Here is a 55686-nt window from a genome sequence, read left to right on the forward strand (position 1 = left end):
CGGGTCCGGCGGAAGACGTCCTGCGCCTGGTGCGGGATCTCGTACTCCAGCGGGGCGAGCCGCCGGAAGTAGGCACGGGGGTCGGGCTCGTTGTAGATGTCGTCGAACCGGCTCTTGCCCGGTGTGTTGGCACTGGTCTGACCTCGGGTCATCGTGGGTACCTCCGCGTGCCGGGGACAGGTCTATGCCTGTCAAGATCTAGCGGAGCGGGGTGGGGACCGGTAGGGCGCGGGTGCGGATCCGGCCACGGGGGGATCCGTGCCGGGGTCCCGGAGGGACCTGCCGCCCGCGGTGAACGCTCCGCCGGCTGATGTCGTAATACACGACAGGCTGCCGTGTCTACCAAGGAGTCTGCCGCGGATGACTGCTCTTCGCATTGCCGCCGCCGCTGCCGCCGCCGTCGCACTGACGGTCGCGGGCACCGCGCACGCCCACGGCGCGCCGACCGACCCCGTCAGCCGGGTCGTCGCCTGCGGCCCCGATGGGGTGCAGCGCGAGTCCGCGGTCTGCCGGGCCGCCGTCGCCGCGAACGGGGGAGTGGCGTTCGACGAGTGGGACAACGTGCGGGTGGCCGATGTCCGGGGCAGAGACCGGGAGTTCATCCCGGACGGAGAGCTGTGCAGCGCGGGCCTCGATGCGTACAAGGGTCTGGACCTCGCCCGCGAAGACTGGCCGGCGACGACCCTGACGGCCGGTGCCCGGTTCACACTCACCTACCTGTCGACCATCCCGCACGAGGGAACGTTCCAGCTGTATCTCACGAAGGCGGGCTACGATCCGACCGTGCCGCTGAAGTGGGACGACCTGGCCCCGGAACCCGTCGGCGCGGCCACCGACCCCCGCCTTGTGGACGGTGCGTACCGGATCCCCGGGCGGCTCCCGGCGGGACTCACGGGCAGCCATGTGCTCTATACGGTCTGGCGCAACTCGAGCACCGCGGACACCTACTACTCCTGCTCCGACCTGGTGCTGACGGGCGAGACGGCCCAGCCGCAGCTGGGAGGCGAGCCCCCCGAGCGGCAGGCCGCGGCATCCGCGGAGCGCGACGCGGACAAGCAGGCAATCTTCCTCGGCGGGGTGGCCGCACTGCTCGGGCTGCTCGCCGTGGCCGCATCCGCGCTGGTCCGGCGCCGCGGTCACCGATAGTAGCCCCGCCTGCGGCCTGCGCGACCGCCTTCCGCGGGCCCGTGGCCGGCAGCGGGTGCGCCTGGCGAGGAGGCGGGCACCGGCCGGGAATGCCGCCGGGGCCGGCGGGGTTACATCACCAGGCGCTGATGTGAATGCTGCATTCACCCCCACCACCAGGTGGGCCCGTGAGGCGCCGGGAGGAACACATGGCCCGCAGTAATAGCCGTCCGGTCATCACCTTGCGGTCGTCCGCCGGGACCGGCCAGACGTATGTGACGCGCAAGAGCCGCCTCAACAACCCCGACCGGCTGCTGCTGCGCAAGTTCGACCGCGTCCTCGGTGAGCACGTCCTGTTCCGCGAGGAACGCTGACCCGCCGACGGACACCGGCCGCCCCCGCAAATCGAGGAAGGAATCCCGCATGAAGCCTCGTATCCACCCCGTCTCCCGTCCGGTCGTCTTCCGTGACCGTGCGGCTGACGTCGCCTTCCTGACCCACTCGACAGCGGACTCCGCGCAGCGTGTGGAGTGGGAGGACGGCAACACCTACCCGGTGATCGACGTGGAGATCTCCTCGGCGAGCCACCCCTTCTACACCGGCACTTCCCGGGTGCTGGACACGGCCGGCCGTGTGGAGCGCTTCGAGCGCCGCTACGGCACCGCCGCGTCGGCCCGGAACTGACCCGGTCCACCGGCAAGGCGCGGCCGCCCAGCACGGGCGGCCGCGCCGTCGTGTTCCTGCCCCGATGCGGCCTGTCACGGTCCGTGGGAGGCCGGGCGGCCTGATTGGCTACCCCTCGACAGCTGCACCCACGACGTCGAGAGGCGATTCGAGTGACCTCATCCACCGCAGCCACGGCACAGAGCGACCGGGCGGACCGTCCCACGGTGGCGGTGCTCGGCACCGGCATCATGGGCGCCGGGATGGCACGCAACCTGCTCCGCAGCGGCCTGCCGGTCCGCGCGTGGAACCGTACGCGGGCGAAAGCGGAAGCACTCGTGGCCGACGGAGCGTACTGTGCCGAATCGCCGGCCGACGCCGTCACCGGCGCGGACGTGGTGCTGACCATGCTCACCGACGGACCGCGGGTGCTCGCGGCCATGCGGGAGGCGAGCGGGGGTCTCTCCCCTGGAACGGTGTGGGCGCAGTCGGCCACCGTGGGGGACGCCGCCACCGCCGAGCTGGCCGACTTCGCGCGACAGTTCGGCCTCACCTTTGTCGACGCACCTGTTCTCGGCTCGAAGGAGGCCGCGGAAGCAGGGCAGTTGCTGGTCCTGGCCGCGGGTCAGGACAGCGCCCGCGGAATTCTCGCGCCGGTCTTCGACGCCGTTGGCCGGCGCACCACGTGGGTCGGCGACGACGGCTCCAGTGGGGCCGCCAGCAGGCTCAAGCTCGTCCTGAACAGCTGGGTCGGCGCGCTGACACATGCCACGGGTGAGGCGATCGCCCTTGCGCGGGGCCTCGGCGTCGATCCGCGGGCCCTCCTCGACGGCGTGTCCGGCGGACCGCTGGACAACGGGTACTTGCGGGCCAAGTCCGCGGTAATCCTCAGTGGCGACTACACGCCGAGCTTTTCGGTCGCCAACGCGCTCAAGGACGCGCGGCTGATCGTCGAAGCGGGGGAGCGGGCGGGCGTACGCCTGGATGTCGCGCGGGCGGGAGTGGCGCGCTTCGAGCGGCTGGAGCGCCGGGGACAGGGCGATCGCGACATGGCGGCCACCTATTTGGCGTCCTTCGACGAAGGCCAAGAGCCTTCCCCGGGCGCCCTGGACGGCCGGCGCTAGGCCCGTGAAAGACGCAGCGTCAGGATCTGGAACGGGCGCAGCGTCAGCGCCACCCCGCCGTCCGCGACGGTGACCGGTTCGTCCGGCAGCGGACGCTCCAGCAGATCCGTGACCTGCGCCCCGGCCAGCGGGAAGCCCGTTCGCAAGGTCGCCTTGGCCCGGCCACCGACGCATTCGTAGAGCCGTACGACCACATCGCCCGAGCGGTCGTCCGCGAGCTTCACCGCCTCGACCGTTACAGCGGGGTTGTCGCTGCTCACCACCGGCTCGATGCTCCCGGCCGCCTGTGCCACCCGCAGCGGCAGGTTGAGCGCGTACCCCTCCGCGATCGCGTCCTGGACCGTCGCGCCCGGCAGCAGCGCGTAGGTGAAGCGATGGGTGCCCTGGTCGGCCTGGGGGTCCGGGACGCGGGGTGCGCGCACCAGGCTGAGGCGGACCGTGGTGGTCGTGCCGCCGTCGTCCCGCGTGGTGCGGGTGACATCGTGTCCGTACGTCGAATCGTTGATGACGGCGACTCCGTAGCCGGGCTCCGCGACATGTACCCACCGGTGGCCGTACACCTCGAAACGGGCCGCTTCCCAGCTGGTGTTGGTGTGGGTGGGCCGGTGGACATGGCCGAACTGGATCTCCGCCGTGGCCCTGTCGGCCCGGACGTCGATCGGGAAGGCCGCCTTGAGGATCTTCTCGGCCTCGTGCCACTCGATCTCGGTCGCTACGTCCACACGTCGGCTGCCCGCCCGGACCGTGACGGTCTGCACGATGCGCGAGCCCTTGCCGAAGGCGCGCTCGACCCGCACCGCGCCGACCAGCGGTCCGCTCCCGACGACCGTGACCGACTCGGTGTCGAGCAGATCGGTGAAGCGGTTCCTGTAGTGCTTGTCGATGTCCCAGGCATCCCAGTGGTTGGGCAGGTCGCCGTGCAGCCGCAGATGGTTTCCGGGGGCGGCGAGGACCTCACGGTCGGCGACCAGATCCCGCACGGACGCCAGCGTGCCGTCGTCCGCGACGGTGACGCGGACAAGGCCGTTGTCGAGCGTACGGCCGGTCACGGACACCGGCCGTGGGGCTTCACCGGCGCCGACGGGGGCGCTGCCGCTCGCCGGAACCTCTGTGTGGACGGGGGCACCGTCCGGGCCGGTGATCACCTCGGCGCGAGCACGCGGGCTCGTGTTGAAGACGTACGGGCTCCCGGACCCCAGGGCGGACAGGGCATCGCCGGTCAGCGCCTCCAGCTCCCGCGCCACCCGCGCGTACTCCGCCTCCGCCTCGCGGTGCACCCAGGCGATCGACGAGCCGGGCAGGATGTCGTGGAACTGGTGCAGCAGGACCGTCTTCCACAGCCGGTCGAGCTTCTCGTACGGGTAGTCGTAGCCCGGCGCGTGCAGCGCGGCCGCGGTCGCCCACAACTCGGCCTCGCGCAGCCCGTGTTCACTGCGGCGGTTGCCCTGCTTGGTGCGGGCCTGCGAGGTGTAGGTGGCGCGGTGCAGCTCCAGATAGAGCTCGCCGGACCATACGGGCGCGTCCGGGTACTCCGCTCGCGCCGCCTCGAAGAACGCGTCCGGGTGCTCGACCTTGACCTTCGCCGAGCCTTCGAGGTCGGCGAGACGCCGCGCGCGCTCCATCATTTCGCGGGTGGGGCCGCCACCGCCGTCGCCGTGCCCGAACGGCGCCAGCGAGCGGGTACCGCGGCCCTTGTCCTGGTAGTTGCGCACGGCGTGCGCCATTTGCCTGCCGGAGAACTCGACGTTGTAGGTGTCCACCGGCGGGAAGTGCGTGAAGATCCGCGAGCCGTCGATGCCCTCCCACCAGAACGTGTGGTGGGGCAGCTTGTTGGTCTGGTTCCAGGACAGCTTCTGGGTGAGGAACCACTCGTTGCCGGCCAGCTTCGCCAGCTGCGGATAGGCCGCGTTGTAGCCGAAGGAGTCCGGCAGCCAGACGCCCTTGGTCTCGACGCCGAAGTGCTCCATGAAGAAGCGCTTGCCGTGGACGAACTGGCGGGCAATGGCCTCGCCGCCGGGCAGATTGCCGTCGGACTCCACCCACATGCCGCCGACCGGCGCCCACTGGCCGTCCGCGACGGCCTTCTTGATGCGCTCCCACACCCGCGGGTAGTTGTCGCGGACCCACTCGTACTGCTGGGCCTGCGAGCAGGCGAAGACGAACTCCTCGTACTCCTCGGCCAGTGCGGTGACATTGGAGAAGGTGCGGGACGTCTTGCGCTTGGTCTCGCGGATCGGCCACAGCCAGGCGCTGTCGATGTGCGCATGACCGACGGCCGACATGGTGTGGGCGCTGGCGTGCGCGGGCTGCCGCAGCACCGGCCGCAGCAGCTCTCGTACGTCCGCCGCCGTGCCGGAGATGTCGTCCAGGTCCAGCGCGTCCAGCGCGCGGTCGAGCGCGTGCATGATCTCGTGCCTGCGCGGCTCGTGCTCGCCGAGCTCCAGCATCAGCTCGCGCAGCACCTGCACATCGAGCGAGAGGTGCCAGACGTCCTCGTCGAGTACGGCGAGGTCGGCGCGGGCGAAGGTGTAGAGAGGCTCGCGGCCGGCGGTGGCCTTGTCGCCGAGCGGGGTCGGGCGGAAGCCGCCTGCCAGGATATCGGGGTTGGACGCGGCCTCGAGGAGGTAGTCGATCCGCTCGCCGCCCGCCGCGGGGTTGGCGATCGGCACGTACTGGTTCTGCGGGTTGACCGCCTTGAGTGGGCTGCCGTCCAGGGTGTGGACGAGGGCCTCGGCCTGGTTGCCCGGCCAGGGGCCGGTGAAGCCGAGGTCGAAGACGGCCTCGACGCGACGGCCAACCCAATGGGCGGGGACTTCGCCGCGGACCCTGAACCAGGTCGTGCCCCAGGGCGGGCCCCACGGCGTGCCCATCGCGAACGGCTCGTACGTCTGCGACGCGGCCTCGGCGAAGGGCACCGGCTCGTCCGGGGCCTGCCATGCCGTGACGTCGAAGGGGAGCGAGGCGGCGTGGACGGCGGGCTGGATGCGCTGCTGGAGGACGCGCTCGACGCGATCCTCGATGCGACGGCGTTCATCATGCATGTGCGGCTCCTACCTCAGGTACGCGAGCGCGGGGTGGACGCTGGTGTAGCCGTCGACGAGACGGCGGGCGACGGTCACGGAATCGACGAGGGGATGCAGGGCGAAGGCCTTCACAGCGGTCGCACGCGAGCCGCTGTCGGCCGCCGCCAGGACCTCGCGCTCGACGGCCTTGACGGCGCAGACCAGTCCGGCGGCGTGCGGCGGCAGCGGGGAGACGGAGACCGGGTGCGCGCCGTTCGCGTCGACGAAGCAGGGCACTTCGACGACCGCCTCCTCGTCCAGCACGGAAAGCGTCATGCGGTTACGGACGTTGAGGATGAGCGTCGTGCGCCGGTTGTGCGCGATGGCCCGCATCAGGGCAAGGGCGACCTGCTCGTAGCCGCCGGACTCCAGGTCGCGGGCATCGCGCTCGCCGGCCCCCGCGGCCTCGCGGTTGTGCGCCATGTAGGTCGCCTCCCGCTCGGCGCGGGTACGGTCCCAGGTCGCCAGGGCCGGGGCGTCGGGCCGCTCCATCTCCGCGTAGAACCGGGCCTGTTGCTCATGGAGGAAGGCCCCGCGGGTCTGCTTCGCCTCCTGGTAGGCGCGTACCGCCTCGCGGTTGAAGTAGTAGTAGTGCAGATATTCGTTGGGGATCGCGCCGAGGGAGCGCAGCCAGTCGGGGCCGAAGAGCTTGCCCTCCTCGAAGGAGCCGAGCAGCTCGGGGTCGGCGAGCAGCCGGGGCAGTTCGTCGCGGCCCTCGACGCGCAGGCCGCGCAGCCAGCCGAGGTGGTTGAGGCCCGCGTAGTCGATCCACGCGGTGTCGGGGTCCGCGCCCAGCGCGCGGGCGACCCGGCGGCCGAGGCCCACCGGAGAGTCGCAGATGCCGATGACGCGGTCGCCGAGGTGCCGGGCCATGGCCTCGGTGACCAGACCGGCCGGGTTGGTGAAGTTGATGACCCAGGCGTCGGGGGCAAGCCGGGCGACCCGGCGCGCGATGTCGACGGCGACCGGGACGGTGCGCAGTCCGTACGCGATGCCGCCCGCGCCGACCGTCTCCTGACCCAGCACGCCCTCGGCAAGCGCGATCCGTTCGTCGGCCGCGCGACCTTCGAGGCCGCCGACGCGGATCGCGGAGAATACGAAGTCGGCGCCGCGCAGGGCCTCGTCGAGGTCGGTGGTGACGGTGACCCGCGGGGCGTCCGGCACGCCTTTCGCCTGATCGGCGAGGACGCGCGCGATCGCGGCCAGCCGGCCGGCGTCCAGGTCGTGCAGGGTTACCTGGGTGATACGGCCCTCGGCGTGATCGCCGAGCAGAGCGCCGTACACCAGCGGCAGCCTGAAGCCCCCGCCGCCGAGGATCGTGAGCCTCATACCTCAACCACCTTCACTCCTGCCTCGTCGAACGCCACGCGGGTCGCCGGGTGCGCGGGTGCGTTGGTCACGACTGTGTCGAGGGCCGCCGGGCCGCACACCTTGGCCATGCCTGTGCCGGGGAACTTGCCCGCGTCGGCGAGGAGTACCACCGAGTCCGCGGCGGCGATCATCGCCCGCTTGACCGGGACCTCGATCACCGTGGTGTCCATGACCTGGCCGTCGGGACGGATGCCGCTCGTGCCCAGGAACAGCCAGTCCGCGTGCAGCTGGCGGAGGTTGTCCTCGGTGAGGAAGCCGATCAGGGAGCGGTACTCCCGCCGGACCATCCCGCCGAGCAGTATCAGCTCGATCCCGGTGTCGTCCGCCAGCTCCTCGTAGACCACCAGATTGCTGGTGATCACGGTCAGTCTGCGACCGTGCAGCTGCCGGGCCAGGCGGTAGGCGGTGGTGCCGATGTCGAGGAGGACGGACTGCCCCTCCTCGATCATGGCCGCGGCCCGCACCGCTATCGCGTCCTTCTCCGGGACCCTGATCTCGGCCACCTCGGCGAACGGCTGATCGCCCTCCTCGACCGCGGCTCCCCCGTGGACGCGCGTGAGCAGGCCCTCCTCCTCCAGCTTGACCAGGTCGCGCCGGACGGTCGCGGGGCTCACGCCGAGCTGGTCGGACAGGTCGGTTACTGCTGCGGGGCCGCCTGATCGCAGGGCTCGCAGGATGAGTTGATGTCGCCGCTCAGCCAGCACACCGGAAACGCTACTCGTCAGTCTCAAGCATTTCTATGCGTCTTTTTGCTCGACTCTTGCCAATGCTGCGCGCCGGGCGCGCGATCCCGTGACGCGCTCGTGCCGCGGGTCTGTCCGTACAGCACCACACCGTGGCAGGCGCAGCTCAAGGCGTGCACGGCACGACTGGGGCATGGTGATGACCGGCGCGCTCCTCGCACTGATACCGCTGGCGGCCGTCTTCGCGATCGGCGCCCGTCAGGTGATCGCCGACCTGGCCGAGGGAGCCATCCGCCGATGCTGTCCGTACGTCCCTTGGGAACGCCCGAGATCCCGTCCTGGCGGCGCCTGCCGATGCGCGCCGTGGACCGCTGTCCCGGAAGTCTCTATGGCCGGGGCCGTCCCGGGCTCAGTGACAGCCGGTGCGCCAGACCCTGGTAGTCGATGACGAGGCCGTCCCCGTCGAACTCCACATCCCTGCGGTAGTCGCCCGAAGTGAACCGGATACGCGCACCCGTCTCGGTGTGTGCGAGGTGGGTGTAGGTCTGCTGTGACGCGTGCACGGTCAGATCCGGCACCGAGACCCAGGCCATCAGGAACGTCCGCTCGCCCGGCCCCAGTTGGAGGGCGTGTCGCAGCACCGGCATGGTGTTGGTGAGGGGGCACAGCCCGAGGTCGCAGTCGAGCGCGCCGTCGACCTCGGGCAGCGGCTCCCCGTTCGCGGTCCACCTGCCGTGCCCGTCGTGCAGCAGAGCCAGTTCGCGCGAACCCGTGGCGGTCGCGGCGCGCACATGCAGCTCGCGGGTGACGAAGTCCTCGCCGGTGTCGAGGTCGTACGAGATCCAGTGCACCTCCGGCCGGGTTCCGACCGCGCGTCCGCGGGCCTTCAGGGTCGTGCCACGGATCTCGATCCAGGAGGTCTCGTACCCCAGGCTCTCCGTGACTTCCCAGGTGACGACGTGAGAGGTGACCATGCCTCACCCTAACGAGCCGGAGTGCTCACCGGCTGGGAGCCTCGCGCAGCGGATGGTCGTGGACCAGTGCCGGATGGGGGTTGTCCGACGCGCCCGACCTGGCCGTCGACGCGCTTCTGCAAGGTGCTCATCGCCGCCCCGGATTCCGGCAAGCCGCTCGGCGTGGTGTGCCAAGGGTGGTCGTGGAGCGCAACCTTGTCATCGGCCAGAACCCCGCTTCGTCCGCCCCGGTCGCCGCCGAGATCCTCAAGGTCCTGGGCTGAGGCGCTGACGCGGGCCGACAGACGACGGCTCGCCGATCTTTGGCTCAAACCATTGCGTACGCACAGTAGGACTTGCGTTCGAGGGTGGCCCGCATGGTGGGATGAGCCGATGCGACCCCCCACACGCATATCAGCGCATTCAAGAAATCCGTACGAAGAACTCGCTCAACTGGCAGACCCGGAGCCCGATTACGCCAATTACGTCCCACGGGACCCGCTGGAGCTCGGACTCACCTCGGACCTCGACGACGAGGACGACTGGTCACCGCCCAACCACCGCGGCAAGAGCCGTTTGGCGGCTCTGCCCGCGGTGGTGAAGGTGACCGTCGCGGCGCTCCTGTGCACCGTCTGCCTGCTGCTCGCCGACCGGCTCGCGGAGGCATACGCGCAGAGCAAGGCGGCGGACAAGCTCCAGCAGTCGCTCGGACTCGCCACCAGGCCGGACGTGGACATCCACGGCTTCCCCTTCCTCACCCAGCTCCTCGACGAGCGGATCGACCAGGTCGACGTCACCGTGCCGGACGTCTCCGCCGACCGCGTCTCGCTCGCCGAAGTACGGGCCACCGCCAAGGACGTACGCATCGTCGGCGATGCCCCGACCTCGATCAAGGGCGCCGTCATCGGCAGCCTCGACGGCGAGGTGCTGCTCTCCTTCGACGATCTGAGCCGCGAACTGGGCGCCTCACAGCTCCGGTTCACCGGCAGCGGCGCCGACGGTGTCCGCGTGAACGGCCAACTCACCATCGCCGGACAGGATCTGCACGTACGGGCCCAGGCGCACATCCGGCGCGACAACAGCCGGGCCCTGACCACCACACTCGACGGCATGCAGCTCGACATACCCGGTGTCGCCACCTACCGGCCGGGCAAGGATCCCGACCATTCGGGACTGCGGCTGCACCGCGAGGCGGCCGAGCGGATCAGCCGCGAAGCAGCCCGCGCGAAGGCACTGCTGACAGTGCCCGCCATCGTGGACCGGCTCGGAGTGCCCAAGGAGCAGGTGCGCCGGGCACTGCGGAGTGAGGAGGAACTCCACCGGCTCACCGGAGCGCCGAAGTTCGCCGAGCGGCTGATGAAGGTCAACCTCGTCGACGTGGTGATCGCGCATCCGCAGCTGCTGGAGCGAGCGGGCATAGACCCCGCACTGGTCAAGGGCCTGCTCGCGGTCAGGCCGCCGGAGCTCTCGGAGCGGCTCTCCCTCTCCTTCGAGCTGCCCGACTCGCTCAGTGAGCTGCGGCTGCGGGACATCACCGTGGAGCGCGACGGCATCAAGGCTCGCGTGGTCGGATCCGGCCTGCGCGTCGGGGACGCCGCCCGACCGGGGAAGTGAGCAGGACCGGGGAAGTGAGCAGGACCGGAGGCCGAGGGCCCCGCCCCGCAGGGGCGGGGGTGTTCCCCGCGAGGGGCAGCGCCTAGGCTGGACCGTGCAGTTGGTTCGCCCTGCCCGCCAGGCAGGCGCGTCGCAAGAGGGAATCCGGTGGGAATCCGGAACTGCCCCGCAGCGGTAAGTGGGAACGACCGCCGTCATACGCACTGGATCCGGCATCGGATCCGGGAAGCGACGGCCAGTAGGTGCTCTCGTACGACACGTACGAGCAAAGCGTGCCCGCAAGTCCGAAGACCTGCCACTGCCCGTGCGCGACCGACGTGCGCGGAGATCTCGGTGACCTCGTGGGCGGGTCGGCGGTACGGGCAGCACAGGCACAGGAGTGCCGGTGGCTGCTTCAGTTGCCGTTCCTTCGCGTTCCACGATCCGCTCCGGGGTCGCTCGACGAGTACTCGCGAAGGAGAGTTCCGTGACCAGCACAACCTCAGCCGCCGGAGCCAGGGCCACTGTCTACGGCTATCCGCGTCAGGGCCCGGATCGGGAACTGAAGAAGGCCGTCGAGGGCTACTGGAAGGGCAGCGTCGGAGCCGAAGCCCTCCGGGACACAGCCGCCCAACTGCGGCGCGCCAACTGGCAGCAGCTCGCCGACACCGGCATCCATGAAGTGCCCACCGGAGACTTCTCGTACTACGACCATGTCCTGGACACCAGCGTCATGGTCGGCGCCATTCCCCCGCGCCACCGTGGGGCCGTCGAGGCCGACACGCTCGAAGGCTACTTCGCCATGGCCCGCGGGACCCAGGACGCCGCGCCCCTGGAAATGACCAAGTGGTTCGACACCAACTACCACTATCTCGTCCCCGAACTCGGCCCCGACACCGCCTTCACCGCCGACTCCGCCAAGCAGGTCACCGAGCTGAAGGAGGCCCTTGCCCTCGGGCACACCGCCCGTCCGGTGCTCGTCGGGCCGGTCACCTATCTGCTGCTCGCCAAGCCCGCGCCGGCCGTCCTCGGCGACTTCGAACCGCTCACCCTCCTGGACCGGCTGCTCGGGGTGTACGCCGAGGTGCTCGCCGATCTGCGGGCCGCGGGCGCGCAGTGGGTGCAACTCGACGAACCGGCCCTGGTCCAGGACCAGCCGCGGGCCGTGCTGAACGCCGCGGCCCGCGCCTACCGGGAGCTTGGCAGTCTGACGGACCGGCCCCAACTCCTCGTCGCCTCCTACTTCGACCGGATGGGCGACGCCCTGCCGGTGCTGGCCAAAGCGCCGATCGACGGACTCGCCCTCGACTTCACCGGGCGTGCCGCCGCCAACCTCGGCGACCTCGCCGCCGTCGGCGGCCTGCCCGGCAAGAGGCTCGTGGCCGGAGTCGTCGACGGCCGCAACGTATGGATCAACGACCTCGGGAAGTCGACTGCCACACTCGCCACCCTGCTGGGGTTCGCCGACCGGGTGGATGTGGCGGCGTCCTGCTCCCTGCTGCATGTGCCCCTCGACGCGGCCGCGGAACGGGACGTGGACACGCAGGTCGCGCGCTGGCTGGCTTTTGCCCGCCAGAAGACGGCCGAGGTGGTCACCCTGGCCCGCGGACTGACGGAAGGCGCAGGCAGCATCGCCGCCCAACTCGCCGCCAACCGGGCCGACCTGCAGTCCCGCGCCACCTCCGCGCTCACCCACGACCCGGCCGTACGGGCCCGCTGCGCGGCAGTCACCGAGGCCGATGCCCAGCGCAGTCTTCCGTACACAGAGCGCGCAGCCGCTCAGCGCTCGCGCCTCGGCCTGCCCCTGCTTCCCACGACCACGATCGGCTCGTTCCCGCAGACCACCGAGTTGCGCACCGCGCGGGCCGACCTGAGGTCCGGGCGCATCGACACCGAGGGATACGAGAAGCGGATCGAGGCCGAGATCCGCGAGGTCATCTCCTTCCAGGAGAAGACCGGCATCGACGTCCTCGTACACGGCGAGCCCGAACGCAACGACATGGTCCAGTACTTCGCCGAGCAGCTCATCGGCTACCTCGCCACCCGGCACGGCTGGGTCCAGTCGTACGGCACCCGCTATGTCCGGCCGCCGATCCTGGCCGGCGACATCTCCCGGCCCGACCCGATGACCGTCCGCTGGACCCGGTACGCCCAGTCGCTGACCGGTCGCCCCGTCAAGGGCATGCTCACCGGGCCCGTCACCATGCTCGCCTGGTCCTTCGTCCGCGACGACCAGCCGCTCGCCGACACCGCACGGCAGGTCGCCCTCGCCCTGCGCGATGAGGTGAACGACCTGGAGGCCGCGGGCTCCTCGGTCATCCAGGTCGACGAACCGGCGCTGCGGGAGACGCTGCCGCTGCGGAAAGCCGGCCACGAGGCGTATCTGGCGTGGGCAACACAGGCGTTCCGGCTCACCACCGGCGGTGTCCGTCCCGACACCCAGATCCATACGCACATGTGCTACGCGGAGTTCGGCGACATCCTGCAGGCCATCGACGACCTCGATGCGGATGTCATCAGCCTGGAGGCCGCCCGCTCCCATATGCAGGTCGCCGACGAACTCGCCACCGCCGGATATCCGCGCGAGGTGGGACCCGGTGTATACGACATCCACTCGCCGCGAGTGCCCAGCACCGAGGAGGCAACCATGCTGTTGCGCAAGGGACTTGACGCGATTCCCGCCGAGCGGCTGTGGGTCAACCCCGACTGCGGTCTGAAGACCCGCGGCTGGCCCGAGGTGCGTACGTCACTGGAGCATCTGGTGGCCGCGGCCCGTGAGGTCAGGGCCGGGCTGCCCGGCGAGTAACTGCGGGCAAGCCCCAGACGCCCGTACGGCCTTCGGCCGTGTCCTCAATCGCCGGACGGGCTGAATTTCAGCCCCTCCGGCGTCAGAGGAGTGGGGGTCCCCCCACGCCCGCCAGGGCGTTGGGGGTGGGGGCACCTCCCATGCCCGAAGGGCTATGGGGGAGGGTCCGGGGCGGAGCCCCCGGTTGCGGGATTCGCGCCCGCCCCGGACCCGCTACCGCCGCTGGAACGCGTCCAGGATCCGTTCGGCGGCGAGCGTCGCCGTCAACTCCCCGTCTCGCACCTGCTGTTCGAGACCGGGCGCCAGTGCCCGTACCTCGGGATGGCCGCGCAGCCGGTCCCGCAACTCGTCGTGGACCATCGCCCACGTCCAGTCGATCTGCTGGTCACGGCGCTTGGCGGCGAGCCGGCCCGTCGAGTCGAGGAGCGCGCGGTGCTGTTCGAGCCGCTCCCAGAGGGTGTCGAGGCCGGTCCCCTCACGGGCACTGCAGGACAGCACCGGGGGCGTCCACGCCGCGTCGGCGGGGTGCATCAGCCGCAGCGCACCGGCCAGTTCACGGGCCGCCGAGCGGGCGTCGCGCTCGTGCGGGCCGTCCGCCTTGTTGACCGAGATGACGTCGGCCAGCTCCAGCACCCCCTTCTTGATGCCCTGGAGCTGGTCGCCGGTGCGGGCGAGGGTGAGCAGCAGGAAGGAGTCCACCATGCCCGCCACGGTGGTCTCCGACTGGCCGACGCCGACCGTCTCCACGAGCACCACGTCGTAGCCGGCGGCCTCCATCACGATGATGGTCTCGCGGGTCGCCTTGGCCACTCCGCCGAGCGTGCCCGAGGTGGGGGACGGCCGCACGAACGCCGCGGGGTCCACCGCGAGCCGCTCCATCCGGGTCTTGTCACCGAGGATGGAGCCGCCCGTACGGGTGGAGGACGGATCGACGGCGAGGACCGCGACCCGGTGGCCGAGGCCGGTGAGCATGGTGCCGAGAGCGTCGATGAAGGTGGACTTGCCGACGCCTGGGACACCACTGATACCCACCCGCCGCGCCCTACCGGAGTACGGCAGCAGCTCGGTCAGCAGCCGCTGGGCCAGCACCCGGTGATCGGCGCGGGTGGACTCGACGAGCGTGATGGCGCGAGCGATGTACGCCCGCGACCCCTCACGCACGCCCTTGACATAGCTGTCGATGTCGAGCGTGGGACGCATCCGGGGCACGGTCCTACAACTCGTGGCCGAGCGAGGCGCCCAGCGTCTTCACCAGATCCCGCGCGGCATCCGGGATCACCGTGCCGGGCGGGAAGACCGCGGCGGCTCCGGCCTCGTGCAGCGTCTGGACGTCCTGGGGCGGAATCACCCCGCCCACCACGATCATGATGTCTTCCCGTCCCTCGGCGGCCAGTTGCTCCCTGAGCGCCGGTACGAGAGTGAGATGCCCGGCGGCCAGCGAGGAGACGCCGACGATATGGACGTCCGCCTCGACCGCCTGGCGGGCCACCTCTTCCGGCGTCTGGAACAGCGGGCCGACGTCCACGTCGAAGCCCAGGTCGGCGAAGGCCGTGGCGATCACCTTCTGGCCGCGGTCATGGCCGTCCTGGCCCATCTTGGCGACCAGGATGCGCGGGCGGCGGCCCTCGGCCTCCTCGAACTCCTCGACCAAGGTGCGGGTCTGCTCCACCGCGGGTGACGTCCCTGCCTCGCTCCTGTACACACCGGAGATCGTACGGATCTGCCCCGAGTGCCGCCCGTACACCTTCTCCAGGGCGTCGGAGATCTCACCGACGGTCGCCATCGCACGAGCCGCGTCGACGGCGAGTGACAGCAGATTGCCCTCGAGACCAGGGCCGGGGCCCGACTCGGCTGCCGCGGTGAGCGCGCGCAGAGCGTCCTGGCAGGCGTTCTCGTCGCGCTCGGCCCGCAGCCGCCGCAGCTTCTCGACCTGCTGGGTGCGCACGGACGAGTTGTCGACCTTGAGCACATCGATCTGCTCGTCGGTCTCGACGCGGTACTTGTTCACGCCGATGACGGGCTGGCGCCCCGAGTCGATACGCGCCTGGGTGCGGGCGGCGGCCTCCTCGATGCGCAGCTTGGGGATGCCGGCGTCGATGGCCTTCGCCATGCCGCCCGCGGCCTCGACCTCCTCGATGTGCTGCCAGGCGCGCCGGGCGAGGTCGTGGGTGAGCTTCTCGACGTAGGCACTGCCGCCCCAGGGGTCGATGACCCGGCAGGTCCCCGACTCCTGCTGGAGCAGCAGCTGGGTGTTGCGGGCGATGCGCGCCGAGAAGTCGGTCGGCAGGGCCAGCGCCTCGTCCAGGGCGTTGGTGTGCAGCGACTGGGTGTGCCCCTGGGTGGCGGCCATCGCTTCCACACAGGTGCGGGTGACGTTGTTGAACACGTCCTGCGCCGTCAGCGACCAGCCCGAGGTCTGGCAATGGGTGCGCAGCGAGAGCGACTTGGGGTTCTGCGGATCGAACTTCTTCACCAGCTTCGCCCACAGCAGGCGCGCGGCGCGCAGCTTGGCGATCTCCATGAAGAAGTTCATGCCGATCGCCCAGAAGAACGACAGCCGCGGCGCGAAGGCGTCCACGTCCATTCCCGCGCCGATGCCCGCCCGCAGATACTCCATTCCGTCGGCGAGCGTGTACGCCAGTTCCAGATCGGCCGTCGCTCCGGCCTCCTGGATGTGATAGCCGGAGATGGAGATGGAGTTGTAGCGGGGCATCTTCTGCGAGGTGTAGGAGAAGATGTCCGAGATGATCCGCATCGAGGGCCGGGGCGGATAGATATAGGTGTTGCGGACCATGAACTCCTTGAGGATGTCGTTCTGGATGGTCCCGGCCAGCTTCTCGGGCGGTACGCCCTGCTCCTCGGCGGCCACGATGTACAGCGCCAGCACCGGCAGCACGGCGCCGTTCATCGTCATCGACACACTCATCTTGTCCAGCGGAATGCCGTCGAAGAGCTGCCGCATGTCGTAGATCGAGTCGATGGCCACACCGGCCATGCCGACATCGCCCGTCACCCGCGGATGGTCACTGTCGTAGCCGCGGTGGGTCGGCAGATCGAAGGCGACCGACAGACCCTTCTGCCCGGCGGCCAGGTTGCGCCGGTAGAAGGCGTTGGACTCCTCGGCCGTGGAGAACCCGGCGTACTGCCGGATCGTCCAGGGCTGGTTGACGTACATCGTCGGGTACGGGCCGCGCAGATACGGCGCGATGCCCGGATACGTGCCGAGGAAGTCGAGGCCCGTCAGATCCTGCCCGGTGTACAGCGGCTTGACGGGAATGCCCTCGGGCGTGTCCCACACCAGATCGCCGTCGTCCTTGCCGGTGCTCTCTTTGACGGCCGTACGCCACTGGTCCTCGAAGACCCCCGACGCGTTGCCGGGCCCGAGCTCGATTCCTGAGAAGTCCGGGATCCGCATCACGCCACTCCGATCCGGTCGAGGGCGGAGGTGAGGGCGGCGACCGCGTCGCCGCCCGCGACGACGAACTCGTCGACTCCGGCCCGTACATACGTCTCACGCTGCTCGCCGGGACGACCCGCGAGGAACACCCGCAGTGCGCCGGCCGCCTTGAGCGCCTCGGCCACCGGCGCGGCCTGCTCGGCGTAGAGGGCGTCGCTGGAGCAGACGCACGCCACGCTCGCGCCACTGGCGGTGAATGCCCCGGCGACCGAGGCCGCGTCGACGGTGACAGGGTTGTGGACCGCCTCGATGCCGCCCGCCTGGAAGAGGTTGGCGGCGAAGGAGACGCGTGCGGTGTGCGCGGCCGCCGGGCCGAGCGCCGCGAGAAAGACGCGCGGCCGGGCGCCCGTCGTGACCAGATGCGCGTCCGAGCGGGCCCGCAGAACCTCAAAGGCCTCGTCGCGGCGCACCGTCGGCAGCCCGCCACCGGGCGCGGCGGGCGCGGGGTCGCGCTCGACGGGAGCCTGGGCGAGCAGCGGGAACTCGCTGACCCCGGTGATCGGTTCGCGACGCTTGGCCAGGTTTTTCCTGCGGCTGTCCCAGGTGGCGCCGAGCCGCTCGGAGATCAGACCGCCGCGCAGGGCGGCCTGCTGGCCCCCGGCGCGCTCGATCTCCTGGAACCAGGCCCAGGCCGCGTGCGCCAGCTCGTCGGTGAGCTGCTCCACGTACCAGGAGCCGCCCGCCGGGTCGATGACCCGGCCCACGTGTGACTCCTCGAGCAGGATCGTCGAGGTGTTGCGGGCGATGCGGCGGGCGAAGCCGTCCGGCAGGCCGAGGGCGTGGTCGAAGGGCAGCACGGTCACGGCGTCGGCACCGCCGACGCCCGCGGCGAGCGAGGCGACCGTGGTGCGCAGCATGTTCACCCACGGGTCGCGCCGCGTCATCATCACCGCGGAGGTCACCGCGTGCTGGCGCTGTGCTCCGGCGGCGGGATCCGCACCGCAGGCCTCGGCGACGCGGGCCCACACTCGTCGGGCGGCGCGCAGTTTCGCGATCGTCAGGAACTGGTCGGCGGTGGCCGCGTACCGGAACTCCAGTTGGCCGCACGCCTCTTCGATGCTCAGCCCGCCTTCGCCGAGTGCCCGCAGATAGGCGACCCCGGTAGCCAGCGAGCAGCCCACCTCCTGGGCCGCCGACCCGCCGGCCTCGTGGTACGGCAGCGCGTCCACGGTCAGTGCCCGCAGCCCCGGCCACTCGCGTGCGCACAGCGCCGCCGTCGCGACCGCGTCGCAGGAGTCGAGGGCCTTGCCGGTCCGGGCCTCGTAGCCCAGCGGATCGGCGCCGAGGTTTCCGCGTGCCGACTCCCGGGGCACGCCCTTGTCCTCATAGAGCCGCAGCAACTCCCGGGCGGCGGCGTCGAATTCGGCCCCGGCGTCGATAGCGACGGGCGCGAGGTCGAGGTATACGCCCTCCAGTGCCCGGGCGAGCCCGGAGACGGGAACCCCGGCCGCGCCGACAGACAGCCAGAGCGAGGTGACCCCGTTCTCCAGGTCCGCGAGCACGGCTTCGTTCGTACGCGCCGGATCCTGCCGGTCGTGGCGCTGGCGTACGTCCCAGCCGGAGACAGCGCCGCCTTCGGGCCTGCCGCCCCTGGTGAAGGGCGCGAAGCCCGGATACCCGGCGCTGTCGGCGCCGTTGCGTGCGGCGTCCGCGGTGTAGAGAGGACGGGTGGTGAGCCCGTCCTCGAGGGACGTGGACAGCAGATCGTCGGCCGCCGTGTCCGGGGCGTCCTTGCCTGCCTTGCGCAGCACGCCGGCCACCAGCCGCTGCCACTGTTCGTGGGTCGCATCCGGGAATTCGGCGGCCAGGGAAAACCCGTCATCGGGGAGGACCGTCATGCTCAGATGCTAGGTCAAGCCCACAAAGGTGCAGCAGAGGAAATGGCTGTGACCTTGCACTCTTCGGGCGGCTCTTGATCCTTACGGTGTGATGGCCTATTCGGTGCGACCGGTTCCCCACCGCGCGGGAGCGGCGGCGCGGCGGGCCGGGAACGCGCGGCGTCGTGCCGCCCCGACGATGGCCCAAGCCGGGCCGATCAGCGGGAGCGCGGTCCGGGGCAGGGCGCCCGCGCCGGTGCCTTCGAGGACGATTTGGCCGGTCAGGGATCCGGTGGCGATGCCGATGCAGACGGTGGCCTGCAGAGAGGTGGCCAGGTGTGACCGGCCGGGTGCAGCGGTGCGGGGGCGGGCCGTACCGTGGGATGGTCAGTCCTGGGTCAGGGGGCTCTCCGTACGGAAGGCGGAACCTGCGATGGCCGGTGAGATCTCCTTCTTCGAACTGGGCGTGGGCGACTTCGAAGCGGCCCGCACCTTCTACGGCGGCCTGTTCGGCTGGACCTTCGAGCCGGGCCCGACCGAGGGCGGCGGCTATGCGATCCAGGCGCCGAACGTCCCCGGCGGAGTGCACGGCGGCGACCCGGGCGCGAGCCCGTACCTCTTCTTCAAGGTCGACGAGATGCCGGCCGCGCTCGACCGGGTCCGTGAACTCGGCGGCACAGTCGACGACTTCGACATGGGCGACGACGAGGAGACGGTGGCCCGCTTCGGCCGCTTCAAGCTCTGTCACGACGACCAGGGCTCGCCCTTCGGCCTGCACGAGCCTCCGAAGCGCGGCTGACTCCGCTCCGGTCCGGCCGGCGACGGGCGGTCCGGCGGCAGCATCTCTGTGTGCTGATCGGCGGGGTGCTGTCGAGGATGGGCCACTCGGGTGAAGGCGTCGTGGGGAGCCCTCACGCCCCTGGGACGCGGCCGCCGAAGAAGACCTGCGTCTCGGTGATCCTGCCGTCCCTGACGGTGCTCAGTTCGACGTTGCGATAGCGCTCGCCGTTCTTCAGTTCGTACTCGTACGCGATGAGGACGCCGTCGCCCGAGGCAGGGACGGCCTCGATGATCTGCTGGGACCGGAGGCGGTCCGCCGTGGGGAAGCAGCGCTCGAAGAACGCCGCCCGGTCGATGTGGTCGTCCTGAGGACTGGTGAAGACGAAGTCCTCGGCGATCAACCGGTCGGCGGTCTCGCGGTCCTGCGCCATGCAACTCTCCAGGCAGGCGCGGACGACATCGACGTTCGCCATGGCTGTTTCCTTCCGGCCCGGGGGCAGGACCCATTCCGTTCACGGATCCGTAGGCCCTCCTGGGATATAGCTTGACCGACCCTCATCTCCCTGTCTTTGGATGACGCCATGTGCTGGAGTGCGACTGCCGACCTCGTGGCGGGCACGAGCATCTCCGCGATCGGCGTGGCATGCGTCGCCCAGGCGCACCGGGCCCGCGATCTGCCGCTCGCCTCGCTACCGCTGCTCCTCGGTGCCCACCAGATCATCGAGTCCCTCGTGTGGCGGTCGGGCGGCGGGCCGGGTCCGGCCACCGTGGCGTGGGCCGTGATCGCCCTGCCCCTGCTGCCGGTATGGGTGGCGTTCGGCGTCCTGCTCGCGGCGCCGCCGCGTGTCCGGCGCCGACTGGTCGTTCCGGCCGCCGCCGGGCTCGCCACCGCCGCCGTCCTTGCGTACTGCCTCGCCACCCGGACCGTGACGGCAGACATCCGCGGTCACACCCTTGGCTATGTCATGGATCTGCCGCGCTCCCCGCTGATCATCGCGGGCTATCTACTGGCCACCGTGGGCGCCCTGCTGCTCGCCGGCGATCCGGTGCTGCGGCTGCTCGGAGTCCTCGCCGGGGCGGGGGCGGTGGTCTGCGCGGTGCTGTGGCGGCTGGAGTTCGTCTCCACCTGGTGCGCGCTGGCCGCTGTGGCGTCGGTCGTCATACTCGGCTGGGTACGACAGCGGCCCGAGGACAGCGCCGGGCTCGTCGGGCGGCCCGCCTGAGGAGCCCCATCGCCACCGTCTGACCACGACGAGGCGTGCGGCCTTGGGGGCAGGCAGCTGGCGCAAGCGTCGCGAACTGCTCCCGCGGAGGCCGCCGGTCGCCGATTGCGTGCCGTGAACACTTCTTTGCCCGGCCCTCATCCCTCGATGTTCCCGGCCGGTTTGACAACTGCCGAACGGGTACCCGAAGCCGAACACAATCCGCGTACCGGACCGAGGAGGCATTCCCATGGAACCCGGCGGCAGTGCCGGCGTGCGCCTGGTGGTGGAGGACAAAACCAAGAAGGGCGGGATACGCACGTATATCCCGGCCCGTGAGCAACGGGGCGGCGGCGAAGGGCACGACGCCCCGGTACTGGAGTGCAATGTCGTCCGTGGCGAGGACTGAGCCCATGGCCCAGAGGACTGAGCCGATGGCCCCGGCCCCTACGGACCGAATTGAGCCCAACTCCGGCCGCGAGCCGATGGAATGGCTGCAGGAAGCCGCTTGCAGGGACGAGGACCCGGACCTGTTCTTCCCTGTCAGCACCACCGGTTCGGGAGCCGATCAGATCGACCGGGCCAAGCAGGTGTGCCGCCGCTGTCCGGTCGCCGACCAGTGCCTGGACCTGGCGCTGAGCACTGGGCAGCGAACCGGCGTGTGGGGCGGCACGGAGCCGTCGGAACGCCGCTTCCTGCGCCGTCGGCGGTCCCGGGCGAATGTCACCTGAAGTGCCCGATTGCGAACATTGGGTGACGGGCGCAATGTGGATGAGGCAGTCAAACCTCCACGAGGAAGGGACACCGTCATGAGTAAGAGCAAGGCCAAGGCCAAGCAGATGAAGGGCAAGCTCAAGGAGACCACGGGCAACGCCATGGACGACAAGCGCATGCAGGCCGAAGGCCGCGGCGAGCAGATGATGGGCAAGGCCCAGGAGACCGCGGAGAAGACCGGCGAGCGGATCCGGAAGTCCGGACGGTAGTCCGGCAGGCCACAAGAACCGCGCACGGGCCCCGTTCCTGTGCCGCCGTGCCGACAGTGTTGTCCGTACGGCTGCCAGGGCGAGGCCCGTGGGCCGCTCCGGAGCCGGCAACCGGCGCCGGTTCAACGGCCGCGGCGCGCCATGCCGCATCGCTCGTCGGTCGGCGCCGTGATGGACCGGGACTGCACCTGCTCGTAGATCATCGTCGACTGAACGTCCGCGACCGCGCGGCGTTCGGTGAGCGGTCGCGGACGAAGTCGTACAGCCCGTTGACGTCCGGGATCGCGACATGGACGAGGAAGTCGTACGGTCCCGACGTGACGAACAGGTCGATCCGCTCCGGGAGTTGGGCCGCCCACTCGCGGAAGCCCTCGATGAATCGAACGCCTCGCCGGCACGAACAGCGAGGACCTGACGTACCACGCGGTGAGCCTCGTCGGCCCGCGCAATCAAATGAGCGAGCTCGTCGGCAAGCTCTCCCTGCTGCGCCGAGTCGCCTCGCCTCGTTCGCCTCAGTCCGTCACGCGCAGCACGAGCTTGCCGCGGGTGCGGCCCTCTTCGCCGCGGCGGTGTGCCTCGCCGGCGTCCGCGAGCGGCAGCACGTCCTCGACCTCGACCTGCAACGCGCCCTTGTCGATCAGCGAGGCGATCCGGGCGAGCCCCGCGCCGTCCGGCTCCACCAGGTAGGCCTTCGCCCGCAGCCCGCGCGCGCGGGCCGCGTCCAGCAGTTCGGGGGAGACTCCCGAAGGCACGGCGATGATCGTGCCGCCGGGGCGCAGGGTCTTCAGTGAGCGGGTGCTCGTCGCGTCGTGTCCGTCGCCGACCAGATCGAGGACGACGTCGACATCGCGCACCACGTCCTCGAAGCGGACCGCGGTGTAGTCGACCACTTCATCGGCGCCGAGCGAGCGCAGCCAGTCGTGCTTGGCTGCCCGCGCGGTGCCGATGACGTGCGCGCCGAGGTGCTTGGCGATCTGCACGGCGAAGTGCCCCACGCCGCCCGCCGCGGCGTGGATCAGCACCCGCTGTCCGGCCCCGACATGCGCGGCGTCGACGAGCGACTGCCAGGCGGTGAGCGCGGCAAGCGGCACCGCGGCGGCCCGGTCGTGATCGAGGGCGGCGGGCTTGCGGGCGAACTGCCGCGAGGGCGCGGTCACATACTCCGCGTACGCACCGGCCTGACGCGGGAACCACGGCATGCCGAACACCTCGTCGCCGACCTCGAGCGTGTGGACGCCGAAGCCGGCCTCCTCCACGACGCCGGACACGTCCCAGCCCAGGATGAACGGCGGCTCTCCCAGAGCGCCGGCCATGCCACCGCCCTCACGGGTCTTCCAGTCCACCGGGTTCACGCCGGCGGAACGCACCCGCACCAGTACCTCGGTGGGCAAGGGCTCGGGCCGCGGCACCTGGGCGAGGTGCAGCACTTCGGGGCCGCCAAAGGTGTCCTGGCTGATCGCGCGCATGGTCGGACGGCTGCTCATGTCGGGTCTCCTGCGGTGAATGCCGGGGTGCGGACGCACTGCCCGGCCGGTTGATCATCGACACCCGAGAAGCTACCTGTGGGGTAGTGGTAACCCGCAAGGGCCACTACTATCCAAAGGAAAGTATTGAGCTCGCAGCCGCGTAGGAGGCACCCTTCATGTCCGTTGCCTGTACGACGGGCCAGCACGCCGACCACGATGTGTTCGCGGCGCAGTGCCCATGCCGCGACGTACTCGACGTGCTGGCGAGTAAGTGGTCGGCGCTCGCCATCGGCGCTCTGGAGGAAGGTCCGCAGCGCTTCGGCGCGCTGCAGCGGCGGCTCAAGGGGGTGAGCCCCAAGGTGCTGACCAATACGCTGCGCCGGCTGGAGGCCCATGGCTTCGTCGACCGCACGGTTTACCCGGCCGTACCGCTGCATGTCGAGTACGAACTGACGAAGTTGGGGAGCGGTGTTGCGGAGCCGCTGGGTCAGCTGCGTGCCTGGGTGGAGGACAATCTCGACGGCATACGGTCCACCGGGGTGGAAGAACCCGCCAGCGGCTGAGGGTACGCAGGCGGATACGGGCGGGGCGCTCAGCCCGCTGCCGGCCGGACCCTGAGCCGGGCGATCGTGACTTCCAGCACCGCTCCAGGTGGGTGAGCCGACGGTCGACAGCATGATTGAGACGCCACCCTGAATGCCGGCGAGCAGTGCCGCCGCGGTCTCGTCGGCGTCCAGGCATGGGGAGATCTCCTCCAGCTGCTGCATCGACCGGATTCCGGCGGTGATGTGTTCCTGCCATTCCGGCAGCCGTCGCCCGCGAGATCATCCGGAAGGAGCCGGCCCGTCCGGCGTGAACCGCTCGCACTCCAGCGACGCCAGATCGACGGAGTCGGCCATCGCCTGCATGCCCTTGTGGTTGGGGTGCAGATGGTCACCGCCGTCGAAGGTCGGCAGCATCCGTTCGGTGTCGTAGGGACTCCTCAGCACCCGGTCGAAGTCGGCCACCCCGTCGAACTCGCCGCTTGTCCGGATGAAAGCGTTCACCTCGGGGCGGACGGCTTCTCCGGCCGGGTCCCACTCCCCCCAGCCCTTGAACGGCAGGACCGTGGCGCCGACGACGCACTTCCCCGCCGCATGCGCCCGGGCCGCGATCTCGCGGTAACCGGCGATCAGGCCGGCCGCCGTCACGCCGTCATGGGCCTTGATGTCGTTGAAGCCTTCGAAGAGGACGACGGTCCGCACTCCGGGCTGGGAGAGCACGTCTCGTTGCAGGTCACCGCGGCCGATGAAAGCCCGGTGCGGCGGGCGAGTTCGAGCCTGGTGACCGGGCCCTGGGACAGGAGCGTGGTGAACACCGAAGAGGCAGCCGGGGTGGCCACCGGGAACGTCTCAACGCGGTACGTCGACGGCATGGCGGGAAACGTAGGGGAGTTAATTTCCTGCGTCGATAAAAGAAACCGAACCCCTGACAAGTTTCACGGCCGCTGCCTGTCCGCAGTCATTGGGCCGGGCATCCTCAACACCCGCCCCGGCGGCCCCAGGTCGGGTAAATTCCCTCTGTGCACGGGCAGTTGATCTCAGTGACCTGCAGGGGACCAGGAGACGGGGGAGCGCCGTGGGCGGGAGACTGTACGGCCAGGAGGTGCTGCACGACGGCTTTGTGCCCCGGCTGGTCGGCCTGCATCAGAGCGACGGCTACCAGGTCCCGTTCGCGTATCCGAGGGGCGCGCCCCTCGTCCATCTCGTCGGCGGGTGCGGCAGCGGCAAGACCGCGCTGCTGAACGCGGTGCAGGATGCGTACAGCGAACGCGTCCCGCTGGCGCGGGTGGACCTCGCAGCGCCCGGATTCGGCGAGCCGGGCGTCGCCGAACTCAGCGGCGACGAGGTGCCGAACGCCTCGCACATCACGCATCTGCTGTATCTCCTCGCATACAAACTCGGCCTGGGCGTAGGGCATTTCGGCAAACCCATGGCCTTTCCGAGGCTTTCCCTCGGCCTGCTGGTGGTGACCGCCTGGCGGCCACTGAACAGCGACGAAGCTGATGTGCGACCCGCCGACCTGAGGCGCGCCGAAACTGATCTGCGGGACTTCATCGTCGCCGAGGACCCGGATCTGAAGCGCCGCCGCGAGAGCCTCGGCCAGTGGTTCGACGTCGTCTCCCAGAACCTGCCGCAGGTGCTGGAGGCCGTACCGGGCCTCGCGGGCATCGCCGGCATCGTCCTGGACACCGCCCGCATCCAGCTCCTCAAGGGCGAGCCGGACCGCGGCGCGCTGGCCTGGTGGGGCGGTCGGCTGCCCCCCTCCCAGGGATACCAAGGGGACTCGCTGCAGCGGCTGTTCCAGTTCGTACGAGGCTTCCGGCGGCTCGACGACCGGCGGCGCACCGCCGAGGAACATCTCGTCGCGGCCCTCCTCGACGACATCGACGGCAACTACGGCCGGCTGAGGCGGCTCAACAGGAAGCCACGGCCGCTGATGCTCCTCGACAACGCGCACACCGATGTCGGCCAGACCTTCGCCGGGCTGCTCGAATCCGGCTGTGCCCCGACCACGAAAGACGCCACCCGCCCCGTCGTGATCGCCACCTGGCTCGGCAAGGGCGAGCAGTACCCGCAGCTGAGGGAGGTCGCCGGGGGCGCCACACCCGCGAGCCGCCCGCTCGTGCTCGGTATCCCCGCCATCGAGCACGGACACATCGGCGAGATGCTCGGCGCAGTCGACTACCCCGAGCATCTGCCCCGGCTCGTCGCCCGCTACAGCGGAGGCCGCCCGGCCAGCGCCCGTACCCTCGCCGACGCCGCGATACGCCGCGTCCAGGAGACCGGCGCCACAGTCACCCGGGAGCTACTGGACGCGGCAGCCCCCGACCTCCTCGCCAAACTGCTGCCGCAGCCCGCGATGCGCGACCGCCTCGTGCTGCTGTCCGCCGCGGTCGACGAGGAAACCCGGCGCGGCCTGTGGACCTTCGCCCACCCCGAGGACCACTCCGAAGACCTCGTCGCCGCCCGCGTCCGCGAGGCCGACGACTACCGCACCCGCGCCTGCCTGGACGGCGACCGGGCCCTCGACCTGCTCCTGCGCCACCGCCTGGCGGCCACCACATCGCACGACAGATGGCGGGACACCCACCTGCGCCTGCGCTCACTGTGCGACCCGAGCGGCACCACGTATCTCCATCACACCCTCGCCCTCGGGCGGGTGGACGAAGTCGTGTGCGGGCTCCACCACCGATTCACCGCCACACCCGCACCGCAGTGGCTGGCCGCGCTCAACCACATCTGCTCCGCACCTCATCCGCGCGAGGACTACCGGCCGCCGGACGCCACCGGTCCGTTCTCTTGCACGGCCTGCGGCAGCGAAGGACCGGGACCGCACCACGACGCGGTGAACAGCCTGGTCCCCATCCTGTGGCGGTTGTCCGACCCGCTCACTCTCGCACCGCGCGAGGACGATCTGACCAGCGTGCGCATCGCGCTGGAGACGCTTTACGGCAACAAGACCGCCCACGCCGCCTACCGCGCTGCCTCCGCCGCGTGGCCCGCCCGCCTCAGGGCCGGCGTCCAGGCTCCCGACCTCCCGATCTCGGAAGGGTCCCCGTCATGACGTCCTTCATCAGGAGACTGCCCGGCGGCCCGCTCACCAAGGCGGCCGTCCTCTTCGTCGCCCTGGTGGTGCTAGTCGCCGCCGCGTGGACCGGTTACGCAACTTTCGGCCCAGACCCCTCCTGCGGGAAGGGCGTCGAGCGGCGCGGACCGGACGGCGAGCAGGAGTGCACCGGGGTGACCGACGGCAGCTACGCGTTCGCCCCGAACCTCAAAGAGGTCAGCGCCCGGATCAAGGCCGAGAACGATCAGGTCAAGGGCGAGTACGTATCCATCGCCGTCATGCTCCCGATGGCGCCCACCCAGGCCTTCGAGCAGCACAAGACGCTGCACGAGGTACAGGGCGCCTACCTCGCGCAGTACCGGGCCAACCACGAGTCCAACAGCAAGAAGCCGGCGATCCGGCTGCTACTCGCCAATCCCGGCCGCAACCACGCCCATTGGCGTCCCGTCGCCGAACAGCTCGGCTCCCTCTCCGGGAGCGGAAGCACGAATCTGCGTGCGGTGATCGGATTCGACGTCAGCACCACCAGCACCCAACAGGCCATCGCCTATCTGACGAACGAGCGGCACATCCCCGTCGTCGGCGGCCCCATCACCGCCGACGACTCCGGCAACAGCAAACAGAACCCCGACGCCTACCCGGGCCTCGCCCGCGTCGTGCCCACCACCAGCGACCAGGCCGCCGCGCTGTCCTACTTCAACAAGGACATCAAGCCCGAGAACACCCTGGTCGTCGAGGACATTCGCACCGGCGACAACTATGTCGACGCCCTCAAGCGCGCCTTCGCCGACCGGACCAAGGGCTCACCGCGCGCCCCCGAGCAGTACCGCGCGCCCGACGAATTCCATGACGAAGGCACCACGGCCAACGCCTTCGACCAGATGGTCGACACCATCTGCACCTCCTCCGCCAAGGTCATCTACTTCGCGGGACGGCCCGTGCAACTGCGGCAGTTCATCAACGAGCTCGGCAACCGCGGCTGCACCGAGAAGAAGTACACGGTCATTACCGGATCAGGAGCCTCCACCCTCTCCTCCGACAAGAGGCTCGACTGGGGCGCCTTCGGCAAGGGCGTGACCCTGCAGTACGCGGCCGTCGCCCACCCCAACGCCTGGAAGAACGCCAAGCCGAGCGCCACGGGCGGCTCCGCGGCGGCCTTTCGTACGCTCGAAATGCTCTCCGCCGACCCGGAGGTCGGCGACATCGGCCAGGTGGAGCTGACCGACTCGCGCACCATCACCTTCTACGACGCCGGCCTCACCGCGATCACCGCCATCCGGATGCGCGACGACGGCGACCCCGTCATCCCTCCGCTCGGCCGCATCAGCGACTCCTGGCTGCGGCTGCACGGCATGGGCAAGGTGGAGGGCGCGAGCGGCTGGATCTGCCTGGACAACTACGGAAACCCCTACAACAAAGCCGTCTCGGTCGTGGAACTGGCCCCGGACATCCCCGGACGCATCCGCTTCGTCGGCCTCGCCTGGCCGACCGGCAGGCCGACCCCGAAGGACTGCACGGCGCCACGCAGCGAGTGAATTCCCCGACCAACCGGGACTTCTAGGCCCCGCCCCGGTGGGCCTCGTAAGCGACCCCGGCGACGATCAGGTCCTCCCAGGCCATGCCGACGCTCTTGAACAGCCGGGGCCGCGAGACGTCCGCCTCGACCGTGCCGCGGGCGAGCTCAGCGAGACTCACCAGGGACTCGGGATCCAGCGCGCCCGACTGGACCGCGAGGATGATGTCACCGGCCTCGCGCAGCGCCGCCGCGCGCGCCTCGACCACCACCGTCGAGCGGCGCACCGTCTCGTCGTCGACCTCGCGCGCCTGCGGCTCGTGGGAGCCGACGGCCACGACCGTCGCATGCGCGGGCAGCGCCGATCCGTCGAAGAGGGGAGTACGGGCCGTGGTGCAGCAGGCCACCAGATCGGCCTGCGCCACCGCCTCGGCCGTGCCCGCCTCGACCACCGGCGCAGAACCCTGCCCCGAATCCCCGTACGGCTGAAGGAAGGTCGCGAGACGGTCGAGATCGCGGCCGACGACCGTGATGTGCCGCAGGGGGCGAACGGCGCGCAGCGCCTCGATATGGCTGTGTGCCTGAGGGCCGGTGCCGAAGACGACCAGGCGCTCGGCCGCCGGCACGGCGAGCAGGTCGGCCGCTGCCGCCGAGAGAGCGGCGGTACGGATGGCGGTCAGCGCGACACCGTCCAGCACGGCCAGCGTGCTCAGCGTCTGGGCGTCCAGCAGCAAGTAGGTGCCCTGAATGCGGGGGAGTCCGAGTTCAGGGTTGCCCGGCGCCACGGTGGCGATCTTGACGCCCGCGTAGCGGCGGGAGTGCGAGGGCATCAGCAGCAGCTGTCCACGGTCGACCGGCACCGCATGGCGGGCCGGGTCGGCCTCCGGGTCGAGTCCCTCGTACAGCGCGTCCTGGAGCGCGGCGATCGCGGCAGCCATGGGGAGGGCCGCGCGTACCTCGTCGGCTCCAATGACCGCCGGCGCACCCTTGCTCATCTGCCCTCCAGTGCCCTGTGAGTGAAAACGCTACAGGGCAGACTCCGGCCGGGCGGCCCCTCATCGATGGACACGGCCGCCCGGCCGGCGACAGGGTGAGTACGTCAGACGTTGGGCACCCGGAGTCTGTCCCAGCTCGACTTTCCCGGAATGCCGTCGGCGTCGCTGCCCGTGAAGCCCAGCTTGCGCTGCCATGCGGCGTACGACTTGCGGTCGGATTCCGACCAGTCGGGGCTCGGCCCCACTTCGTACCGGCCGCAGCCCTCCGCCACCAGCCGCTTGCCCATCGCCGTGATGACCGGGCTGTGTCGGCCCGGCGCGAAGAACGCGGCGCCGGGGAACGGCTCGTACCTCGCGGGGGGCTTGGGCGCGGGCGGCTTGGGCGGCCCGTCCGGGCTGTCGCCGAGCCGCGCCTTGATCCGGGCGCGCATCGAGTCCATCGTGAACCCGCGCGGGTCGACCTTCCCCGGCTGCCACTCCTTGTGGCCGATCACCGAGCGATACGACCAGCCGTGCGCCCGGCAGATGGCGGCGGAGGCCTGCTCGATCGCCTCCAGTTGAGCCGCCGGCCACGGGTCAGTGCCATTGCCGAGGTTGACGCACTCGAAGCCGTAGAAATACCGGTTGCCGTCGGTGTTGGCCTCGTTGTCGGCGGGCAGCGCCGTTTCGTTGATCACCGCGCGCAGCACGTCGTCGTCGCCGAGTCCGGCGTGGTTTGCCCGGCCGTTGCCGACCATGTGCACCGTGCCGTCCTTGGCGATCACGCCGTGACACAGCGGTCCGGGCAGGCTGGAGTGGCCGTTGTAGCAGAGGTCCACGGAGTTCTGGGTGCCCGAGGTCACGGTGTGATGGATCATCACCCCGTGCATGGGCCCCCAGGGGCCCTTGTGATTGCGGTTGTGCGTGCGCCAGCTCCGGTGCTCCACAACCTGAAGTCCTTCGTCACGCAGGACCTTGAGCAGTGTGGAGGCGGACAGAGGCGTTGCCATCGTGGTGCTCCTTCCGAGGTGTTACGTCAGTTCTCGGGCTGTCCCTCGTCGTCCTGCCCCGCCGGCCGAGAGCCGGAACCGTCCGGCGCCGCGCTCTCGGCGGCCGCGGCCTGCGCCTCGAAGGTGGCTTCCGCCTCCAGCGCCTCGGCGTCGGCGGCCGGGATGGCGGTCGCCAGCGGCCCGAACGCCAGCCGCAGATCCGCCACCGAGCCCTCGCCCAGCACCCAGGCCAGCGGCGCGTAGTGGACCTGATTCCCGGCCGGGGCCTGGAGCAGCGGACGGCGCGCGGGGTCTGTCGGCCACTCGACGTTACCGGTCGCCGTACGCGCCACAACTGTCCAGAAGTCGCCAGGACGGTAGGTCCTGCCGGGCTCGAAGTACACGAACACGCCGTCCTCCAGCGGCAGCCAGCCTCCCTCCTCGATGCGCAGCGCGCCGTCCCGCAGCTTCGCTGCGCCCTTCTTCGTACGGCTCGAGCCGCTCCTGGATTCCGACCGGTGGTCCCAGCGCCGCAGGAACGGGTGCAGCTCGGGACGCCGCCCGACCGAGGGATCCGGCTCGCCCGACAGCCGCACCCGGCGGCCGGGCAGATCGACCTCCTCGACCCGCAGCAGCGGCAGCGGCTCGCTGCGGCTGATGTAGGCGGTGTCCACGAACTCGACCCGGTCACCGACATTCAGATCGAGTTTGTCATCGCTGCCCAGGGAAGCCAACTCCACCCAGGTACCGTCGAGTTCGTCGACGGGGAAGGTCACCGAGCCGTTCTCCCGCGACCACTTGAAGGTCGCGTCCTTGGCCGCGCCGCCCTCGTGGATCTCCACCCGGTACATCTGGTTCTCCTGGCCCCGGTAGCGGGCGTCCGGCTTCACCAGGCACGGGTCCTCGTCCGCGTGGTCGGGGCGCTCGCTGCGCGCCGCCATCCGGGCGCTCGGCGCCTGCGCCGCCGTCCACTTCGCGAACGCGGCGCGGACCTGGTCCTTCGTCGCTCCGTCCTCGAGCTCCAACTGCGAGCCGGGCAGCGGCAGCACCTGCCAGACGACCTTCAGCCTGGCCGCCGTGTCGGGCATCGCCGAACCCAGCGCCACCTCGCGCAGCACCGGGTCCTCGGCCGCGGTGACCAGGCGCTCCCACACCTTCACATAGGCCAGATACGGGAATTGGGACGGCAGCCGGTCGCCCGGGCGCTCCGGGTCCCGGTGGCCGTCCGGCTGGTCCCAGTACGTCCAGGTGGCCGGCGGCCGTGCGTCCCCGGGCGCGTCCTTGTCGTCCTCCTCGGCGCTGTGCCCGTCGTCGACGACGGGGACGCCGGGCTGCGGGCGCGTCGTGTCCAGCAGGATGCCGTCCACGTAGTAGCGGCCGGCGCCGATGGACAGATCGTCGAGTTCCCGGCTGCCGCCCAGGAAGCGCAGTTCGAAGCCGGTCGCGCCGTGCGGCCCGCCGTGCGGCCCGATCAGATCGGCGGCGGTGGTACGGGCCCGCATCAGCTGGATCGCGGTCTGCTCATTGGCGTCGGCGTCGAGCTGGACACGGCCCTGCTGTGCGATCACCGCCGAGTAGTGCCGGTCCGGCCGGAAGGTGATACGGGAGATGTCAGCGTGCATGGGAAGGGGTCCCCCTCGGAGGTTCGGCAGTCGGTGAGAAGTCGTGTCGGGTGACGGGGATCAGGTGACGGCGATGATCCCGGCGTCGGTACCGGCCGGGGTGTACTCGGCGAGCCGGGCCCGCAGGCTGTCCTCGCGCTGCGGCTGGTAGAGGTCGTGGAAGGCGCCCATCTCGGCGCCGTCCTCGGCGCCGCGTGCGATCTCGTCCGCGCAGCCCGCGGCCAGTTGCCCGTACCCGGGCGTGCCGTACCGCTCGCCGGCGAACAGCGGCCGGACCAGTTGCGCGTTCTCCTTGCCCACCAGGTCCGGCTGGCAGCGGTGGCGGCGCGGAGTGCGCGAGCCGGCGGGCACGTACGAGAACCGCACACAGCCGATGCCCCGGCGGGCCACGTGCAGCCGCCCGGTGAAGATGCTGTTCTCGGCGATCTCCACCGCGTGGGTGTGGACCTCGCCGATGACGGTGGTGCGGTGCGCGTGCAGCACGGCGTGGGCGTGGCGGCAGTCCGGGGCGGACAGCGCCGGCCGGTCGTGGCCGGTGGCGTCCAGGATGCTGTCCCGGATGTGGATGGGCTGCGGATCGTGGTTGACCTCGTCGCCGATCACCTCGATGGTGCCGAGGATGCTGCGGTCGATGGACACGCATGCCGTGGTCCGGTCCAGTACCAGGCTCGGCTCCTCGGGGGAGTGCGGATCGCAGTCGGGCTCCAGCGACCAGCCCGGCACGAGGGTGCAGTGCCGCAGCACGACCGCGCCCACCGGCCCGGTCACATTGAGCCCGCGACCGCTGATCAGCAGACCGTCGAGCACGATCCGCGGGGCATCGCCCGCACAGTCCTCCTGGGCACGGATGTTGAGCGCGTCGGGCCGGTTGCTGTACCAGTCGAGCAGCCGGATCACCGGCCGGACGCCCTCGGCCGCGCGTAGCTCCAGGCGGTCGCCGGGGTCCAGATCGAAGTCCAGCTGCTCCTGGTAGGCGCCACTGTGCGTGATCTCGATGATGCCGCCGGGGCCGCAGTGCCCCGACCGCCGCTCACCCCGCCAGTTGTTGTACGCGTCCATGATCCGCTGGTACGTCTGGCCGGGGCCGACCCGGTAGACCGCCGAGGCCGTCGGCGTCTCCCGTTCGCGGGGGTACTCGCCGCCGCCCGTGTCGTCCGAGAACGCGTAGTGGTAGGTGACCCACACGCCCTGCCGCGGCGCGGAGCGCGACCCGAAGGCGATCCGGCCGAGCGCCGGGTCAACGGCCACCTGCCCGCGCTTGGGGCGGTAGCGCCAGTCCGTCAGATCAGCCACCACGATGTCGGACAGCGGCACAGGCTCGTCCTGACCGTCGCGCCAGATCGTGAAGCTCTTGCCCGGCCCGTAGTAGTCCGCGAGCCGGTCGGCGAGCTGCCTGCGCCTGATGTACGCGGGCACATTGTCGATGGTGGCGACATGTGTGGCGGACGGCTCCGGCACCGGCTTGGTCACCAGGGCCGTGTCATTGCCCAGAATCGAGAAGGTGTAGAGGTTACGGGCCCGGTCGACGCAGTACGCGGGTGCCTCGGTCACGTGGTACGGCTTCAGCCGCCAGACGAACAGCCCGACGCCCGCCGGGGAGTAGCCGCCCTGCGTGCGCGCCGAGCCCGCCCGCCGCACATTGACCGACTGCGCGACCGTGCCGAACGGCCCGCCCGCCAGATCCAGCGCCGCCCCTTCCCGTACATCCACGAGCCGGCCCCGGTCCCGCCGGCGCACGTCGACTGCCTCGGTGCCCGATCCGTACAGCTTCACCGGCTGCTGGTGGGAGACGAGCCGGGAGAACTCCACGGCCCGCGAAGGCCATCCGGCGACGTCCTCGGCCAACTCCTCGAGCAGGGCGAGGGATCCCTTGCGCCGTCGGCTGGCGACCGTGGCGGCCACATCGCGGCGCGGTGCCAGGGCCTCGGCGAGGCGGCTGCGCGAATCGTCCCCGTCCGCGCCCTCAAGGCCCCTGGCCTGCACCCGTTCGTAGCCCGGCAGCGGGGTGTAGCCGACCAGATCGCCGAGATACGGCAGCACCCACGGTGCCGCGGTCTCCACGAACCAGTCCTCGTAGTTCTGCTCGACGCCGTCCCGCACCCGGTCGACCTGCTCGGCGATGACCGCGAGCAGGGCGCGCAGGGGCTCTCCTCCTGCCTTCGGCGAGAGGTGTCCTGAGCCCTCCGCGTCCCGCAGGCGGTGCCACTGCGGGAGCAGTTCCGCGAGACCGTCCGGTTCCCTCGTCATGTGGTGACCTCCGTCAGAATCAGCGTGTCCGCTACATGCGGGGAGAGCAGGGCGAGCTGTGCGGGCCGGATGCCGCGGAAGACGAACACCGCCCGGCCCTTCTCGAGCCGCCGGGTATCGGTGATGTCCGGGTTCAGCCGCAGCAGTTCGGCCAGCGGGATGCCGTACCGGGCGGCGATGTGGGTGAGCGTCTCACCGCCCTCGGTGGTGACGCGGTGCACGTCCTCGTCGTACTCCGCGAGCCTGGCCCCGACAGCGGTACGGGGCTCGGCGAGCTGTTCCCCGAGGCGCGTCAGCTCGTCGGGCGTGACGGAAGCAGGCACTCCGGTGAAGACATCCACGTCCATGTAGTCGACACCGGGCACCTTGTGGGCGGTCGCCAGCACCTGAGACAGCCGAACCGGACGGCCCAACTCGCGCTGCCCGCTGCCGAATTCACGCAGCAGCGCCTGCCGCAGCCGGGGCTCCACCACGGTCCAGGTGTGGTCGCGGGCGACCTTCACCTTCGCCGCGAGCAGCAGCATCACCAGCTCGCGCACGTCGACTCGGACCGGCAGCCGCGAGTCGCCGTACTCGGCAAGCGAGGAGCGCAGCGCGCGCAGCACGTCGGAGTCCTCCGCGATCGCGATGTCGTCCACCCCGGCGACCGTCACATGCAGCACCCGCCGCCGGCCGTCGAAGATCTCGCGCGCCGCCGCCCGGCCGATGCCGGCCCGCGAGCGGGCGAAGTCCTCGTAGTCCGTGACGGACACGAGCCGGTCGAGCGCGGAGACCGCGAGCGGGATCGTGCGCCGGGTGAGACCCGGACCGTCGGCGTCCGCGCCGCCGCTCGCGGGCTGCGGGTTGGTGACGGCGGTGACTCCCAGCGGCCGGGTGATCGCCTGAGTGATGCGGTCGGCCCGGACGTTGGCGGCCTTGCCGGTGCCGAAGCGGTACCGGGCCCGGACGTTCTCCTGCCCGGTGGGCAGCCTCGCGCCGTGCACCCCGTCGCCGAAGGTGACGGTCGTACGTCCGTCCCCGGCCGTCCCGGACACATAGACCCGCTCGCGCGGCCCACGCCCGGCCAGACTGTCCACCTCGTGCCACAGCAGCCCCTCGACGCGCACCTCCAGCGTGGGCGTCGCGCCCAGGGGATTGTCGGCGGGCAGCCAGGTCAGCGGCGACTGCCAGAGCGTGAACGTCTGGTTGGTCCGGTCGGCGTCACCGCTGCCGATCGGTTCGTCGCGGCTCTCGCCGTGAGTCGCCGGGACCACATTGCCCTGGACGCGGACCGTGTCACGGCGGTAGCGGTAGGCCAGATCCGTCGTGAGCGTCAGCTTCGTATGGACATGGTCACCCGGCAGCCGCGGGTCGAGCTCCTGCTCCACCGCGGCGATCACGGCCAGTTCGGTGCCGCGCACGCCGGCCGTGTTCGGGATGTCGGTGCGCTCGCCCGACACCACCAGATGACGACCCGGCCGCAACCCGTCGTACAGCTCGGCCAGTTCGAGCTCATTGCCGTGCACGTCCTCGCCGAGCGGTTCGTCGGCCAGTCGCAGCGCCTCGCCGCCCGCATGCACGGTGGCGTCCCGGATCGTGGAGAGCAGCACGTCGTGCTCGTCCAGCCAGGGCTCGGCGAGGGTGAGCTCGGTGCCGCGGCCCGTGATCCCGTAGTTGGTGTACGCGGCGGTGCGCACGGCGGTGACACGGGTGGTCACGAATGCGAGCTTCTTGTCGCCGGGAATCCCGTCGGGTCCCTCGGCGCCCTTGCGGGGACGCTCGATCGCGACCCAGCTGCCGACGGCGATGCCGTCCTGTACGGAATCCAGCGGCAGGACATGGCGGTTGGCCTGCTCCGGCACGGTGGTGATGCCGACCTCGACGTTCGCCGGCTCGCTGCCGACCGTGTACCGCACGGTCACCTCGAACCCGCCGTGTGTGACCTGCTTGTGCTCGCCGGGAGAGAGCAGCCAGTTGAGAGGCTCGCCGTTGTGCACGGCCACATGCACCCGGCCGTCCTCGGCGGGCCGGGACACGAAAATGGTGCGCTCGGGCAGCCCGGACGTGAACTGTGCGGTGACACCGGGCTCCTGAGAGTCTGCGGGACGCCTGGTCAGCCAGCTCAGATCGTGGTCCTGACCGACCCTGGTCTGCAGCAGGACCCGTCCGGGCCCCAGGCCGAAGCTCGTCTCGGCCGGCAGGTTCTCCGAGCGCTGAACCGAGTTTCCTGTCTCGATGTGCTGGAACTCGGCGCGTACCGGAACGCGGCCCGCCGTGTCGTACACGACCCGCATCGTCGTCAGCGCGGATCCGGACAGCGGCCAGTCGGTCTGCCGTACGACCCGCCCGCGGTCGTCCTGTACGGGCTTGAGCGGCGCCGTCGCCCCGAACGGAGCGGCGGTCACCCGCATCGCCTGCAGCTCGCGCAGCAGCGCGGGCACGACGGGGGCGGCCTGCCGCCACGCCGCGTACATCCCGTCCGCGACCCGCGGATCGAGCGCGGACAGCAGCTGCGCGCCCAGATCGGAGCCCGCCGCGAAGTACCGGCCCGGATCGTGCGACAGCGTGCGCGCGCCCGACGGGGGCCGCACAACGCGGGTGCGCAGCGCGGGAAGTACGGCGCCGAGCGCCCGCATGGCAGGCGAGACGGAGTCGGCCGCGGGGCGCGGAGGTTCGGGGCGCGAGGGCTCCAGCTCGGCCGCGCGCTCCATCAGCTCCCCAATCACGGCCTCCAACTGCTCGAACCAGGCGGTGACTTCCTCGTACGGGGCGGCGATCGCCTGCGCCTCGGCGAGCCGATCGTGCGGCTCGCCGAGCCGCCCGGCGAACTGCGCGGGTGTCTTGATCCCGTCCAGATCGGCGCGCAGCGGCGCAAGCACCTGCGTGTCGAAGGCCTCGATGATCCGGCTGACAGGACGCGGATTGGGGTTGTCGGGGGTGGGCTCGCCCTCCTCCACCTCCCGCTCGTCCTCGGTGATCCACTCGCGCAGCTCCGCCACCAGCTCGGTCAGCGACGGCGGCGCGGACTGCGGCAGCCCGATCGCGATCACATCGTCGTCCCGGTCGATCCGGACGCGCGCCACCGGCAGCAGCAGCCGCTGTCCGGCTGCGTCCTTGCCGGCGTTCTTGCCGGCGTTCTTGTCCGCGCCGAAGACGAAGAGCAGTTTGTCCCCGGTCTGCAGGGACGTACCGGTCCCGGAGACGAAGATCTCGGACTGCTTGCGCAGATCCTCCGGGGTGAGCAGGGCCGGCCGTCGGCGGCGGACCGCCAGTTGGTTCCAGGCCCAGCGGGCGACGAGGTCCTCGCTGGTCTCGAAGGCCTGCGACTCCTCGTCGGAGGTGGTGGGCACGCTGTTGCTCCGCGCGCCGCGCGGGATCAGCACCGGCACGTCCTCGGCCCGCGGATCCCGGTCCAGGGTGTAGGCGAGATGGGTGTCGGCGGCGATTCCGGGCCGCGGCCGGTGCCCCACAAGGCGCCCGAGCAGGGCCAGCGAGCGATGCTCGTCGGCGGTGCGCAGATAGCCCTCGTCGGCGATGCGCTCGGAGTGGAAGGTGAGCAGGTCGCCGACGACCGCCCAGGAGTCGAGCAGCCCGATCGCCGGATCGTCCGGGGTGCGGACGGTCAGCCCGCGCAGCGCCGGATAGGCGGGGGACGCGAGCCGGTCGAGCATGGCCGCCAGGAACGAGCCGTACTCTCCCACCCGGTAGTCCAGGGCGGTGCGCCCCGGCGGGTTGTACAGGGCTTCGGGCGCGTGGCGTTCGTCGTGTCCACCGCAGCCGCAACCACAGGAGCCGCTCATCGGGCACCTCCGCCGAGCTCGATCGACAGCCGGCCGAACTCCGGCCGGTCGGGGTCGTTGTCGCAACGCGCGATCTCCAGCGGGCCGAGCCGCAGCACGCCTGCCTCCAGTGCCGTGTCATCGAGTGGATCTTCATGGAACAGCCGGCGCAGCCGGGTCACCGTTACGCTCTCCACGCCCTGGACGGCCGCGGCCACGGCCACCAGGCGGCTGAGCCGCACCGGTTCGCCGAAGCTCAGCGCGTCGGGGTGGAAGAAGCCGATCCGTCCGCCGGACAGCCGACGGCTGCCCAGCAGCCGGTAGAGCTCGGCGAGGATCTGGCCGTGCTGATGGCCGGGCGCGGCACACACCGTGAGCGCGATGTCCAGCGGCACCGACCTGGCCGGTCCGACCACCAGGTCGTGGCCGATCCGGCGGTAGCTCTCCAGCGCGTACGACACCGAGTCGAGCAGCTCCGGGGAGGCATCCCCCGTGCCCTGCGCGTCGACGGCGACATGCGCTTCCTGCACACTGCCGGTCCAGCGGATCTCGGCCGCCGCCCGCTGCACGCCCGGCAGTTTCGACGCCAGCGCCGCGTAGTCGTCGGCGGTGACGGCCCGCAGCCGGGTGCGCTTGAGGTCGAGTGGCGCCAACTGCCGTACCTGCTCGATCGGTTCGGGCTCGGTGCCGCCGACGGCGGGCAGCGGATTGCGCACGCCCGCCACCGGCGTCGGGTCCCCGGCGTCCGAAGCCTGCGGATCACGGCACAGGACGAGGTGGTTGATGGCCTCCGCGCCCACATTGCCGGCCGTGCCCCCGCCGAGCCGGTAGTGCAGCTCGAGCCGGGCGCCCGGCCGCGGACGGGCACCGTGCCGCCCGTCCCCGAACCGCAGCGCGATCCGGCCGTCGTCCTCCAGCTCGCCGACGAAATGCCGCTCGCGCGGACCGGAGTCGAGCAGATCCCGCTTCGGAGTCCACAGCTCGTCGCCGTCAGCGATCGTCACCGCGGGCAGGGCTGCCCGCGGATCCTGTACGAGCGCCGCGGCAGGCCCCCGCAGCGCCGGCTCGTCCGGGTCGAGCCCGGCCGCGTACTGAGGACCCCAGGTGTGCGTGATCTCCCACGCGACACCGTCATCGAGCACCGAGCCCGCCCGCGCCCGGGCGCTCAGCACCTCGATCCGGCGCAGCTTCGCGGCCATCAGCCGCTCGCTGCGGTGCAGCAACTCCCGCAGCGCGCGCACCGGATGGCGGCGCAGCTCAAGCCGTTCCAGCACCCGCAGCCCGAACAGAACGGTCAGCTCGGCGATCTCCTCCTCGGTGAGCCCGTCGCAGTCGCGGGCGCTGCGCCACAGCTCCACGAGCCGCTGCCGGACCCGGCCCGGAATCGCCGCAAGCCGCACGGCCTGCCCGGCCGACACATGGCGCGGCTCGGGGAACGGCACGGACTGGACGACCGGGGAGCGCTGCAGCAGCGGCCGCAGGCGCGGCCGGATGCCCGGGTAGACGACCTGCGCCAGCAGCGTCTCGAGCGCCTCGGCCTGGGCGTACGCGGTGCCCGGCACGACCTTCTCGCGTCGTCGGCCCGCGAGTTCCAGACCGAGACCGGCGCGCCCGGTCGCGTCCTCGCCGACGACGGTGAACAGCTCCCGTATCTGATCGGCACTCAGCACCTGCCCACAACGGGTCTGTTCCAGGCGGGAGTTGATCAGACCCGCAGCTGCGTTCCCTTCATCGCCGTCCCAGCAGCCGAAGCCGGACGGATCGCAGGACCCGAGGACGGCCGGCCCGGGCGGCACAGTGACCGTCTCAGGCGCTGAGCCACAAAACGTCAGCGACCGGCCGTGGTCGACCAGCGCGACATTGCCACGGGCCACGCTCACATCCTCCACCGGCTCGCACCCCGGGCCGCCGCGCGTCGACAGGCAGACAGGGAAGGCGAGCGCGTCCTCAGGAGCCCAGGTGACCTCCAGGACAGGCTGGTCGGTCAGCCGGTCCACGCCCGGGGTGACGGAGGTGAGGCGTACGGCCTGACGGTGGGCCGGGTCGGCGTCACCCGGCGTACCGGATCGCGCCCCCAGCACCTCCTCGATCAGCAGCAGATCGCCGGGGGAGAGATCCAGCGTCCTCACGGCGCACTCCTCGTCCGCCCAGGCATCCCGCAGCGTCGCCGCGGTGGCCCCCTTGGGCAGCGAGCACACCTCGTCGCCCCAGGTCCAGAAGCGGATGGTGTTGTGCTCGGGGCGCAGCACCAGCGGCGCTCCGCCGACGACCGGCTCGAACACCTCCACCGAGCCGCGCTCGTCGAGCACGGCCAGATCCCGGTCGTCGATGACGGTGCCGATCTCGGGCCGGTCGCGCGGCCCGAGCGTACGGACGTCGACCGCGGCGAAGCGGAAGGTGCCGGGCGCCAGCGTCAGCGCCCGTACGGTCTCGAGCGCGACGAACGCGCGCGCGTTGACACCGTCGTGCATCGGGTAGTCGATGAGCCGTACATGACGGCGCACCGAGACCCGGCGGCGTGCCGTGTCGAGATACGCCTCCGTCGCGACCGCGTCCTGCTGGTAGCTGATCCGGTCCGCGGTGTGGGCGAGCAGTTCGACCAGCGTCGTGCCGAGGTCGGCGGCATTGCGCTCGACCCAGTCCGGGGTGGTCAGCGCCAGCCGGTCCAGAATGAGGCGGCGGATCGTGTCGTAGTCGCGCGCGGTGTAGTCGATGACCGGCGCGGGAGCGTAGTCGGGCGGGCAGTCCGGCTGCTCGTCCTTGCAGTCGAAGGGGGTGGGGCAGTCGGGCCGGAACTCGAACTCGGCCGAGAAGTACCGCTGGTCGAAGCCGGGAAAGGGCTCGGTGCCCGGCCGCCCGTACGGATCCGTGTCCACGACCGAGAGCCGGTAGCGGGTAGGGGCACCCTCAGCGGCAGCCGGGGGAGTGTCCCCGGTCCGGTCCAGCGTGACATACAGCCGGTCGTCGAGCTCGGGATCCTCCTCGCGCTCGACGGACAGCTCCACGGCTTCCATGGCCGTGATCCGGCGGCCGCCGTCGATGCGTATGTTCTCCGGGCACAGCCCGTGGGGCGCCTTGCCCAGGAAGGTGACGGTGAGGGTCAGCCCGTCGTCACCGACCTCGACCGCGTCCACACCGCCGAGCTGCGCCGCCCGGACCCTCGCACGCCTGCCGTCCGTACGGCATACCAACTCCTTGCTCGTACCGCTCATGCCGGACCGCTCCCCTCGAACACCTCGTCGCGCCGGCTCGCGGTGGAGCGCACCACGTAGCGCAGATACACCCGGACCACGTTCTCCTCGCTCACCACGTCCAGGGCTTCCACCTCGATCAGTTCGCCCAGCCAGCGCTGCAATGAGGCCTGCACCGACAACTCCAGGGCGGAGGCCAGCTCGGGGCTGTTGGGCGTGAAGACCAGATCGAGCAGTCCGCATCCGAAGTCGGGGCGCATCACGCGCTCGCCGGGGCTGGTGAACAGCAACTGCTCGATGAGGTCGCGCACATGCTCGTCGTAGGCGGCATGCGCGGTACGTCCCCGCCGGTCGGTGCGGAAGGGGAAAGCGATGTCGCTCCTCGTCGTCCTCGTCCTCACCGGGATGACACCCCCCGCGTCGCAGCGGCGACGACCGGCGGGCCCTGCGGCACCAGCGCGGCGCTGAAGCAGAGCGCGGACGTGCTGTCCATCAGCACGGGCGAGCCGTCGATGAGCACGCTGTCGCGGTGCGGCGTCCAGCGGACGGTGGCGCACGGATGCGGCACACCGTCAATCGTGTGACGGCAGCCGCTGACGACGAAGACATCCGCCGCGGTGGGCACTTGATGGCCGTCGATCCGGACGCCGGCCGACGGGGCGGAAGCGGGCACGACCCGGCCGCCGTGCGGGCAGCTGATCGCCGACCCGCCGTTCACGAGATTCCCGGACAACACGATTCTCCCCGTTCCATTGGTCCCTTTGCTCATCGCTTCCTCGGCACGATCAGCCGGCCCTCGTTGATGTTGACCTCGTCCCCGATCAGCACGATGGACGCGCCCTTGCCGTTGCCGATGGTCACGCCCTTCTCGTCGATCTGGATGTACGCGCCGCCCTTGGCCTCGAGCAGAATCCCCGTGCCGCCGGGCACGTCCGACATCACCAGCTTGTGATCGCCCGGCGTCTGGATCACCACCGGCTGCGAGCCGGGCAGCTCCGCGGCCGCGCGTGGCGGCAGCTCGGAGGCGTCCCCGTACCAACTCCCGGTCCAGATGGGGAAGCTGGGATCCCCCTGCTCGAACTCCATCCACACGCCCGCGCCGATCTGCGGGACGACGTACTGGCCCGCCTGCCGCCCGGTGAACGGCAGGCAGGGCAGCGCCCAGGTGGAGGCCTCGTCACCCAGCACGTCCGGGACCTGGGCCGTGATCCGGCCCAGCTTGAGCGGATCCTTGTTGTCGATCACCCGCCCCCGGAACTTGCCGAGAAACCGGTTGTTCGGTCCTGCAGCCATGCGAAGTTCTCCTGGTCTTTACGTCTTACGGACGCACTGTCCCGCTGCGGGCGATCAGGCCCTCGCGGGAGAGCGTGAAGTTCTGCTGGTACGAGCCGGGGCGCAGATTGTGGGTGACGGACTTGACGTAGTAGTCGCCGTCGTATGTCACGCCTGCTCCGCGCACGCCGACCAGCTCGCGCGGCCGCAGCACGTATCCGTGCCGGTTGACGTCGAGCTGCCCGGAACCGGAGATCGCGTCGGCGGAGGTCGCGGCGCGGCCCAGCATCTCCGCCTGGGCCTGTTCCAGGGCCTTCTTCGCGGTCCCGGAGAGCGTCTTCCGCTTGAGAGCGGGCGAGGCGCGGCGGCCGAGCGGCGGGCGCAACGGGCTGATGTCGGGCTGAGGCAGGAGCCGCGAGTCCCGCGTCCGGGGGTCCTGCCAGCGCGCCTGCGGCTCCTCGCGCGCTGTCCCGTCGTACGCGAAGGTCAGCTGGTCGACGGTGGAGTTGACGTCCATGTTGACGTTGAGCGCGTGCTGGCGTTCGCCGAGGCGCTGCTCGGGCCCCCAGAAGGCCGTGGACCGACCGGGGGTGGGCCCGGGGTCGAGGTAGAAGGTGTAGCCGTTCGCTCGGGCCAGCTCGTTCACGTACTGCAGATCGGTGCCGGTCTGGTAGTCGACGCGCACCTGCTCGTGGGGCGGCTGGTGCACCTGCTCGCGGAAGATCCGGGGGGTGATCCCGTAGTCGGCGTACTTCTGGAGAATCCGCTCGACGCGCTTGGAAGGGGCCAGATTCGGATACCGGTCGGTGCGCTCCTCCAGGTCCATGAGCAGGGTGAGATCTTCGCCGGTGACGGTGAGGGTGGTCTGCCCCGGGACATTGCTCGCCCCCACCTCCTGCCGCACGATCAGCCCGTCCAGGACGACCGTGGGGGTCCCCTTGACCGAGGTGATGGCGATGACCCGGGTCTTCGGGTCGAAGAACCCCTCGGGCAGCAGCCGCTGAGTGATCAGCCCACGTTTGGTCAGGTCGAAGGCGAGCTGGAACCCGCTCCGTTCGCCGGCGGTCATCGTGATCTGCGCGGACAGCAGTGCCTCGGTCACCTCGGACGGCACGGGGCGGGTGAGCTTGGGACCCATGCGCAGGGTGAGATGTACGGGCCCGTTCCCGATGGGCTCATCAGCCATGGAATCCACCCGGCAGAGGAATATCGATCTCCTGCCCCGGTTCGGCAGTCAGTTCGCCCGGGTCGAGGACGGGGTTGGCGTCGGCGATCTGCCACCACTGGCCGGGGTCGCCGAAGTAGCGCTGCCCGAGGTGGTCGAGCCGCTCACCGCTGTTCACGGTGTGCGGCGCGGTCTCCTCGGCATCCGCGCTGAGCGGTGGCAGCAACCGCCGCTTGGTGTAGCGCACTTCGGTGCCGTCGGGCAGGCGATGCACGCCGATCTCAGCGTCGTGATACCGGCTGGTGCGAGGGTAGGGGTGGGCCCCGGGTATCGCGTCCAGCGCATTCTCATAAGGATCAATCACGTTCTACAGCCCCCGTCCGAGCCCAAGTTCCGCCAGCCGCCCACCTCTTGCGGCCCTGGCCAGCCGCTCCTTCTGCGCGAGGTGGGCCAGATACAAGTCGGCCCCGCGATGCCCGGCCGGCAGGTCGCTCACGCTGAGAACCTTCATGCCGATGCCGAGGCTTGCCCGTATGGGGTTGAGGTTGACGTCGAACGCCGACTCGTTGATCGACAGCTCGGTGAGCCGCACGGGCATGACGCGCTTGCTCCCCCATGTGAAGAGCGTCAGCGGCATCTCGATCGGGCTGATCTCGATGGTGCCCTTCTTGGAGAGGCGGCTCGCTTCTCGCAGTTGGGCTGTGGTCGGCTGCACGAGCATCTCGAGGGTGGCCAGCTGGGGGTGAATCCCGTCGGGAGCGGCGACCTCGAACTGATCGGTGGCGTCGATCTCGGCGGTGAACTTCCAGCTCTCCTCAGCCGGCCCCTTGAGACGCAGCGCCTCGTTCCGATCCCCTCCGCTGCCACCTCCACCGCTGTCACCGCTTCCGCCGGCGGCTTGGGGGGCTAGGGAGCGCTCGAGGGTGTCGGGGTTGAACTGGAGGACGATGATGCGTTGGGGGGTGCCGCGCTCGGGGTCGACGACGACGATGCCGGAGCGGATGGGCTTGGGTATGTCTGCGTAGCGGGTCACAGGCGTTCCTCGAGACGGGCGCGGAGGTCCGTGTAGTCGTGGTCGGGGAAGAGCCCGGGAAACACATCGAGCATCTCTTGCATGTCGTCCGCGACCTCGATGAAGTCGTCATCCTCGAACGAGACATCACAGAACAAGTACTGCCAGCCGATCGTCCCCTTGGTGATAGCCAGGGCCTCAAGATACTGGCAGTAGTCGACGTCCAGCTTGAATCCGCCCACGTGGAAGTAGTGGTGCCAGATCTCCGGGTTTGGCGTGCCCGGACGCAGGCGCAGCGCTGTGAAAGCTCCCGTGCCGCTCTCGGGCTGATCGTCTATGACCCGAAATTCCCGGTACAGCTCCTTTTCGGCCGACGTCAGACTGTCCAGATCCGTAGGGGGAGCTTCGGTGGTCGCGACGTCCGACATATGCATCACATTGAACTCACCGGAGAGTCGATTGGGTGATGTCTCAAGACGCCAGCGGGCCGAAATTCGCCCGAAGCGGAGAAAGCATGTCTTGAGCCGTGGATCCAGGACGACACCGGTGGTTTCGGTGAAACCGGCAAATGTCGCGTCGACATCCGCGCGCGCCGGGTCGACAGCTCCGGGTTTCGCCGCGTGGATGCGGATGTCAGGTGCTCCCTGCAGTTCGCCCAGCACGTTCTGCAGACGCTGTTCACCTGCTGTCAGATCACTCATGGGATGCTCCGTTCAGTCGGAGATCGCCGGCGCGGCCGTCAATAGGAGATCAGTCCTTCGATGTGTCGCGCACGGATCTTGCTCTTGACATCCTTGAATTCGCCCAGCAGTGGGCTGCTGGTGCTGATCAGGTGCTTCTCCAACCTGTCGTTCAGGTTCCTGACGTTGCGGAACCTCTTCCGGGCAGCGACCTTCTTGATCTGTTTGACCATCGCGGTGGAAGCACCAAAGTACTTCTCGTAATTCAGGTCCTGCTCACTCTGGTTGTTCACCTCGATACGGTGCGGCAGAGGGACGCCTTCGTCGAATCCATTCGGGGAAGTGCTGATTGGCTTCCTTTCCTTCCACGTGCCACCCGATTTGTAGTGGTAGTTCCACCTCGTGGTGACGTGCTCCGGGAAGAACTCATGTGGATTGGTGCGGAACTTGACCCGAACGGTGTACCAGATCGCCTTCCCTTCCTGCTTCCTCGCCGTGTTCGCTTGTTTCTCGACACGATGGTGGAACCGGCTGTTGACGCCGGTGTAAGCCGGCACCAAGTTGGAGCCCGAAGCCAGACCGCCCAGCGGCCAGGGCAACAAGTGCATCTTCACGAAGTGGTTGGGCTGCTTGGAGAGGGCACCGCTCCACCCGACCGGATTGGGCGGAACCTCCTTGGCCTTGTCTGCCGTCTCACCCCGTGGCATGTCCTTCTGCAGGTAGAAGGCCTTGAAACTCTTCGCCCGCACGTTGTCCACGAACGGCGGAAACACCGGCGGCGGCAGCTCGTCGTCCTTTGCACCGCGCTCTTCGAGGAACCGGGCCAGCTTGACCATCAAGTCACGCAGCCGCGCGTACTCCCGCGAGCGAATATCCGTAGGGATCGTCCGTTTGCCACTGCGTTCAGTCGAGAGGCGGGGCGACATTTTGTTCTGCATGCCGTCGACCTTCTGAGCCAGCGCCTCGGCCTTGCGCAGTGCCTCCTCCTGCGACGTCTTCTCGGAGCCCTCGGCCATGGAGCCGAGTTCGGTGCGCCACGCGGCGAAGAAGGCGGCCATCGACTGCTGCACGCTGCGCACGGCAAGGTCGGCGCTCTTGGTACGCCCGTCGAACAGCAGCGTGTGGACTTCGTCGTTCTCCATGCGGAACCGCACCTCTGGCAGCGGAGGTGCCTGGTTCCGGGTATCGTCTTCGCGCCGCCTGTCCTTCCGTCGCCGACTGTCATCGCGCCGATCCCTCGACCAATCCCGGTCGTTCCTGCGCCGCCACTGGTCCCGCAACCTGCGCAACCGGTCGTTCAAGCGGTTGCCGACCTTGCGGCGGGCTTTACCGAAGACCCTGCCGGTGGCGCGGCGGGCCCTGTTGACGGCCGACTTGATGGTCTGACGGGCGCGTCGGACGCGGTTGCCGGGGCGGCGGTCCTTGTCGCGGTCCCGGTCCGTGTCTCGCCGGCGGTCGTCGGATCGTTTGTCGTCCGGGCGACGGTCCTCGGGACGGCGGCGCCCGTCCTCCGTACGGCGCTTGTCGTCCTGGCGGCGGCCGTCGTCCGTACGCTTGTCGCCGGGACGGCCCCGCCCGGGGCCACGACTGTCCGCACGGTCCGTGTCGGGCCGGCGGCGTGACGGCGCGCCGGGGCCATCGTCCTTGTCCTTGCGTGTGCGCTGCTCCGCGTCCCGCATCCGCTTTCGCGCAGCGTTGACCTCACGGCCATCCTCGCGACGCCGCTCGTCGTCGCGGCGCTTTTTCGGGCGAGTGGTGTGCGAGGGGCGCGACTTCTTCTCCGGGGAGGAACGCTTGCCGGGCCGCGGCCTCGACGGCGGACGGGACGTCTTGTCGGAGGAAGGCTTGCCCGGGGCGGGGCGGTCGTCCGAGCGGTCCGACGGGCGGTCGGTAGGACGGTCCGGGTCCGGTGACCGGTCGTTGGTCGCCGGGGCAGTGTCCTTCGGCTTGCCCGGTGCGTCCGGCGGAGGGGTGTCAGAACCGTCCGGCTTGTCCTTCTTCTTGCGGAGGTTCTTCAGCATGTCACCGAGCTTCTCGGCCACCTTGCCCATGAACTTTCCGACGCCCTCGATCAGGAACTCGTAGATCAGCTCCAGCAGGGCGACGATACCCGCGGCCACCGCCTTCGCGAAGGGCTGTGCGCCATTGCCGCTCTTGACCGACTTCAGGAAGTCCATGAACGCGCCGAAAGCTGCGAGGATTTCACTCAGCGCGCCCCACGCCGTCTTCAGGGCGTCGATGATCGCCATGACCCAGCCGGCCCCGGGAATCAGCTTCGCGACGACCTTTTCCACCACCAGCACGCCGATGATGACCGGGAGTTGGGGCAGCGCCTCGTCCCACGCCATCTGAGCCATCTGCTCGACGGTCACCCCGCCGGAGATCAGCTCCTGGAACTGGTCGATCGGGATCCCGATGATCTCCTGGACCTTCTGGTTGAACCAGGCCTTGACCGCGCTCGTGACCTCGTTGAAGAGGTGGTCCCTGGCACCGGTGTCCGCGGCGGCGCCCGCCTTGCTGATCCAGTCGCCGGGGTCGGAGACGATGTCGTTGAAGATGGCCGCCCACTCACCGAGGCCCTCCACTACGGCGGCACCGAACTCCAGCGCCCCGACGGCAGCGGTCTCGGCGACCTCGACAGCCGCCAGCATGCCGGTCTCCAGGATGTCGAGCCCGGCGAGCAGCGCCCCGCACAGTCCGTCGAGCAGCTTCCCCGCGATTTCCTTGAGCCCGTCCGCGAACTGGTTGACCTTCTCGACGGCCCAGTCGCGCGCGCCATCGATGGTGTTGCGCCACTTGTCCCGCATCGCCGGGTAGTCGGCGAGGAGTTCGTCACCGAGAGCGATCAACGCGTCGGCGAACTTGTTGATCTTGTCGATCACCCAGTTGCGCGCGTCGTCGATGAGTTTGAAGACCTGCTGCTTGAACTTGTCAATGAGGTCGGTGACGATCTGCCGCGCCTTCTCGAAGACGCTCTTGATGGCGTTCTTGAGATCCTCGAAGAACTGCTTCAGCTTCTCGATGGCGTCTTCGAGCCAGTTGTCGGCGTCGTCCTTTCCCTCCTCCTGCTTCTTCTCCGCCTCCTTCTCGGAGTTGGTCTGCTCGTCCGTGATCTTCTTGTTGTCGTCCTCGGTGCGCTTGTCGACGTCCTTGTCGGTCTCCTCTTCCTTGCCCTTGATGTCCTTGCGGACCTCGTCGTGCTTCTTGCCCTTCTTGCCGTCGATCTCCGAGGTCTTGTCGTCCTGTTCCTTGCGCCACTCGGCGCGGGAGTCGGAGATGTCGGAGCGACCCTTGTCCCGGGCGTCGGCTTGCTTCTTGCTGCTGGCGTCTACCTCGCGCTTCAGGTCCTGGTCGTGCTTCTGCCGGTCGTCCTGCGCCTTGTCGTCCTTGGTCTTGCGCTCCTGCGACATCTTCTGCCGGCCCTCGCCGAAGCCGGCCTGGATCTGCGGACCGCGGTCGTGCTCGGCCACGGCGGACGCGGACTCGATCGGCACCCCGCCGCCGGGCATCGTGCGGCCGGCACCCTTGGCGTTCTTGCCGTTGCCGCCGGGCACCTTGCCGGTCAGGGTCTCCTTGGGAACGTCCGGATAGATCTGGTCCTCGCCCATCGGGCGGGCCGCATCCTCCCGGCCGGAGCGGTGCAATTCCGACTTCCGCTCGTCGAGCTTCTGGCCCTGTTCGTCGGTGCGTTGGGGGTCCGAGTCGTTGTCCAGCGGGAGCCTGGGGGCGTTGCCCACCTTGGCGTTCTGCAGGCCCTCGTCCTTCGTCGGGAGCCCGAGGATCGAGTCGATCAGGTCGTCGAGCGGCAGGATCTCCTTCAGGAGCTTGCCGAAGAGCTGCGCGCCGATCGTGACGGCGATGTCCCACCAGCTCGGCTCAGGCACGTTCGCGCCCGGAACTTCGCCTTCCGGCTTCTGCTCGCCGGCGATCTCGGGTGTCTTGCCCGGAGCGGCCTCGGTACGGGCCACCTTGGCGTTGGTGTACGCCCCCGGCGCCGATCCCGTCGGGCCACCTGGCACTGTCCGCGGGGAGCCCGACGGGCGCTGCTCCTTCGGCGGCGCCTTGCGCAGGACAGTGCGCTCCTTGTCGACCGAACGGCCGACCGCGCCGTTCACTCCCTTGAGCGTGTCCAGCATCTGATGTGGCTTCAGGCCCGAGGCCGTCGCCAGTCCCGCCTCCGGCGTGGCGTTCGAGACATCCGGTGCAGCGGCTTCCTTCTTGGGCTTCGCCGGGGCGGATGCGCCTGCCCTGGCACCGCCGCCGCGTGTCGGCGCGGGAGCGGAGGACGAGCGACTGCCGCTGCCCCCACCGCCTCCGCCGCGGCGCGCGTTCCGCGCGACTTGCCGTGCGGCCTGCCGCTTGCTGCCCGACGGCTTGGACCGGGCGGCTGCGCCCGGGGCGCCGGAGCCCGAATCGCCTCCGGCCTTGGGTGTGTTGGTCTTCGCCTCCGTGACGGACATGGGTGAAGGGCCGTTGCCCGACGCCAGTTGCGGAGCAGAGCCGGGCCCTGGTGTGGAGACCTTGTCCGGGCCGGTCTCCGCTCCCGGCGATGTGGCGTTGCCGTTGCCCTCGGTGACGCCCTGGTGGTCAGGGCCGGGGGTTGGCTTGGCGTCGGGAGCGCCCTGGCCAGTGCCAGTGCCGCTTCCGGTGCCGCCGCCGCCCGTTGTGTCCTCGCCCTTGTCGGCCGGCTTGGCGGCCCCCTTGTCCGATCCGGCGCTCGGCTCCGTCTCGCTCTTCGCCGGGGCGCCAGCCGCCTGCGATCCCTGCTTTGCGGTGCCTTCGGCCTGGCCGCCACTGTCCGACTTCTTGCCGGACGCCTGGGACGAACCAGCGTCCTGGGTACGGGCGTCCTCGTCCGCCTTGGCCAGGCGCTCGGTACCGGCCGGTCCGCCGGCCGACGAGGTCGCGCCGGCTCCCGCACCGTCGGCGGTGCGGGCCTCCTCGTCCCTTCGGCGGGCCTCGGCGTCCTCCGCACGCTGCTCCGCCTGCATCTTGTCGCCGATGCCTCCGGCGGATTCCGCCGAGGCCGTCGTGGTCAGCCCGGATGCATCGGCCCCGGTGCCGGCCGTCCCTACTGCTCCGTCCGAACCTAGGTCCTGTTCGGCGGAGGCGCCGCTGAACAGGTCCTGGTCGGCGAGCCCTTGGGACTCGTCGTCCGCTGCTGAACGGGCGGGAGCTTCCTGGGCCGGGGACTCGTCCGGAGCCACCTCCGGCTCCGGTCCGGCGTCCGTGGACGGAAGAGCGGGACGAGAGGCGTTGCCCTTCCTCCGTTCCTCGACGAGGCTCGGGTTCTTCGCAGCCTCCGTGTAGCCCACGAGGTCGATGTCGGGGACGGGCTCGTTGCCGCCAGCGGGTGTGTCCTCGTCGGCGGCCGACTCCTGCTCCGCGGGCTCCGCGTCCAGCCCCAACGGCTCGTCGTCCGCGTCCTGTTCGTTCTCCGGGTCGCCCGCCGGGCGGAACGGGGCGGTGTCACCACCGGACCTGCGCTTCTCGCCGGGTTCGGCACCGCTCTTGTCGACGGGCGACGGGGCGGCCGCGATGTTTCCGGCGACCGCCGACCCCTCGTCCTCACCTGCCCGCTGCTCCCCCGCCTGCCGCTCCGCCTCCTGCGGGGCCTCCTCCTGCCCCCCGGCCTCGTCCCGATCCTTCTCGGCGGCGGCGTCGTCCTGCTTCGCCTCGTCCTTCTGGGCGCTGTCGTCCTGGGCCTTCTGCTGGTCGTCCTGGGCGGAGGCGCTCTTGTTCTCGTGGGCGGAGGCGTCCTTGTCCTCCTGCTGGGACTGCGAGCGGTCCTGCTGTCGTGCCCCCGCCTCCTCCTTGTCCTGCGATGCGGCCTCTTCCGGGGACGTGCTGCCCTTCCCGTCGCCGGCCGCTCCCTCCCGGCCCTCGGTCCCGGGCCGCGCACCGCCGCCCTCGCCTGGCTTCTCCTGCTCGCCCTCCGACCCGCCTCCGGCCCCCTTCCGGCGTTCGCGGGCGTCCGGGATCTCGTCGGCGGACTCGTCGCGCCGACGCTCCTCCGCAATCTCCTCTCCCGCCCCAGGCAGAGCCACCGGCGCCACCGCAGCATCCAGCGGCAGCGGCCCCGCCGCCTCGGTCTCCTCGACGAGGTCCAGCACCCGGTCGAGGACGGGTGCCGGCAGCCGTATCTCAAGTCGGTCGAGCACGAGGTCCTGCACCTGGGGTGCCAGCCGCGCCAGTTGGAGCCGTACCCGGCCCGATCGGTCCTCCGGGTCGCCGCGCAGGGAGCGCAGGACGCCGTTCGCTACGCGGTCGATCAGGGTCGCGGGGTCCAGCTGTTCCATGCGGCGGCGGTCGGCGTCGACCGTTGCGTAGCGCAGCCAGCCGGGCGTCGCCTGCCCCGACTCGACGGCCGCGGCGGGCTCCTCCTCGCGTACGGAATCCCGCAGCGCGGGCAGTACGGAAGCCTGTGCCGCCGACTCCGCCTCGCGCTCGATTGCCTCCTGCGGCAGGCTGACCGCGCCCAGATCGCGGCCGGCGCGCAGGGCGCCCAGGCCGTGCGGGTTCTGGATCGTGTGCAGCAGCTCGTGGGCCAGCAGCCGCTGCCCGTCCACCGTGCCAGGACGGTACGTACCCTCTCGGAAGAAAATGTCCTGACCGACCGCCACCGCGTCCGCGCCCAGCATCTCGGTGAGCTGCCCGGCGTCCCGGTCGGTGTGCAGCCGCACCCGGCTGAAGTCGTGGCCGAGTTGCTCCTCCAGCTCCCGCCGTACGCTCAGATCCAGCGGCTGCCCGGCGCCACTGACGATGTTCTTCGGCTCCGGTGTACGGGACTTGGCCCGCTCCTTGCGCTTGCGCCGCCGTTCGGCCTGGGCCGCCCGGGCGTCCTGGGCCGAGGCGTGAGATGTACTCATCGCGACTCACCCCGACCCGAAAGACCCGCGTGCACCGCCCGCGCCAGCGCCTCGCCGAGCCGCCCCGGCGAGGTGGTGGCGGGCAGCGGCGGCAGCCCGGACAGCCCGTCCAGGGCCCGGCCGCCGTCCGCGGCCAGTGGCACTCCCCGCTCCCGTACGAGCCGGGCCAGCTCAGCTTCGAAGGCGGCCGAGACCCGTTCGGGGTCGAGCCGCTCGAAACCGTCGAGTACCAGCTCACCGATGTCCACCCGAACTGTCCGGGGAGCCTCGTTCAGATCTCTTTTCAGACCCATCCGTGGACCTCCGAGGGCGTCAAGGAGCGGTCCAGCTTGAGGTATTCGGTGCGCGCCGCCTCCAGCATGTGACGCATCTGGAGCCGGTCGCCCTCCTCCGCCGCGAGGAAGGCGCCCGACAGCGCGATATTGCGGATGGAACCGCCCGCCACCGTCAGCCGGGCCAGCAGTTGGGGATCGACGCCCTTCATCGGGGCCCGCGCGGGCAGCACCCGCCGCCAGATCTCGGCGCGTTCGCTCTCGCCGGGGAAGGGGAAGTCGACGACGAAGCGGATACGGCGCATGAACGCGGTGTCCAGCGCCTGCTTCATATTGGTCGTGAGGATGGCGAGGCCGCGGTACGCCTCCATGCGCATCAGCAGATAGCTGACCTCGAGGTTGGCGTACCGGTCATGACTGTCCTTGACCTCGCTGCGCTTGCCGAAGAGGGCGTCCGCCTCGTCGAACAGCAGCAGCGCGCCGCCGCGTTCGGCCGCGTCGAAGACCTTACGGAGGTTCTTCTCGGTCTCGCCGATGTATTTGCTGACCACCTGCGAGAGATCGATGATGAACAGATCCAGGCCCAGCTCCTTCGCCATCACCTCGGCGGCGAGGGTCTTACCGGTGCCGGAGCCGCCGGCGAAGAGCGCGGTGACGCCGAGGCCGCGGCGCAGCGTCGCGGCGAAACCCCACTCCTGGTAGACGGTCGCCCGCTGGCGTACATGCGCGACGATCTCACGCAGGACCCTCAACTGCCGCTCCGCCAGCACCAGATCGCCCCAGGACGCCTGCGGCTCGATCCGCCGGCCCAGCTCGTCCATGCCCATCCGGGCCTCGGTGAGCCCGGCCCGCCAAGCCAGTCCGGTCGCGTCCAGCACGTCCTCACCGGGCAGATCCCGTACGACGGTCGCGCCGGCGGACCGGATCAGATGCGGTGGCAGCGAGAACTGCTCGACGAGATCCTTCAGGTCCTCCTCCGACACCTCCGGCACGGCCTGGAACGCGTCTGCCCACACTCCCAGCTGCTCCTGCGTATCCAGCGCCGGCACGGTCACGCGCTCGCCGCGCGGTCGGTCGGTCTGCCGCGGATCGGGGCTGGAGACGACCAACGGGACGGCGGCGCTCTCGATGAACGCGTCGGTGGCCGCGGCCTGTTCGCGGTCGAGCTCGCCGACCTCGACGAGCAGGGCCGCGGGCAGCAGAATCGCCTCCCGCTGCCAAAGCCGCGCGAGCCGGTCGCGCTCGACGGGGTCGGTCGGCATGTCGTCGGCTGCCATCGCGTACAGGCCGAGTCCGCAGCGGCGGGCGGCCGCGGCTGCGATGTCGGCGCGGGTCCGCAGATCGCCGCCGACCAGCTCGACGCGCAGCGGGGCGTGCGGGCCCGCTCCCGCCCAGCTCGCGGCGACCCGGCTCGCCGCGAGGTCGTACGAGGCGGGCAAAGACTCGGCTACCGGCGTACGGCGCAACAGCCCGTGCAGCCGGGAGTCCAGATAGGGCGAACCGACCAGGAAGTGCAGGATGCGCTCGTCGAGCCGCAGTCGGGAGGTGGTCAGCCGGGTCTCGTCGTCCAGCTCTACGAGCCGCCAGCGGCGCAGCGGGGCGACGGGGGTGAGAGCGCTCCAGTGCGGTTCGCCGAGCGCGGCGAGTGCGAGCGAGAAGGTCGGGTAGGCCCGCTCCGGATCCCCGCAGGCGGCTGCGCACCGGCCCCCGGTGGTGGGGTCGAGCTCGGCGGCTGCGGCGAGCAGGATCACGTCACGCTCGAAGGGGCTGAGCCCGAAGCAGGCGATGAGGGCGTCGAGCGTGGCGACCGGGGGGACGGCGGCGGGCGCGAGGCCGTTCTGGGGTACGCGTTCGTCCGCGCCCGCCCCGGGGTTCTGCCGGCCGGCACGGGCATCGGCGGGGCTGTTGTCCGCAGCCGCGACGCCGCTCCGGCGGGCGGACTGTGCCGCGCCCGCACCGACGGCCGCGACGCCGTCCCGTCGTACGGGTTCTGACGTGCCCTCGTCCCCGCGCGGCCGGTCGGCGGCGTCCTGTCGTACGGCTGCGCCTGCGCCGGCGGTTCCGTTGCCCTCCGGCCGTACGGTCTCTGACGCGGCCGCGCCGGTCCGGGTCCTCGACCCGTTGGGCCTGGCGCCGCGTTGCACGCCATTCGCGTGGGCGTCGAGGCGCGCCAGGACCGACCGTACGGCCGCAGCCAGCGCCTGGCCGTCCGAAGCCGCCCCCGGATCTGCCCCGTCGAACGTGCCCATGCCCTCACCCGCCCCCGTGTTGCGCACCGTGCCTCAGCTCTCCTTGCCGTCAGCGTCCGCGCCCGTGTCCTTGTGGGCACGAGCGGGCGCGGTCCGCCTGGCCGCCGCCTTGGCCGTGGTCCTTGCCGCCGCGGTCCTGCTCGCCGCGCCCTTCGCGGGGGCGGGGGTGGGAGCCTTCGGCGCTCCGTCAGCTTCCGCCTCCACCACCTCCTGACGGGCGGACTCGACCAACTCAGCCCCTGGCGGCGTCGTCGAACTCGGCGGCGTCGTCGAACTCGGTGGCATCGTCGAACTCGGTGGCACCGGCGCGCCGGGCGCCCCGAACGGCAGCACCCGCACCGTCCTTCGCTCCACCGGCTTCGCCGGGACCGGCCGCTCGCGGCCCTCGATCAGGACCAGCGACGCCTGGTACGCCACCGACAGCGTGTACGGGGTCTGGTGCAGCATCCCCCACAGCTTCGACGTCTCGTCGATGTCCATAACCGTCGGCGTGAACCGCACCTTCTGCGGCGACTGGGCCAGATCGCTGCCCGTCAGATACGGACGCTCGGCCGCCAGCTCGATCAATTCCTTCGGCAGGACCGGGATTTCGTGCAGCGTCCGCACCACGCTCCCGATCAGCCGCTGCCCGACCAGCTCCGCCTCCTCCCCGTAGGCGCTGATCAGATAGTGCAGATCCAGTGCCGCGGCAGGGCGCTTGAGCAGCGTGCCGTCCGAGGCGCGCGTCGGCAGGTCGGTGTGGCGCATCGAGGCGTTCGGCGTGACCTGGTACAGGAAGACATTGATGGTCGGCTCGGCGGGCGGCTCGGCCGGTGGCTTGCGGGTATCCACCTTGACCGCGATGTCCGTCTCGGGCCCCAGGTTGTTCTCGATCAGCAGGGCCAGCGCCTGGGTGACGGTCGCGATGGCAAGTGCGTTGCTCATGACGTCAGTCCCTCTTCTCGCCGCGCGACAGATAGTCGTTCAGGGTCAGCGCGGGCGCACGCCGTCCGGTGTGGTCGGCGCGCCCGCTCCCGGCGCCGCTTGCGCCGGGCGGTGGTGCCGCGCTCACTTCGAGCCGGCCGATCTGTACGTGTACGACGCGCTCCGCCGGCCGCGGCGCGCGCCGTCCCACCCCGCTCAGCGCCGCGCCACGAGCGGCGGCGGTGTCGGCGCCTCGCGGCCGGGCCGGAGCGGTGG

Annotated in this window: 43 protein-coding genes, 4 pseudogenes and 1 riboswitch (1 of these 48 running past the window's edge); of the genes and pseudogenes, 17 read left to right on the plus strand and 30 right to left on the minus strand. The window is 70.5% G+C overall.

What is annotated here, in order from left to right; translation table 11 throughout:
* Window positions 1-152 carry the 5' portion of a hypothetical protein gene (locus J7E87_RS05255; protein WP_215090376.1) on the minus strand. The gene continues 676 nt to the left of window position 1, outside the view, so 152 of the gene's 828 nt are visible here — the first part of the coding sequence; it begins with the start codon at window positions 150-152; its stop codon lies beyond the left edge, outside the window.
* A 208-nt stretch (window positions 153-360) separates the two neighbouring features.
* Between J7E87_RS05255 and J7E87_RS05260 the strand changes: the two genes are divergently transcribed.
* From J7E87_RS05260 to J7E87_RS05275, 4 genes are all read left to right on the plus strand, one after another.
* Window positions 361-1146, plus strand: coding sequence for a lytic polysaccharide monooxygenase (locus J7E87_RS05260; RefSeq protein ID WP_215090378.1), 786 nt, complete (start codon window positions 361-363; stop codon window positions 1144-1146).
* A gap of 188 nt (window positions 1147-1334) precedes the next feature.
* On the plus strand, window positions 1335-1499 hold the full coding sequence (gene rpmG, locus J7E87_RS05265) for a 50S ribosomal protein L33 (RefSeq protein WP_215090380.1): 165 nt from the start codon (window positions 1335-1337) through the stop codon (window positions 1497-1499).
* 49 nt (window positions 1500-1548) lie between these two features.
* Window positions 1549-1809 carry a type B 50S ribosomal protein L31 gene (locus J7E87_RS05270; protein ID WP_215090382.1) on the plus strand — a complete coding sequence of 87 codons (261 nt, stop codon included), beginning with the start codon at window positions 1549-1551 and terminating at the stop codon, window positions 1807-1809.
* Window positions 1810-1961: 152 nt separating this feature from the next.
* A complete protein-coding gene (locus J7E87_RS05275; protein WP_308312857.1) occupies window positions 1962-2912 on the plus strand; it encodes an NAD(P)-dependent oxidoreductase in 951 nt (316 codons plus the stop codon).
* On the opposite strand, the gene J7E87_RS05280 is transcribed toward J7E87_RS05275, so the two are convergent.
* From J7E87_RS05280 to J7E87_RS05290, 3 genes are read right to left on the minus strand one after another with little or no spacing between them, the layout of a single operon-like run.
* The gene (locus J7E87_RS05280; protein ID WP_215090384.1) at window positions 2909-5953 is read right to left on the minus strand and encodes a glycoside hydrolase family 38 C-terminal domain-containing protein; all 3045 of its coding nucleotides are present in this window, start codon (window positions 5951-5953) and stop codon (window positions 2909-2911) included. The genes J7E87_RS05275 and J7E87_RS05280 overlap by 4 nt on opposite strands.
* Before the next feature lie 9 nt (window positions 5954-5962).
* Entirely contained in the window at window positions 5963-7303 is a 1341-nt protein-coding gene (locus tag J7E87_RS05285; protein ID WP_215090386.1) for a 6-phospho-beta-glucosidase, read from the minus strand.
* On the minus strand, window positions 7300-8049 hold the full coding sequence (locus tag J7E87_RS05290; RefSeq protein ID WP_215090388.1) for a DeoR/GlpR family DNA-binding transcription regulator: 750 nt from the start codon (window positions 8047-8049) through the stop codon (window positions 7300-7302). The genes J7E87_RS05285 and J7E87_RS05290 overlap by 4 nt, the downstream gene beginning before the upstream one ends.
* 163 nt (window positions 8050-8212) lie before the next feature.
* On the opposite strand from J7E87_RS05290, the pseudogene J7E87_RS34830 reads away from it, so the two are divergent.
* Window positions 8213-8323, plus strand: a pseudogene (locus J7E87_RS34830) (carbohydrate ABC transporter permease); the annotation flags it as partial.
* 91 nt (window positions 8324-8414) lie between these two features.
* Here J7E87_RS34830 and J7E87_RS05295 read toward each other — a convergent pair.
* Window positions 8415-9002, minus strand: a complete 588-nt coding sequence (locus J7E87_RS05295; RefSeq protein WP_215090391.1) for a putative glycolipid-binding domain-containing protein — start codon at window positions 9000-9002, stop codon at window positions 8415-8417.
* An 80-nt stretch (window positions 9003-9082) separates the two neighbouring features.
* On the opposite strand from J7E87_RS05295, the gene J7E87_RS36385 reads away from it, so the two are divergent.
* From J7E87_RS36385 to metE, 3 genes are all read left to right on the plus strand, one after another.
* A complete protein-coding gene (locus J7E87_RS36385) occupies window positions 9083-9265 on the plus strand; it encodes a hypothetical protein (protein WP_374195140.1) in 183 nt (60 codons plus the stop codon).
* Between the two features lie 109 nt (window positions 9266-9374).
* On the plus strand, window positions 9375-10595 hold the full coding sequence (locus tag J7E87_RS05305; protein ID WP_215090393.1) for a DUF2993 domain-containing protein: 1221 nt from the start codon (window positions 9375-9377) through the stop codon (window positions 10593-10595).
* A gap of 84 nt (window positions 10596-10679) precedes the next feature.
* A riboswitch (cobalamin riboswitch) is annotated at window positions 10680-10910 on the plus strand.
* Window positions 10911-11061: 151 nt separating this feature from the next.
* Window positions 11062-13380, plus strand: coding sequence for a 5-methyltetrahydropteroyltriglutamate--homocysteine S-methyltransferase (metE, locus tag J7E87_RS05310; RefSeq protein WP_215090395.1), 2319 nt, complete (start codon window positions 11062-11064; stop codon window positions 13378-13380).
* Between the two features lie 213 nt (window positions 13381-13593).
* On the opposite strand, the gene meaB is transcribed toward metE, so the two are convergent.
* The 3 genes from meaB to mutA are packed head-to-tail and all read right to left on the minus strand — an operon-like array spanning window position 13594 to window position 18675.
* On the minus strand, window positions 13594-14580 hold the full coding sequence (gene meaB / locus J7E87_RS05315; protein ID WP_215090397.1) for a methylmalonyl Co-A mutase-associated GTPase MeaB: 987 nt from the start codon (window positions 14578-14580) through the stop codon (window positions 13594-13596).
* A gap of 13 nt (window positions 14581-14593) precedes the next feature.
* Window positions 14594-16795 carry a methylmalonyl-CoA mutase gene (gene scpA / locus J7E87_RS05320; protein WP_215090399.1) on the minus strand — a complete coding sequence of 734 codons (2202 nt, stop codon included), beginning with the start codon at window positions 16793-16795 and terminating at the stop codon, window positions 14594-14596.
* Complete coding sequence (mutA, locus tag J7E87_RS05325; protein ID WP_215090400.1) at window positions 16795-18675, minus strand: methylmalonyl-CoA mutase small subunit; 1881 nt, start codon at window positions 18673-18675, stop codon at window positions 16795-16797. The genes scpA and mutA overlap by 1 nt, the downstream gene beginning before the upstream one ends.
* Before the next feature lie 412 nt (window positions 18676-19087).
* Here mutA and J7E87_RS05330 point away from each other — a divergent pair, with 412 nt between their 5' ends.
* Window positions 19088-19453 carry a VOC family protein gene (locus tag J7E87_RS05330; protein WP_215090402.1) on the plus strand — a complete coding sequence of 122 codons (366 nt, stop codon included), beginning with the start codon at window positions 19088-19090 and terminating at the stop codon, window positions 19451-19453.
* Between the two features lie 112 nt (window positions 19454-19565).
* On the opposite strand, the gene J7E87_RS05335 is transcribed toward J7E87_RS05330, so the two are convergent.
* Window positions 19566-19907: a nuclear transport factor 2 family protein gene (locus J7E87_RS05335; protein ID WP_215090403.1), complete on the minus strand. Its 342-nt coding sequence runs from the start codon at window positions 19905-19907 to the stop codon at window positions 19566-19568.
* Between the two features lie 108 nt (window positions 19908-20015).
* Between J7E87_RS05335 and J7E87_RS05340 the strand changes: the two genes are divergently transcribed.
* From J7E87_RS05340 to J7E87_RS05355, 4 genes are all read left to right on the plus strand, one after another.
* Entirely contained in the window at window positions 20016-20657 is a 642-nt protein-coding gene (locus J7E87_RS05340; protein WP_215090405.1) for a DUF6629 family protein, read from the plus strand.
* Between the two features lie 229 nt (window positions 20658-20886).
* Complete coding sequence (locus J7E87_RS05345; protein WP_215090407.1) at window positions 20887-21045, plus strand: hypothetical protein; 159 nt, start codon at window positions 20887-20889, stop codon at window positions 21043-21045.
* Between the two features lie 76 nt (window positions 21046-21121).
* Window positions 21122-21367, plus strand: a complete 246-nt coding sequence (locus J7E87_RS05350; protein WP_215090487.1) for a WhiB family transcriptional regulator — start codon at window positions 21122-21124, stop codon at window positions 21365-21367.
* A 78-nt stretch (window positions 21368-21445) separates the two neighbouring features.
* Window positions 21446-21619, plus strand: coding sequence for a CsbD family protein (locus J7E87_RS05355; RefSeq protein WP_215090409.1), 174 nt, complete (start codon window positions 21446-21448; stop codon window positions 21617-21619).
* Between the two features lie 199 nt (window positions 21620-21818).
* On the opposite strand, the gene J7E87_RS34835 is transcribed toward J7E87_RS05355, so the two are convergent.
* Window positions 21819-21995, minus strand: coding sequence for an Lrp/AsnC ligand binding domain-containing protein (locus tag J7E87_RS34835; RefSeq protein WP_308312860.1), 177 nt, complete (start codon window positions 21993-21995; stop codon window positions 21819-21821).
* A gap of 2 nt (window positions 21996-21997) precedes the next feature.
* Here J7E87_RS34835 and J7E87_RS35830 point away from each other — a divergent pair.
* Window positions 21998-22096 (plus strand): annotated as a pseudogene (locus tag J7E87_RS35830) (DUF2000 domain-containing protein); the annotation flags it as partial.
* A gap of 35 nt (window positions 22097-22131) precedes the next feature.
* Here J7E87_RS35830 and J7E87_RS05370 read toward each other — a convergent pair.
* Entirely contained in the window at window positions 22132-23103 is a 972-nt protein-coding gene (locus J7E87_RS05370) for an NADP-dependent oxidoreductase (protein WP_215090411.1), read from the minus strand.
* A 158-nt stretch (window positions 23104-23261) separates the two neighbouring features.
* Here J7E87_RS05370 and J7E87_RS05375 point away from each other — a divergent pair, with 158 nt between their 5' ends.
* The gene (locus J7E87_RS05375) at window positions 23262-23648 is read left to right on the plus strand and encodes a helix-turn-helix domain-containing protein (RefSeq protein WP_215090413.1); all 387 of its coding nucleotides are present in this window, start codon (window positions 23262-23264) and stop codon (window positions 23646-23648) included.
* A gap of 261 nt (window positions 23649-23909) precedes the next feature.
* Here the strand turns inward: J7E87_RS05375 and J7E87_RS05380 are convergent.
* Window positions 23910-24359, minus strand: a pseudogene (locus J7E87_RS05380) (GDSL-type esterase/lipase family protein); the annotation flags it as partial.
* A 343-nt stretch (window positions 24360-24702) separates the two neighbouring features.
* Between J7E87_RS05380 and J7E87_RS05385 the strand changes: the two are divergent.
* Entirely contained in the window at window positions 24703-26691 is a 1989-nt protein-coding gene (locus tag J7E87_RS05385) for a hypothetical protein (protein ID WP_215090415.1), read from the plus strand.
* On the plus strand, window positions 26688-28229 hold the full coding sequence (locus J7E87_RS05390; protein ID WP_215090417.1) for a hypothetical protein: 1542 nt from the start codon (window positions 26688-26690) through the stop codon (window positions 28227-28229). The genes J7E87_RS05385 and J7E87_RS05390 overlap by 4 nt, the downstream gene beginning before the upstream one ends.
* Window positions 28230-28251: 22 nt before the next feature.
* On the opposite strand, the gene J7E87_RS05395 is transcribed toward J7E87_RS05390, so the two are convergent.
* The 18 genes and pseudogenes from J7E87_RS05395 to J7E87_RS05480 all read right to left on the minus strand — a co-directional run.
* Window positions 28252-29202, minus strand: a complete 951-nt coding sequence (locus tag J7E87_RS05395) for an ornithine cyclodeaminase family protein (RefSeq protein WP_215090419.1) — start codon at window positions 29200-29202, stop codon at window positions 28252-28254.
* A 104-nt stretch (window positions 29203-29306) separates the two neighbouring features.
* Window positions 29307-30191 (minus strand): peptidoglycan-binding protein, encoded by an 885-nt coding sequence (locus J7E87_RS05400; protein ID WP_215090421.1) that lies wholly within the window; start codon window positions 30189-30191, stop codon window positions 29307-29309.
* 26 nt (window positions 30192-30217) lie between these two features.
* Window positions 30218-31792 (minus strand): DUF6519 domain-containing protein, encoded by a 1575-nt coding sequence (locus J7E87_RS05405; RefSeq protein ID WP_215090423.1) that lies wholly within the window; start codon window positions 31790-31792, stop codon window positions 30218-30220.
* 60 nt (window positions 31793-31852) lie between these two features.
* Window positions 31853-34039, minus strand: a complete 2187-nt coding sequence (locus J7E87_RS05410) for a hypothetical protein (protein WP_215090425.1) — start codon at window positions 34037-34039, stop codon at window positions 31853-31855.
* Entirely contained in the window at window positions 34036-37818 is a 3783-nt protein-coding gene (locus J7E87_RS05415; RefSeq protein WP_215090427.1) for a putative baseplate assembly protein, read from the minus strand. The genes J7E87_RS05410 and J7E87_RS05415 overlap by 4 nt, the downstream gene beginning before the upstream one ends.
* Window positions 37815-41009 carry a putative baseplate assembly protein gene (locus J7E87_RS05420; protein WP_215090429.1) on the minus strand — a complete coding sequence of 1065 codons (3195 nt, stop codon included), beginning with the start codon at window positions 41007-41009 and terminating at the stop codon, window positions 37815-37817. The genes J7E87_RS05415 and J7E87_RS05420 overlap by 4 nt, the downstream gene beginning before the upstream one ends.
* Window positions 41006-41389, minus strand: coding sequence for a GPW/gp25 family protein (locus J7E87_RS05425; RefSeq protein WP_374195141.1), 384 nt, complete (start codon window positions 41387-41389; stop codon window positions 41006-41008). The genes J7E87_RS05420 and J7E87_RS05425 overlap by 4 nt, the downstream gene beginning before the upstream one ends.
* Window positions 41386-41724, minus strand: a complete 339-nt coding sequence (locus J7E87_RS05430; RefSeq protein WP_308312858.1) for a hypothetical protein — start codon at window positions 41722-41724, stop codon at window positions 41386-41388. Before J7E87_RS05430 ends, J7E87_RS05425 begins: the two co-directional genes overlap by 4 nt.
* Window positions 41725-41753: 29 nt before the next feature.
* Window positions 41754-42281: a phage baseplate assembly protein V gene (locus tag J7E87_RS05435; protein ID WP_215090432.1), complete on the minus strand. Its 528-nt coding sequence runs from the start codon at window positions 42279-42281 to the stop codon at window positions 41754-41756.
* A gap of 25 nt (window positions 42282-42306) precedes the next feature.
* Window positions 42307-43446, minus strand: a complete 1140-nt coding sequence (locus J7E87_RS05440) for a hypothetical protein (protein WP_215090434.1) — start codon at window positions 43444-43446, stop codon at window positions 42307-42309.
* Window positions 43439-43789, minus strand: a complete 351-nt coding sequence (locus tag J7E87_RS05445) for a LysM peptidoglycan-binding domain-containing protein (protein ID WP_215090436.1) — start codon at window positions 43787-43789, stop codon at window positions 43439-43441. Before J7E87_RS05445 ends, J7E87_RS05440 begins: the two co-directional genes overlap by 8 nt.
* Window positions 43790-43792: 3 nt before the next feature.
* Window positions 43793-44458 (minus strand): hypothetical protein, encoded by a 666-nt coding sequence (locus tag J7E87_RS05450; RefSeq protein ID WP_215090438.1) that lies wholly within the window; start codon window positions 44456-44458, stop codon window positions 43793-43795.
* Window positions 44455-45138 carry a hypothetical protein gene (locus J7E87_RS05455; RefSeq protein WP_215090440.1) on the minus strand — a complete coding sequence of 228 codons (684 nt, stop codon included), beginning with the start codon at window positions 45136-45138 and terminating at the stop codon, window positions 44455-44457. Before J7E87_RS05455 ends, J7E87_RS05450 begins: the two co-directional genes overlap by 4 nt.
* Before the next feature lie 38 nt (window positions 45139-45176).
* Window positions 45177-51986, minus strand: coding sequence for a DUF4157 domain-containing protein (locus tag J7E87_RS05460; protein ID WP_215090442.1), 6810 nt, complete (start codon window positions 51984-51986; stop codon window positions 45177-45179).
* The gene (locus tag J7E87_RS05465; RefSeq protein WP_215090444.1) at window positions 51983-52279 is read right to left on the minus strand and encodes a hypothetical protein; all 297 of its coding nucleotides are present in this window, start codon (window positions 52277-52279) and stop codon (window positions 51983-51985) included. Before J7E87_RS05465 ends, J7E87_RS05460 begins: the two co-directional genes overlap by 4 nt.
* The gene (locus J7E87_RS05470) at window positions 52270-54507 is read right to left on the minus strand and encodes an ATP-binding protein (protein ID WP_251017009.1); all 2238 of its coding nucleotides are present in this window, start codon (window positions 54505-54507) and stop codon (window positions 52270-52272) included. Before J7E87_RS05470 ends, J7E87_RS05465 begins: the two co-directional genes overlap by 10 nt.
* Window positions 54508-54540: 33 nt before the next feature.
* A complete protein-coding gene (locus J7E87_RS05475; RefSeq protein ID WP_215090446.1) occupies window positions 54541-55431 on the minus strand; it encodes a DUF4255 domain-containing protein in 891 nt (296 codons plus the stop codon).
* A gap of 4 nt (window positions 55432-55435) precedes the next feature.
* Window positions 55436-55686 (minus strand): annotated as a pseudogene (locus J7E87_RS05480) (hypothetical protein); the annotation flags it as partial.

The organism is Streptomyces sp. ISL-1 (genome assembly GCF_018614585.1).
GTDB lineage: Bacteria > Actinomycetota > Actinomycetes > Streptomycetales > Streptomycetaceae > Streptomyces > Streptomyces maoxianensis.

Bases quoted from the DNA above. Each gene is read 5' to 3' on its own strand.
- J7E87_RS05280 (WP_215090384.1), bottom strand. From the start codon at position 5,953: ATGCATGATGAACGCCGTCGCATCGAGGATCGCGTCGAGCGCGTCCTC.
- J7E87_RS05420 (WP_215090429.1), bottom strand. From the start codon at position 41,009: ATGAGCGGTACGAGCAAGGAGTTGGTATGCCGTACGGACGGCAGGCGT.
- J7E87_RS05305 (WP_215090393.1), top strand. From the start codon at position 9,375: ATGCGACCCCCCACACGCATATCAGCGCATTCAAGAAATCCGTACGAA.
- J7E87_RS05400 (WP_215090421.1), bottom strand. From the start codon at position 30,191: ATGGCAACGCCTCTGTCCGCCTCCACACTGCTCAAGGTCCTGCGTGAC.
- J7E87_RS05460 (WP_215090442.1), bottom strand. From the start codon at position 51,986: ATGAGTACATCTCACGCCTCGGCCCAGGACGCCCGGGCGGCCCAGGCC.
- J7E87_RS05285 (WP_215090386.1), bottom strand. From the start codon at position 7,303: ATGAGGCTCACGATCCTCGGCGGCGGGGGCTTCAGGCTGCCGCTGGTG.
- J7E87_RS05335 (WP_215090403.1), bottom strand. From the start codon at position 19,907: ATGGCGAACGTCGATGTCGTCCGCGCCTGCCTGGAGAGTTGCATGGCG.
- J7E87_RS05415 (WP_215090427.1), bottom strand. From the start codon at position 37,818: ATGAGCGGCTCCTGTGGTTGCGGCTGCGGTGGACACGACGAACGCCAC.
- meaB (WP_215090397.1), bottom strand. From the start codon at position 14,580: ATGCGTCCCACGCTCGACATCGACAGCTATGTCAAGGGCGTGCGTGAG.
- J7E87_RS05395 (WP_215090419.1), bottom strand. From the start codon at position 29,202: ATGAGCAAGGGTGCGCCGGCGGTCATTGGAGCCGACGAGGTACGCGCG.
- J7E87_RS05330 (WP_215090402.1), top strand. From the start codon at position 19,088: ATGGCCGGTGAGATCTCCTTCTTCGAACTGGGCGTGGGCGACTTCGAA.
- mutA (WP_215090400.1), bottom strand. From the start codon at position 18,675: ATGACGGTCCTCCCCGATGACGGGTTTTCCCTGGCCGCCGAATTCCCG.
- rpmG (WP_215090380.1), top strand. From the start codon at position 1,335: ATGGCCCGCAGTAATAGCCGTCCGGTCATCACCTTGCGGTCGTCCGCC.
- J7E87_RS05350 (WP_215090487.1), top strand. From the start codon at position 21,122: ATGGAATGGCTGCAGGAAGCCGCTTGCAGGGACGAGGACCCGGACCTG.
- J7E87_RS05470 (WP_251017009.1), bottom strand. From the start codon at position 54,507: ATGGGCACGTTCGACGGGGCAGATCCGGGGGCGGCTTCGGACGGCCAG.
- J7E87_RS05355 (WP_215090409.1), top strand. From the start codon at position 21,446: ATGAGTAAGAGCAAGGCCAAGGCCAAGCAGATGAAGGGCAAGCTCAAG.
- J7E87_RS05340 (WP_215090405.1), top strand. From the start codon at position 20,016: ATGTGCTGGAGTGCGACTGCCGACCTCGTGGCGGGCACGAGCATCTCC.
- J7E87_RS05390 (WP_215090417.1), top strand. From the start codon at position 26,688: ATGACGTCCTTCATCAGGAGACTGCCCGGCGGCCCGCTCACCAAGGCG.
- J7E87_RS05270 (WP_215090382.1), top strand. From the start codon at position 1,549: ATGAAGCCTCGTATCCACCCCGTCTCCCGTCCGGTCGTCTTCCGTGAC.
- J7E87_RS05370 (WP_215090411.1), bottom strand. From the start codon at position 23,103: ATGAGCAGCCGTCCGACCATGCGCGCGATCAGCCAGGACACCTTTGGC.
- J7E87_RS05440 (WP_215090434.1), bottom strand. From the start codon at position 43,446: ATGGCTGATGAGCCCATCGGGAACGGGCCCGTACATCTCACCCTGCGC.
- J7E87_RS05375 (WP_215090413.1), top strand. From the start codon at position 23,262: ATGTCCGTTGCCTGTACGACGGGCCAGCACGCCGACCACGATGTGTTC.
- J7E87_RS05345 (WP_215090407.1), top strand. From the start codon at position 20,887: ATGGAACCCGGCGGCAGTGCCGGCGTGCGCCTGGTGGTGGAGGACAAA.
- J7E87_RS05295 (WP_215090391.1), bottom strand. From the start codon at position 9,002: ATGGTCACCTCTCACGTCGTCACCTGGGAAGTCACGGAGAGCCTGGGG.
- scpA (WP_215090399.1), bottom strand. From the start codon at position 16,795: ATGCGGATCCCGGACTTCTCAGGAATCGAGCTCGGGCCCGGCAACGCG.
- J7E87_RS05260 (WP_215090378.1), top strand. From the start codon at position 361: ATGACTGCTCTTCGCATTGCCGCCGCCGCTGCCGCCGCCGTCGCACTG.
- J7E87_RS05435 (WP_215090432.1), bottom strand. From the start codon at position 42,281: ATGGCTGCAGGACCGAACAACCGGTTTCTCGGCAAGTTCCGGGGGCGG.
- J7E87_RS05410 (WP_215090425.1), bottom strand. From the start codon at position 34,039: ATGACGAGGGAACCGGACGGTCTCGCGGAACTGCTCCCGCAGTGGCAC.
- J7E87_RS05405 (WP_215090423.1), bottom strand. From the start codon at position 31,792: ATGCACGCTGACATCTCCCGTATCACCTTCCGGCCGGACCGGCACTAC.
- J7E87_RS05475 (WP_215090446.1), bottom strand. From the start codon at position 55,431: ATGAGCAACGCACTTGCCATCGCGACCGTCACCCAGGCGCTGGCCCTG.
- J7E87_RS05465 (WP_215090444.1), bottom strand. From the start codon at position 52,279: ATGGGTCTGAAAAGAGATCTGAACGAGGCTCCCCGGACAGTTCGGGTG.
- J7E87_RS05455 (WP_215090440.1), bottom strand. From the start codon at position 45,138: ATGAGTGATCTGACAGCAGGTGAACAGCGTCTGCAGAACGTGCTGGGC.